Annotated in this window: 43 protein-coding genes and 1 other annotated feature; of the genes, 34 read left to right on the forward strand and 9 right to left on the reverse strand. The window is 51.3% G+C overall.

Annotated elements, in window-relative coordinates; genetic code table 11:
• Nucleotides 1-255: 255 nt before the first annotated feature.
• Entirely contained in the window at nucleotides 256-792 is a 537-nt protein-coding gene (locus HPY90_RS08950) for a hypothetical protein (RefSeq protein ID WP_013175567.1), read from the reverse strand.
• 331 nt (nucleotides 793-1,123) lie between these two features.
• On the opposite strand from HPY90_RS08950, the gene HPY90_RS08955 reads away from it, so the two are divergent.
• The 5 genes from HPY90_RS08955 to HPY90_RS08975 all read left to right on the forward strand — a co-directional run bounded on the left by HPY90_RS08955 (nucleotide 1,124) and on the right by HPY90_RS08975 (nucleotide 5,238).
• Nucleotides 1,124-1,963 (forward strand): DegV family protein, encoded by an 840-nt coding sequence (locus HPY90_RS08955; RefSeq protein ID WP_287193780.1) that lies wholly within the window; start codon nucleotides 1,124-1,126, stop codon nucleotides 1,961-1,963.
• A gap of 22 nt (nucleotides 1,964-1,985) precedes the next feature.
• Complete coding sequence (locus tag HPY90_RS08960) at nucleotides 1,986-2,282, forward strand: phasin family protein (RefSeq protein ID WP_013175565.1); 297 nt, start codon at nucleotides 1,986-1,988, stop codon at nucleotides 2,280-2,282.
• A gap of 67 nt (nucleotides 2,283-2,349) precedes the next feature.
• On the forward strand, nucleotides 2,350-3,993 hold the full coding sequence (locus HPY90_RS08965; RefSeq protein ID WP_287193782.1) for an ABC1 kinase family protein: 1,644 nt from the start codon (nucleotides 2,350-2,352) through the stop codon (nucleotides 3,991-3,993).
• 223 nt (nucleotides 3,994-4,216) lie between these two features.
• Nucleotides 4,217-4,660, forward strand: a complete 444-nt coding sequence (locus tag HPY90_RS08970; RefSeq protein WP_287193783.1) for an NUDIX hydrolase — start codon at nucleotides 4,217-4,219, stop codon at nucleotides 4,658-4,660.
• 32 nt (nucleotides 4,661-4,692) lie between these two features.
• Nucleotides 4,693-5,238: a macro domain-containing protein gene (locus HPY90_RS08975; protein WP_287193784.1), complete on the forward strand. Its 546-nt coding sequence runs from the start codon at nucleotides 4,693-4,695 to the stop codon at nucleotides 5,236-5,238.
• A 100-nt stretch (nucleotides 5,239-5,338) separates the two neighbouring features.
• Here the strand turns inward: HPY90_RS08975 and HPY90_RS08980 are convergent, their stop codons facing one another.
• Entirely contained in the window at nucleotides 5,339-6,622 is a 1,284-nt protein-coding gene (locus HPY90_RS08980) for a serine hydrolase (RefSeq protein WP_287193785.1), read from the reverse strand.
• Nucleotides 6,623-6,798: 176 nt separating this feature from the next.
• Here HPY90_RS08980 and HPY90_RS08985 point away from each other — a divergent pair, with 176 nt between their 5' ends.
• The 11 genes from HPY90_RS08985 (at nucleotide 6,799) to HPY90_RS09035 (ending at nucleotide 18,896) form a co-directional block, all read left to right on the forward strand.
• Nucleotides 6,799-8,196: a 4Fe-4S binding protein gene (locus HPY90_RS08985; RefSeq protein WP_287193787.1), complete on the forward strand. Its 1,398-nt coding sequence runs from the start codon at nucleotides 6,799-6,801 to the stop codon at nucleotides 8,194-8,196.
• Nucleotides 8,193-8,864, forward strand: coding sequence for a methylenetetrahydrofolate reductase C-terminal domain-containing protein (locus HPY90_RS08990; protein WP_287193788.1), 672 nt, complete (start codon nucleotides 8,193-8,195; stop codon nucleotides 8,862-8,864). Before HPY90_RS08985 ends, HPY90_RS08990 begins: the two co-directional genes overlap by 4 nt.
• Nucleotides 8,851-9,759, forward strand: coding sequence for a methylenetetrahydrofolate reductase (locus tag HPY90_RS08995; RefSeq protein WP_287193790.1), 909 nt, complete (start codon nucleotides 8,851-8,853; stop codon nucleotides 9,757-9,759). Before HPY90_RS08990 ends, HPY90_RS08995 begins: the two co-directional genes overlap by 14 nt.
• A gap of 467 nt (nucleotides 9,760-10,226) precedes the next feature.
• Complete coding sequence (locus HPY90_RS09000; RefSeq protein WP_287193792.1) at nucleotides 10,227-11,231, forward strand: FAD-dependent oxidoreductase; 1,005 nt, start codon at nucleotides 10,227-10,229, stop codon at nucleotides 11,229-11,231.
• Nucleotides 11,232-11,327: 96 nt separating this feature from the next.
• Nucleotides 11,328-11,540, forward strand: a binding site (T-box leader).
• 65 nt (nucleotides 11,541-11,605) lie between these two features.
• Nucleotides 11,606-12,112, forward strand: coding sequence for an Lrp/AsnC family transcriptional regulator (locus HPY90_RS09005; protein WP_013175556.1), 507 nt, complete (start codon nucleotides 11,606-11,608; stop codon nucleotides 12,110-12,112).
• On the forward strand, nucleotides 12,109-13,305 hold the full coding sequence (locus HPY90_RS09010; RefSeq protein WP_287193794.1) for an aminotransferase class I/II-fold pyridoxal phosphate-dependent enzyme: 1,197 nt from the start codon (nucleotides 12,109-12,111) through the stop codon (nucleotides 13,303-13,305). The genes HPY90_RS09005 and HPY90_RS09010 overlap by 4 nt, the downstream gene beginning before the upstream one ends.
• Nucleotides 13,306-13,411: 106 nt before the next feature.
• A complete protein-coding gene (locus tag HPY90_RS09015) occupies nucleotides 13,412-13,888 on the forward strand; it encodes a hypothetical protein (RefSeq protein ID WP_013175554.1) in 477 nt (158 codons plus the stop codon).
• Nucleotides 13,889-13,976: 88 nt separating this feature from the next.
• The gene (locus HPY90_RS09020; RefSeq protein ID WP_013175553.1) at nucleotides 13,977-15,575 is read left to right on the forward strand and encodes an MBL fold metallo-hydrolase RNA specificity domain-containing protein; all 1,599 of its coding nucleotides are present in this window, start codon (nucleotides 13,977-13,979) and stop codon (nucleotides 15,573-15,575) included.
• Between the two features lie 270 nt (nucleotides 15,576-15,845).
• The gene (locus HPY90_RS09025; protein ID WP_287193797.1) at nucleotides 15,846-17,021 is read left to right on the forward strand and encodes a DnaD domain protein; all 1,176 of its coding nucleotides are present in this window, start codon (nucleotides 15,846-15,848) and stop codon (nucleotides 17,019-17,021) included.
• A gap of 178 nt (nucleotides 17,022-17,199) precedes the next feature.
• The gene (locus tag HPY90_RS09030) at nucleotides 17,200-18,561 is read left to right on the forward strand and encodes a replicative DNA helicase (protein ID WP_273698444.1); all 1,362 of its coding nucleotides are present in this window, start codon (nucleotides 17,200-17,202) and stop codon (nucleotides 18,559-18,561) included.
• Nucleotides 18,558-18,896, forward strand: a complete 339-nt coding sequence (locus HPY90_RS09035) for a hypothetical protein (protein WP_287193800.1) — start codon at nucleotides 18,558-18,560, stop codon at nucleotides 18,894-18,896. Before HPY90_RS09030 ends, HPY90_RS09035 begins: the two co-directional genes overlap by 4 nt.
• A 141-nt stretch (nucleotides 18,897-19,037) precedes the next feature.
• On the opposite strand, the gene HPY90_RS09040 is transcribed toward HPY90_RS09035, so the two are convergent.
• Nucleotides 19,038-19,454: an Hsp20/alpha crystallin family protein gene (locus tag HPY90_RS09040; protein WP_242649152.1), complete on the reverse strand. Its 417-nt coding sequence runs from the start codon at nucleotides 19,452-19,454 to the stop codon at nucleotides 19,038-19,040.
• Nucleotides 19,455-19,751: 297 nt separating this feature from the next.
• On the opposite strand from HPY90_RS09040, the gene speE reads away from it, so the two are divergent.
• The 5 genes from speE (at nucleotide 19,752) to yyaC (ending at nucleotide 24,726) form a co-directional block, all read left to right on the forward strand.
• Nucleotides 19,752-20,597, forward strand: a complete 846-nt coding sequence (gene speE, locus HPY90_RS09045; protein WP_287193802.1) for a polyamine aminopropyltransferase — start codon at nucleotides 19,752-19,754, stop codon at nucleotides 20,595-20,597.
• A 67-nt stretch (nucleotides 20,598-20,664) separates the two neighbouring features.
• A complete protein-coding gene (gene iorA, locus HPY90_RS09050; RefSeq protein ID WP_287193803.1) occupies nucleotides 20,665-22,413 on the forward strand; it encodes an indolepyruvate ferredoxin oxidoreductase subunit alpha in 1,749 nt (582 codons plus the stop codon).
• Nucleotides 22,413-23,027 (forward strand): indolepyruvate oxidoreductase subunit beta, encoded by a 615-nt coding sequence (locus HPY90_RS09055; protein WP_287193805.1) that lies wholly within the window; start codon nucleotides 22,413-22,415, stop codon nucleotides 23,025-23,027. Before iorA ends, HPY90_RS09055 begins: the two co-directional genes overlap by 1 nt.
• 16 nt (nucleotides 23,028-23,043) lie before the next feature.
• Nucleotides 23,044-24,147 carry a histidinol-phosphate transaminase gene (gene hisC / locus HPY90_RS09060; RefSeq protein WP_287193807.1) on the forward strand — a complete coding sequence of 368 codons (1,104 nt, stop codon included), beginning with the start codon at nucleotides 23,044-23,046 and terminating at the stop codon, nucleotides 24,145-24,147.
• Between the two features lie 6 nt (nucleotides 24,148-24,153).
• On the forward strand, nucleotides 24,154-24,726 hold the full coding sequence (yyaC, locus tag HPY90_RS09065) for a spore protease YyaC (RefSeq protein ID WP_287193809.1): 573 nt from the start codon (nucleotides 24,154-24,156) through the stop codon (nucleotides 24,724-24,726).
• A gap of 48 nt (nucleotides 24,727-24,774) precedes the next feature.
• On the opposite strand, the gene HPY90_RS09070 is transcribed toward yyaC, so the two are convergent.
• Complete coding sequence (locus HPY90_RS09070; protein ID WP_287193811.1) at nucleotides 24,775-25,020, reverse strand: spore coat protein; 246 nt, start codon at nucleotides 25,018-25,020, stop codon at nucleotides 24,775-24,777.
• 13 nt (nucleotides 25,021-25,033) lie between these two features.
• Nucleotides 25,034-25,222, reverse strand: coding sequence for a hypothetical protein (locus HPY90_RS09075; protein ID WP_013175542.1), 189 nt, complete (start codon nucleotides 25,220-25,222; stop codon nucleotides 25,034-25,036).
• Nucleotides 25,223-25,343: 121 nt separating this feature from the next.
• Here HPY90_RS09075 and HPY90_RS09080 point away from each other — a divergent pair, with 121 nt between their 5' ends.
• A complete protein-coding gene (locus HPY90_RS09080; RefSeq protein ID WP_287193814.1) occupies nucleotides 25,344-26,711 on the forward strand; it encodes a WD40 repeat domain-containing protein in 1,368 nt (455 codons plus the stop codon).
• A gap of 79 nt (nucleotides 26,712-26,790) precedes the next feature.
• On the opposite strand, the gene HPY90_RS09085 is transcribed toward HPY90_RS09080, so the two are convergent.
• Nucleotides 26,791-27,015, reverse strand: coding sequence for a hypothetical protein (locus HPY90_RS09085; protein ID WP_287193816.1), 225 nt, complete (start codon nucleotides 27,013-27,015; stop codon nucleotides 26,791-26,793).
• Nucleotides 27,016-27,240: 225 nt separating this feature from the next.
• Here HPY90_RS09085 and HPY90_RS09090 point away from each other — a divergent pair, with 225 nt between their 5' ends.
• Nucleotides 27,241-29,172 carry an FAD-dependent oxidoreductase gene (locus tag HPY90_RS09090; RefSeq protein WP_287193818.1) on the forward strand — a complete coding sequence of 644 codons (1,932 nt, stop codon included), beginning with the start codon at nucleotides 27,241-27,243 and terminating at the stop codon, nucleotides 29,170-29,172.
• 90 nt (nucleotides 29,173-29,262) lie between these two features.
• Here the strand turns inward: HPY90_RS09090 and corA are convergent, their stop codons facing one another.
• The gene (corA, locus tag HPY90_RS09095) at nucleotides 29,263-30,243 is read right to left on the reverse strand and encodes a magnesium/cobalt transporter CorA (RefSeq protein WP_013175538.1); all 981 of its coding nucleotides are present in this window, start codon (nucleotides 30,241-30,243) and stop codon (nucleotides 29,263-29,265) included.
• A 269-nt stretch (nucleotides 30,244-30,512) separates the two neighbouring features.
• On the opposite strand from corA, the gene HPY90_RS09100 reads away from it, so the two are divergent.
• The 10 genes from HPY90_RS09100 to HPY90_RS09140 all read left to right on the forward strand — a co-directional run bounded on the left by HPY90_RS09100 (nucleotide 30,513) and on the right by HPY90_RS09140 (nucleotide 41,358).
• Nucleotides 30,513-32,453, forward strand: a complete 1,941-nt coding sequence (locus HPY90_RS09100) for a transglycosylase domain-containing protein (protein ID WP_287193820.1) — start codon at nucleotides 30,513-30,515, stop codon at nucleotides 32,451-32,453.
• Nucleotides 32,454-32,619: 166 nt separating this feature from the next.
• The gene (locus HPY90_RS09105; protein WP_287193822.1) at nucleotides 32,620-33,462 is read left to right on the forward strand and encodes an MBL fold metallo-hydrolase; all 843 of its coding nucleotides are present in this window, start codon (nucleotides 32,620-32,622) and stop codon (nucleotides 33,460-33,462) included.
• Between the two features lie 30 nt (nucleotides 33,463-33,492).
• Nucleotides 33,493-35,949: a Lon protease family protein gene (locus HPY90_RS09110; protein ID WP_287193824.1), complete on the forward strand. Its 2,457-nt coding sequence runs from the start codon at nucleotides 33,493-33,495 to the stop codon at nucleotides 35,947-35,949.
• Nucleotides 35,946-36,257 carry a hypothetical protein gene (locus HPY90_RS09115; protein WP_287193826.1) on the forward strand — a complete coding sequence of 104 codons (312 nt, stop codon included), beginning with the start codon at nucleotides 35,946-35,948 and terminating at the stop codon, nucleotides 36,255-36,257. Before HPY90_RS09110 ends, HPY90_RS09115 begins: the two co-directional genes overlap by 4 nt.
• 112 nt (nucleotides 36,258-36,369) lie before the next feature.
• Entirely contained in the window at nucleotides 36,370-36,531 is a 162-nt protein-coding gene (locus HPY90_RS16135; RefSeq protein ID WP_353733650.1) for a B-box zinc finger protein, read from the forward strand.
• A 33-nt stretch (nucleotides 36,532-36,564) separates the two neighbouring features.
• Nucleotides 36,565-37,539: a hypothetical protein gene (locus HPY90_RS09120; protein ID WP_287193828.1), complete on the forward strand. Its 975-nt coding sequence runs from the start codon at nucleotides 36,565-36,567 to the stop codon at nucleotides 37,537-37,539.
• 66 nt (nucleotides 37,540-37,605) lie between these two features.
• Nucleotides 37,606-39,300 carry a methyl-accepting chemotaxis protein gene (locus HPY90_RS09125; protein ID WP_287193830.1) on the forward strand — a complete coding sequence of 565 codons (1,695 nt, stop codon included), beginning with the start codon at nucleotides 37,606-37,608 and terminating at the stop codon, nucleotides 39,298-39,300.
• 279 nt (nucleotides 39,301-39,579) lie between these two features.
• Complete coding sequence (locus HPY90_RS09130) at nucleotides 39,580-39,753, forward strand: DUF2197 domain-containing protein (protein WP_287193832.1); 174 nt, start codon at nucleotides 39,580-39,582, stop codon at nucleotides 39,751-39,753.
• A gap of 12 nt (nucleotides 39,754-39,765) precedes the next feature.
• Nucleotides 39,766-40,536, forward strand: a complete 771-nt coding sequence (locus HPY90_RS09135) for an alpha/beta hydrolase (protein WP_287193834.1) — start codon at nucleotides 39,766-39,768, stop codon at nucleotides 40,534-40,536.
• A 252-nt stretch (nucleotides 40,537-40,788) separates the two neighbouring features.
• Complete coding sequence (locus HPY90_RS09140; RefSeq protein WP_287193835.1) at nucleotides 40,789-41,358, forward strand: TVP38/TMEM64 family protein; 570 nt, start codon at nucleotides 40,789-40,791, stop codon at nucleotides 41,356-41,358.
• A gap of 53 nt (nucleotides 41,359-41,411) precedes the next feature.
• On the opposite strand, the gene HPY90_RS09145 is transcribed toward HPY90_RS09140, so the two are convergent.
• Nucleotides 41,412-42,281 carry a CBS domain-containing protein gene (locus HPY90_RS09145; protein WP_287193836.1) on the reverse strand — a complete coding sequence of 290 codons (870 nt, stop codon included), beginning with the start codon at nucleotides 42,279-42,281 and terminating at the stop codon, nucleotides 41,412-41,414.
• Between the two features lie 114 nt (nucleotides 42,282-42,395).
• On the reverse strand, nucleotides 42,396-42,755 hold the full coding sequence (locus HPY90_RS09150; RefSeq protein WP_287193838.1) for a hypothetical protein: 360 nt from the start codon (nucleotides 42,753-42,755) through the stop codon (nucleotides 42,396-42,398).
• Nucleotides 42,756-43,269: 514 nt separating this feature from the next.
• Here HPY90_RS09150 and cas6 point away from each other — a divergent pair.
• Nucleotides 43,270-44,010, forward strand: a complete 741-nt coding sequence (gene cas6 / locus HPY90_RS09155) for a CRISPR-associated endoribonuclease Cas6 (protein ID WP_287193840.1) — start codon at nucleotides 43,270-43,272, stop codon at nucleotides 44,008-44,010.
• Nucleotides 44,011-44,485: the final 475 nt, after the last annotated feature.

Consider the following 44,485-nt stretch of genomic DNA (forward strand, 5'->3'; position numbering starts at 1 on the left):
CCTTTCTATCCTTCGGTTTTCTTTCTCAAAACCTAGGATAAAGGGCCCCACACCTTCTTGTCTACTATACCCCCTCCCTTACCTTGTCTTTCCCTCTACCTGTTTCACATGTGTCTGAACTTTCTCAGACCGTGTACCTAATTTTGTGTTTTACTAATATATGTTGCCGGCACCTTAACAACAGTTCAATCAAAGCGTTTTTCGGAACGTGGACTGCCTCGGTGTTGCGCCAAATCACTACGGGTTAGTAGCGGTTTAGTGTCCTGGATCCCGGCTAACCACTATTCTGGTCACCACGCCGTCCTGGCAATGAAAGGTTATGGTTCCTTGGCCATATGACCCGTAAACCAAGTCGTAGTCGACATCGTTTCCTTCCAGCATAACCTTTGAATAGTGCTCCCCATAAGCCTGAATAACTTTATCAATTCCGTCACCTATTTGGATTCCCCGGGCAGTATAAAAACCGGGACGGGTAGTATCGAAAATCCACACCGTATCCTGCTTTTTAGGGAATCTGAGGCGGAAATCTCTGCTTGGCGGCTCATACACGGTGCTCATTCCCAAGAACCGACCTTTTCCAAAGTCCCTTTCTACCCTGGTCAGGGTATCGGTTCCGACTCGAATAACCGCTGTCCCGTTTCTGATCGAAAAATCGTTTTCGTGTAGCTGTAGAGCTTCTTGGGCGTATTCTACGTGGGCTGTCGGGCTGGACAAAGTGATGCATAGCCCCGCTATCACTGCTATGAGCAGCAAACCGACAACCAACCAGCCTTCTCGTTTCCGGGTGTTCATTGCTTGCCTCCTATCGTGAGTTTATATAGTGCTTCGCCGCGGCAAAGGGCGATTCCTTCACTACCAGAACAGAACTTGCTGGAAAATCGGACAAGGCACCGGAGAAGAAGGTATTTATACCCCGGCGGTCTAATGTCTAATATAGAAACCGTATACTGAGAAGCTGATCCCGGGTTATCATGGGAGGGGTTGCTTGTTCTTTGGTGGGAATTATAACGATCTACCGATTACACATTGTAATTGACAGACTATGGGTATTGGCGAATAATTTTTAGTAGTGTCAGTGACTCCCGGTTCTGCCGTGGTTACGGGAGAGGAGAGGGGTAGAGATGTGGCTATTGTCGTGGTTACCGATAGCACCGCTTATCTTCCTCAGGCAGTAATAGATAGTTACCGAATTAAAGTGGTTCCGCTGAACGTTACGCTGGGGATGGAGGTTTTTAAGGAGGGAACAGTTTACTCCAACCGCGAGTATTACTGGCGTCTCCGATCGGAAAAAATCTTTCCCACAACGTCTCAGCCTTCTACCGGTGATTTTTACGAGGCGTTTTCCCAGACTGATCCAGGGGATACTATACTGGGTATTTTTATTACGAGTAAGCTTTCGGGCACTGCTCACACGGCGGAAATGGTCAAGGGGATATTTCCTGACCGTAGGATTTTTGTGGTGGACTCACGATGCACTGTCCTGGCCATGGCGTTTCAGGTATTGAGGGCATGCGAGATGGCGCAAGCGGGCTTTGCGATAGAAGACATCCTGGATGAACTGAAGAGGATACAGAGCCGTTTCGGCATATACTTTATAGTCGATGATTTGGAATATCTTTTTCGAGGCGGTAGACTGAGCAGGGTTGGGAAGCTGGTCGGCAATATACTGCAGATAAAGCCAATACTGTTCATTTCCCTTGATACTCAAGGGGCCATTCAAGTTTACGACAAGGTTAGGACCAAGGTCCGGGCTTTGGAAAGGATAGTAGAGGATTTCCGGCGGAGACTCGAAAAAGGGTTGATTGAAAGAGTGGGTGTTTGCCATGTCGACTGTCCAGAGGACGCGGCCCACCTGCAAGCGCGAATAGAGGCTTTGTGGGGGGCACCAGTACCGGTATACGAAGTAGGTCCGGTTATAGGGTCACACGTAGGGCCGGGTGCGATGGGAATATGTTATTACTAGTATTTTAGAGAGGGGTGGCACTGTGAATTGGTTGCGTAAGGCTATGTTTTTAGGGCTGGGAATGCTGTGCGTTGCTAAGGAGACAAGTGAAAGGATTATCAACGAACTGGTAGCTAAGGGCGAGGTCAGTGAAGAGGAAGCTAAGAAGTTTGTGGACGAGCTTTTGCAGAAAGGAGAAGAATACCGCCAGGAGGTCAAGGGGTTCATTCGCCAGGAGGTTGAGAAGCTCAGGGGTGAGTTGGGATTGGTGACCAAGTCTGAGATCGACGAGATTAGGGAGCGATTAGATACTCTCGAGAGAAAAGTTGAGAGCCAGTGAGGACGGACAGCAGGTGTCCGTCCCTTTTCTATTCCTTTATCGGTCGATGCGGTAGGGAGGTAAGTAGTTGAGAATCAAGCATTTGAATCACATGCAGCGTTACCGACAAGTGTTGAACATACTGGGTCGCCACGGTTTCGGGTTTGTGTTTGACCGCCTGCCTGTCAGGAATAGAAAGTCTAAAGAAACGCGGAAAGACACGTACCTCACAGGCCCAGAAAGATTACGTTCGGTTCTAGAACAACTAGGTCCTACTTATGTGAAGCTTGGGCAACTCCTCAGTACCAGGCCTGATCTGCTACCGGCAGAATACATAAGAGAACTGGAAAAACTGCAGGACAGCGTGCCTCCTTTTCCGTTTAAGCAGGTGCAACAGGTCTTGGACGAAGAGGGGTTGAGGACGGAGGATATTTTTGCCTCTTTTTCTGAGGAGCCTTTGGCCTCCGCCTCTATAGGACAAGTCCACGAAGCGGTTCTGAAAACCGGAGAAAAAGTGGTGGTCAAAGTACAACGCCCGGGGATCGGCAAAATCATTGAGAACGACCTGGAAATCCTCTATGAACTGATCGGGATGTTGGAAAAGCACACCAAGTGGGGGCGACTGTATCAGCTTACCGACATACTGGACGAGTTTGCCAATGCCCTGCGTAAAGAAATGGATTTTGCCCAGGAAGGTCGTAACGCTGACAAGTTCAGGGAAAATTTTCGTCAGAATCGCAACGTCCTTATTCCCAAGGTTTACTGGGAATATACCAGCCGCCGGGTGTTAGTATTGGAGTACATCGGCGGGGTAAAAGTGTCAGAGTTTGAGCGGCTGATACGGGCTGGTTTTGATCTAAAGCGAGTTGCAAACCACATTGTGGAGGCTCTTTTTCAGCAGATATACGAGCACGGGTTCTTTCACGCTGACCCGCATCCTGGAAACATTGCCATTGCTCCAGGAGAGAAGGTCATATTCTATGACTTCGGCCAGGTAGGGACTGTGGACGAGGTGTTGATCGAAAGGTGCATGGACCTGGTCATGGCCATGGTCCGTTACGATGTAAACGGGGTTACACGGGCTTTGCTTCAGGTAGGTATTGCTACCCGTCACGTTAACCGGGAGGAATTACGACGGGACGTGTCTCGCCTGCAACAGAAGTATTACGGAATGCCCTTTTCCCAGATTCGCGTGGGAGAAGCCTTGGGAGAATTGGTACAACTGTCCTTCAAATACCAGGTAAGGGTTCCGCCCGAGCTTTCTTTGATGGTTAAGATGATGATGACCATCGAAGGGTTGTTGAGCCGCCTGGATCCCGGTCTCAGCGTTGTTGAAATCGCTGAGCCTTACGGGAAGGCTATTCTTAAAAAAAGGTTTTCTTTGGACCGTATCAGGCAAGAGGCTTCAGAAGTCTTACTGGATCATTATATGGCTGCCCGCAACTTGCCCCGAGAAATAGAGTCGATTATGAACATGTTGGAAGAAGGGGAACTGAAGCTGAAGTTGGAACACACTAATCTGAACAGGTTACAGACGGTGCTCGATATCATATCGAACCGTATTTCCCTTTCAATTATTATCGCCTCGATCATAGTCGGGAGCTCGCTGATAGTTGCGGGCAACCGAGAAGGCTTTATCCCCGGAGTGCCATTGGTGGAGATCGGTTTTGCGACTGCTGTTGTGTTAGGTTTGTTTTTGGCGTACTCGATATTGAAAAGTGGCAGGTACTGAGTCAGGGCTTGTTGCTAAGCATTACATTTTCCCTCGGAAAGGGCCTTAATCAGTAACAGGCGGGACAGGGGAGAGCGTTATCGAACCTGGTGCTTTTGTTGTGGGCAAGTTTAATGCGAGCCCTTTTTTATGGAGACACGTGTGGATTTTCGACGGTAGCTCCGGGATAGTTTGAGGGTGTATCATAAAAATTGAGGGACTTTACGAGGGGGATGCGGTTGCTTTGATTAAGATAGGGGTAGGGGCCTTGGTGTTAGATGAAAACAGGCGAGTGGTTCTGGTTAAGCACGGCTACAGGAGTTACTGGTACGGGAGGTGGATTCTTCCGGGAGGGATGCTTGAGCCGGGCGAAACCTTGGTCGAGTGTGCCCGGAGGGAGGTGAGAGAAGAGACTGGACTGGAGGCTGAAATAGGGGACCACCTCATAACCTTCGAGCGCGTGGTTAAGGATAAAGACGGCGTCCGTCTACATGTCGTTTACATCGATTTTTGGGCTTATACTTCTTCCCGTGACTTGGTTCCTGGGGATGATGTCAAGGAAGCGATATGGGTTCCGGTTCAAGAGCTGAGTTACTACCATCAGGAGTTGCATCCCGACACCCGCGTCATACTTGAAAAAGCGGGGTTTATAGACAGGGGTGGGATACCAGGCCGTATGCTGAAGTGACGTAAATCCTACTGAGGGAAGGGTGGTAAAGGGTGGTTTCTTGGCAGATTGGAAATAACGTGCTGGAAATCGTACAAGGGGATATCACCGAACAAGATACGGATACGATTGTAAATGCTGCTAATTCCCGGCTCGCACCGGGGGGAGGAGTCTGCGGTGCGATTCACCGGGCCGCAGGTCCAAAGCTGGCCATGGCTTGTGCTCAGATCGGCGGCTGTCCCACGGGGGAAGTGAGGGTGACTGAGGGCTTCAATCTGAAAGCCAAGTATGTTTTTCATGCCGTAGGTCCGGTTTACCGGGGAGCACCTGAAGATGCCGAGCTCTTGGCTTCCTGCTACCGGGAGAGTTTGAAAAAAGCCGTGGAAATGGGTCTTGCCAGCATATCCTTTCCTGCCATCAGTACCGGAATTTTCGGGTACCCGATACGGGAAGCTGCAGAGGTAGCCTTGAACTCCATTGCCGAGTTTCTTCGGACCTGTTCCGCCGGGCTTAAGGTTCGCATGGTCCTTTTCAGCAAACCGGATTTCGAGGTTCACCGCGAGGTGCTACATCATTTAATGTCAGGCCGAGAAGGATAAGAAGAGAAAGCAGCACTTATACAGGAGAGTGGAAGTAAAACTAGCGTATTTGATAACGTGAACTGTTTCAACCGTGGCAGAGGGCAGTCGATAACGGGCGTCATCTGATACGCGCGGTCCTTGACCTGCTACTGACAGATCTACCTCTTGCCCTTTGACGGTTTTTAGCCACGGTTACAAGAACCCACAGGACGGCAAAGGCCAGGCTCAGGCGCAACCACCAGCCGGCCAGCCCCGGGGGAGGAGCGGGCCAGGCCTGACGGTTGACTACCGGCACCTTGCCAACCACCTTGCCCTTTTGTTTGAATACCATTTCTCCAACCTGAGTTCCTGAGGGGAAAGGACCGTGAACTGAATTCAGGTGCAGCTCTCCCACCGGGTTCGACTTGGTTCCTGTACTCACGACTATGCTCAAGTCTTTGGCAGCCACGAGGTCAATCTTCTTATCTTTCTCGACTTGTAGCACCGACACCAACTGGTTCTTTTTGGCGAGTCGGAGGCATTGAAAATGGCTGAATCCGTAATCCAGCAGAGCCACGGCGTCCTGTTCGGCTACGGATCCGCGCGGTTCGTCTAGGACAACCGCTATAAAAGACTGGCCATTGCGGGTAGCTGAAGCGATGAGAGTGTTGCGGGCTTCAGTCGTGTACCCGGTTTTCACCCCGTCTGCTCCCGGATATTTCCACAACAACTTGTTTTGATTAATCAAGGTAGTTTGCCAGTCTTGACCGTTCCAGGGACGGGTCTTGGTGGCTGCTATTTTTCGGAAGTCCGGGTTTTGCAATGCAGCGCGGGCAATCACGGCCAAGTCCCGACTGGTAGTGTAGTGATTGGGGTCAGACAACCCGTTAGGGCTTACAAAATGAGAATTTCTGGCCCCGAGAGCAGCCGCTTTCTCGTTCATGAGGCGGGCAAAGCCTTGCTGTGAACCGCCAAAGTGTTCTGCTATAGCCAATGCAGCATCATTACCAGAGTTCAAGAGCATGGCATAGAGGAGATTCTCGAGGGTTACCTCTTCACCTTCTACCAGGTATACCCTGGTGCCTTCTACCCGGGGTGGGTTGGGTCCTACCTTTATCCTATCGTTCAAGTCCCCTCTTTCGAGAGCGATTAAAGCAGTCAATACCTTGGTCAGACTTGCTGGAGCCATGCGCTGATCAGGATTCTTGGCCCATACGATCTTACCGGTAGTAGCTTCCATCAGCACGCAAGAAGGAGCCTGAACCTGAGGATTCTCGCTGGCCAACGCGAGTTTGGGATCGAAGCCCAAACTCAGAACCAAGCAAATCAATAAAACGCCAAAAGGGATGGTTCTCACTTTGCATGGTTGTTCGACCCCGAAAACAGTTTCATACTTGAAGAGAAATCGAATCCGGCCCAACATTTCCCGTTACGGACTCCTTTCTGATAACTGGTGTCATGCCAGTGCGCGGCTCGTTTAATTATAAAGGTTGATGACAAGGGTTGAAAAGCCAGTTTGTGAATATTCTCATATTGCTTGCCCGCTAGGAACGCTTGTTTTATGATTATATAAGCTAACATCCAGGTGAGGCGATACCATTGGGTTACTATGAAGAACACAAAGTGAACCCAAGAGTGTTGGTTTGGGGTGGCAGCCAGCGGGCGAAAAAGCTCGCCCGGGCCATAGCCAATCATCAGCCCGTGGTTTGGGCTTATCGAAAGCCTGTGCCCTTTTCAGGGAGAACTGTCGGGATTCAGACAATATGGGACAAGGATTTGGCCTATCTCAAGGGGAAAATAGGCCGCTTTACTGTGGGCTTGAAAGGGACGGAGGTTGAAGGGGTAGAGGTAGGAGCGGTGATATTAGTTCCGGATCCATCCCGACCGGTGTTGAATTTTCCAAGCTGTCATGAAGCAGCGGGCTACTCGGTCTTGGTTGCCCTTATGGGGGTATCCAGGAGAACATATTCGGAAGCGTTGCCTGAAGTGCTGAAACTGGCCGAGAGAAGCCGGGTGTGGGTGGTAACCGATGATATTCAGACAAGTTTCGACGGAGGAGAAGACCTGTATACGGAAGCTCGTCGCAGGGGAGTCGTTTTCGTACGCACAGATCGGGTTCCGTCAACAATTCCGATACTAGGGCTGGGGAGAAGGATTGAAGCTACGGTTTTTGACCGGGATTTAGGGCGTGAAGTGTGTCTGGAGGCCGACTTTTTGGTAGCTCCGGTTTGGGTACTGGGCGATGACATGTCGGTATACTTCAGTCGGTTGGGTTTGATGGATTTTGACTGGGGCGATTACCCAGGAGGAACCAACCGGGAAGGAATATATATCTTTCCAGACCCGGAGGGGTTCATGACTGAGGCGGAGGAAGAGACCGTTATCCAAGCCCTGGCTGCGAAAGTAGCAGTACTGGCCCGGGGGCGTATGCGGGGGGAGAAACGGTTCGAGATAAATGCAGAGCGGTGTGCATATTGCCTCACCTGCTACCGGAACTGCCCGCATATGGCCATAGAGTTTCGGCGGGATGACCGGTACGCAAATCTTTATGGAGAAGCTTGTTTCATAGATGATTTGTCTTGTCGGGGTTGCGGGCTCTGTTACACCTTATGCCCGGCCCAGGCGATAACTGAGATTGGTACGGAATCCCTGCCAAAAGCGAAGCCGGCGATACTGGCTTGTGAAAACGCGGCGGGGCTAGTTTTGAAACAAGCGGGGACAAAGTACGAATACCAGCTGTTCCCTTGTGCCGGCGCTATCGGCGAGAACGAGATGCTGCGAGTTCTGGCGGCCAACGGCGGGAAAAGGGACCTTTGGATAGTGACTTGCATTAAGGACAAGTGTGAGCACGGGCATCAAGACATGAAACTCCGAGGCAGAGTAGAAAGGCTGAATAATCTGCTGGCGAGACTGGGGATTGAGGCCCGGGTAAACCTGATGCGAATGTCGGCCGCGAACAGCCTGTCTAGGTTTGGGGTAACGGAGGAGAGAACATGATTGTCGGGCAACAAAAACCGGTGGAGGATTTAATCGCAAAACTGCAAGGCTATCACAGGATACTGGTCTTGGGATGTGGCGGGTGCGTAACTGTTTGTCAAACCGGAGGGGCCAGGGAAGCGGAAAAAATGGCCCACCTTTTGCGGATGGCATTGGGCCCAGACATCGAGATAGAGTGGGACAGTGTCGCTCGCCAGTGCGAGTATGAATTTTTGGATCCGGTGCGAGCAAGGCAGGATTCGTTTGATGCCGTTTTGTCTCTCGCCTGTGGGGTTGGGGTGCAGGCATTGGCAGAAGTCCTACCTGTGGTACCGGTCATACCTGGGTTAAACACGGTTTTTGCCGGGATGCCGGTAGCCGACGGGGTGTGGGAGGAGCGATGCCAGGCTTGCGGTGACTGTATCCTCGACCTAACCGGAGGCATCTGTCCAATAACCCGGTGCTCCAAGAGTCTGCTCAACGGTCCCTGTGGTGGTTCCCAAAACGGGAAATGCGAAATATCGGATACGGTAGATTGCGCCTGGCAATTGATATACGATCGGTTAGAGCGGCAGGGACGACTGGAGGTCTTGGAAAAACTGGTATTGCCTAAAAACTGGTCTAGGAGTCGGGATGGAGGCCCGCGCCGGATGATGAGGGAGGGGGTGGAGCCGCATGGCGAGGAGTAACTTGGAAAGAGTCATAACTGGCGGCCATTTCGCCGTAACAGCCGAGATCGGCCCTCCCAAAAGCTGTAACGCGGATTTCGTTCGCAAAAAGGCCAGGGCTCTGAAAGGGTATGCGGATGCTTTTAACGTTACCGACAACCAGACTGCCATCGTGAGGATGTCGAGCATCGCTGCCGGAGTAATAATCCAGAGCGAGGGGCTGGAAGCCGTTATCCAGATGACCTGTCGCGACCGTAACCGTATTGCCCTTCAGTCAGACGTGTTGGGAGCCGCTGCCTTGGGGATAAAGAATATTCTTTGCTTAACCGGGGATCACCAGAGTTTTGGCAACCACCCGGAAGCCAAGAACGTTTTTGACCTCGATTCCATCCAGTTGTTGTATGCGGTAAGGAACATGCGAGATCACGGACGGTTCATCTGCGGGGAAGAAATGAAGGTGCGCCCGGATATGTTCATAGGATGCGTAGAGAACCCTTTTGCCGACCCTTTCAAGTTCCGGGTCATCCGGCTAAAGAAGAAGGTGGAGGCAGGGGCTGAGTTTGTGCAGACCCAGTGCGTTTTAGAGATGGGGCGGTTTCGCGAGTTCATGAAGATGGTGGTTGAACAGGGGTTTCATGAACGGGTCGCGGTACTGGCCGGGATCATGCCGATAAAATCCGCGAAAATGGCCAGATACATGCAAAAGAACGTGGCCGGCATGATGGTTTCGGAAGACATCTGCCGGCGATTGGAACAGGCGAAAGATGTGGAAGAAGAGGCTATAAGAATTGCGGTGGAGCAGGTCCAAGAGGTCCGTGAGATTCCCGGGGTCAGGGGTGTACACCTCATGGCGGTGGCGTGGGAAGAGGTTATACCCGAAATAGTCCGGAGAGCCGGTCTCTACCCGCGTCCGTAAGTAGAGTATTTGGCCTGAACAATGGCCACAGATGCACACAGACCCGGCACTCAGCTCAAGCCTTGATAGATGAATATCGTTATCGAGAGAAGCTGGCACGTTGCACAATTTCGGCCAGCTGAGTGCCGGGCTGATATGCACAGATGGGCTTACGCTCACAAAAACATTTCTGGTTGTTTATTCTTGTAGTGTGACACAGCGAAGGGTGTCCTGAGAGTTTTCTGTTTGAAGCAGGCTACCCGTACAGATCGGTCAAAGGAATAGCGAAAAATAATAATAAATCAGTGTTAATCTGTGACCATCTGTGTTTATCTGCCCTGAAAAATAGAGTCTATTTTCCCGATTCTAGTGGTGACACCTTTAAGTGTCGTGAGGGTCTGTGGCAAAACAGGATAAACAACAATCAGTGTTAATCTGTGACCATCTGTGTTTATCTGTGGCTAGAAAAAGGTTTTAGGTGGTTGAGTATGCCGGAAGTGCTCATCATAGGAGGGGGAGTAGCGGGTTTAGAGGCTGCTCTGACCCTGGCCGAGCATGAAATCGAATCGGTCATAATTGAAAAAGAACCCCGCTTGGGGGGCAAGGCTTCTTTATACAACTGCAAGGCGGTTGATGGTGTATGCCAGGCCTGTGGGGCCTGTCTTGCCGGGCAGAGGGTTCGGGCAGTGGAGGAACAAGAACTGGTCAAGGCTCTAGTCGCTGCAAGAGTGGCCGGGATGAGAAATCTACAGGACGGCCTTGAAGTAGACGTGGAGACTCCAAACGGACGTTTGACCTTTCAGGTACGAGGCATCATCGTTGCGGCAGGAATTGACACTTTTTCCCCAGCACTGCGGGGTGAGTTCGGTTATTCCCGCCTGCCAGGGGTGGTTACCGCTCTGGAAATAGAGGGCATTATCCGCGAATCCCCGGAAATTCTGGGGGAAAGCCCTCGCTTGGCCTTTATTCAGTGCTTTGGGTCGAGAGAAGTAGGAGCCGGTGTTCCGTACTGTTCGCGAGTATGTTGTTTATATGTACCCAAGCTGGCGGGGCTCGTGAAGGGGGAGCTACCTGGGAGCCGCGTCGATATATATTTCATGGACCGGCAAAGGTATGAGGCTTTGTATCGGCCGAAGACCTCATTTTGCACCCATATTCGGGCTATGCCGTCTAAGATTCACCTCATAGGTAGTAAGGAATTGGAGGTTATCTATGATGACCCCGAGACCAGAAAACCGACAGCAAGAAGGTATGATTGGGTAGTATTGTGTCCGGCCCTAGTTCCTGGGAAAGACCTCCCAAGCTTAGCGTCGTTGTTAGGACTTGGAACCGGCCGGGGCGGGTTTTTGCAGGTTGGAGCGGGAGGTACTACTAACCGAGACCGGGTCTTGGCTGCCGGTGCGTGCACGGGTCCCATGTCCATAATAGAAAGCATTGCCAGCGGTCGCGCTGCTGCCGGAAAGATGGCTTCCGAGCTGAGGCGACAGAGATGACTGAGGAAATTTAGGCCCGGGGAAAAAGTTTTTTTACCTGTTGACGGTACAAGCGGCCAAGTGTTAGTATTAATTTTAACATTAGAGCAGAATACAGCTATCACGATGAATGGGAGAGTAGTCGGCAAACCTTCATCCCAGAGAGCCGGGCCAGGTGAAAGCCGGTATGAGGTTGCAGATGAAAGCCCCCCAGGAGTGCCGGTGAAACCGGGGTCAAGGTCAAGCCGGACGGCAGCCCACCGTTAAAGGGTAAGAGCGGGCTTGTATGCCAATCAGGGTGGTACCGCGGGAACAACTCTCGTCCCTTGTCCGGATGAGAGTTTTATTTTTTATATGGGGATCGAGACACATCGATCGAGGAGGTAACAAGTAAGATGAGCGTTGAGCGCGACAGGGAGATCGAACGTAAGATACTGAAACTGTACGAGAAGGACGCAACTGCCAGCCATCAGCGGATCGCGACCATGTTAGGTGTGTCCGAGGAAGAGGTAAGCGAGACTGTTGCACGGTTGAAGAAGGAAAAAATCATTCTCGGGTACAACGCAGTCATAAATTGGGACAAATGGGGAGACAACGGGGTAACAGCCATGATCGATGTTAAAGTCACCCCGGAACGGGGGGTTGGTTTTGACAGCATCGCGGAGAGGATTTCTCGATTTCCGGAAGTGAGATGCGTGTATTTGATGAGTGGGACTTATGACCTTTCGGTGGTAGTGCACGGCGAAAACTTAAAAGACATCGCTATGTTTATTTCCGATAAGCTGGCTCCTTTAGACGGAGTCCAGAGTACCGTAACTCACTTTGTTCTCAAACGCTATAAACAGGACGATTTCTTGCTGAGTGATGAAGAAGAAGACCGGAGATTGGTGGTGAGCCCATGAAGAGCATGAAAAAGTATGTTGCCGACACTGTAAGTTCGATTCCGCCTTCAGGTATCAGGCGGTTCTTCGACCTGGTTTCGCAGTCACAGGGGGTTATTTCATTAGGGGTAGGAGAGCCCGATTTCGTCACCCCTTGGCATATCAGAGAAGCTTGCTGTTACTCTTTAGAAAAAGGTTATACCATGTACACATCTAACCAGGGACTGTTGGAGTTGCGGGAAGAGATTGCAGCCTATATGTATCGGACCATAGGTGTCAAGTACGATCCTGAAGAAGAAATACTGGTGACCGTCGGGGTTAGCGAAGCGGTGGACCTGGCGTTAAGAGCCTTGATTAACCCGGGGGACGAGGTCTTGATACCGGAGCCTTCTTACGTGTGTTATGGTCCGATTACCTCTCTGGTTCACGGCAAGCCAGTAATGCTAAAGACTACGGCCGAAAACGAATTCAGGCTTACGCGCGAACAGTTGGTGGCTGGCCTGAGCCCGCGGAGCAAGGTTTTGGTACTCCCGTATCCCAACAACCCCACCGGGGGCATCATGGGATGGCAAGACCTGGCTGATCTGGTAGACGTGATCGTAGACAATGATCTCATAGTGGTGTCGGACGAGATTTACGGCGAACTGACGTACAACGGCAGGCATGTATCCATAGCCTCGTTACCCGGTATGAGAGAAAGGACCATCGTGTTGAACGGTTTTTCCAAGGCTTTTGCCATGACCGGGTGGAGAATAGGTTACGCTTGCGGAGACGGTGACCTGATAGCGGCTATGACCAGGATTCACCAGTACAGCATGCTGTGTGCTCCTATCATGTCGCAGATGGCAGCTATCGAAGCTCTGCGTCACGGTGAACATCAAATGAGGGAAATGATTCAAGAGTATGACTACCGGCGCAGGGTGATAGTGAAGGGTATGCGCGACATCGGCCTGGACTGTTTTGAGCCGCGGGGCGCCTTTTATATTTTCCCCTCGATTCGGGGAACCGGCATGAAAAGCGAAGAATTTGCCGAGAGGCTGCTGATGGAAGAAAAGGTAGCGGTAGTTCCGGGAAACGCTTTTGGCGAGTCGGGAGAAGGCTTTGTGCGTTGTTGTTATGCTGCGAGCTTGAACAACATCGAGGAGGCCATTGAAAGGATGGGTAGGTTCGTGGAAAGGAACAGGATAAGGGCAGCCGAATCGGGGCGGAGATGAGTCGAATGACCTTGAATAGTGCGAGATAAATGCGATATTAGACAGGAGGATTACCGGCTAAACAGATAGAACCCCTCTTAGTGTAAAAGCAAAGGGGGTTCTATTTATGTTCTTAGAAATGAGTGCCCAAGAAATAGCTCTTCTTTCGAAGTTCAATCTCCTTCACCCTCAGACTAAGCAGGAGATTCAGGAGTACATGAATTACACCCTTTTCAGACAGTACCAGCGTGAGCTTTACAATGCCTTGCTTGCCAGCGCTGCTATCAGCAACGGGCTGAATCAGATCGTGCGCATGTGTGAGCGCGAAGAAACCGATGCCGAAGAGATTTTAACCAAGCTAAAACAGGTGAAGTTCTATTTCTATCAAACATACGAAAGAGTAAAGACTAAATATGAAGGAGTACTCGTGGCCATACATGCTGAAGACAGCCTGCTTGATTTGGGGAGGATTGGATTTGAAAATATCTTGGAAGCCATATACTCTAACGACAAGCAACAGGTGAGAAGAGAGACCGAAGAGTTTATAGGAATGTTGAGAAAACTGGCCAACCGCGGTGACAAAAGAAGGATAGTAGCCGTTTGACGTTGAAAACACTATAAGAAAATCAAACAGGCAGGTTGAATGCTTAGCAGATGAGAATACTGCCTACCTAGCAGAAGGAGAGAAGCGGATGAAGCTGAGGTTTTTGGGAGCGGCGCGAACTGTAACCGGTTCTTTTTTCTTTATGGAAGTGAACGGCATAAGATTTGCCATAGATTGCGGCATGTTTCAGGGAGGCAAAGAGGTAAGAGAAAGGAATTATCAGAACTTCGTAATAAATCCCAGAGATCTAGAATTTTTGATCCTTACTCACGCTCACATCGATCATTCCGGTCTTATTCCCAAATTGTGCAACTTAGGGTTCAAGGGTCCCATTTATTGCACGTACGCGACTGCAGAACTGGCAAGTATCATGCTGCCCGACTCGGGGCATATTCAAGAGATGGAAGTCGAGCGAAAGAATCGTGGTTTGACAAGGGCAGGAAAACCGGTTCTGCGTCCTATATATACCGTGGAGGAAGCTGAGAAGTGCTTATCCCAGTTTAGACCTGTCAACTACGACGAAATGATTTCTCCGGTCAAAGACATTCAATTCCGGCTGCGGGATGCCGGACATATTCTGGGGTCGGCATTGGTTGAGTTGTGGGTAACAGAACCACAAGGGACTATTAAGGTGGTCTTTACCGGGGATATAGGCAGGGTAAATCAGCCTTTCGTAAAGGATCCAACTCCCATCGAAAACGCGGACTACCTGGTTATGGAGTCTACTTACGGGAACCGTTTGCACCAGCAAAACTTTGACCGGCAGGATATGCTGAGAGAGGTCATACAGTACACGATGGCTAAAGGAGGAAATCTCATAATCCCGTCTTTTGCCGTCGAGCGGACTCAGGACCTCCTTTTCGATTTAAGCGTTCTCTACCAGAAAGGGGAACTCTCACCTGATATCCCGATCTATATAGACAGTCCTTTAGCCATTGCTGCTACGGAAATATTTAGAAAAATGGTGGCAAGTTGGGACGATGAAACCAGGCTTATGCTTTACCAGGGTAAGGACCCCCTGGATCTGCCGAATCTCAAGTTTTCCCGTACCGCCCAGGAGTCAGCCAGGTTAAACGAGACGTCGGGGGGGACAGTCATTATTTCCGCTAGCGGGATGTGCGATGCCGGACGAATAAAGCATCACCTCAAGCACAACCTATGGCGGCCGGAGGCCACTGTACTGTTCGTGGGGTACCAGGCTGAGGGCACCCTGGGTCGCCGGATTCTTGATGGCGAAAAGCTGGTTCGCATTCATGGAGAAGAAATAGTGGTGAAAGCCGACATCAGGGTGATAGAGGGTTATTCTGCGCATGCTGACCGCATAGGCCTCCTTTCGTGGCTCAAGCATTTCAAGAACATGCCAAGCGGTGTTTTCCTGGTACATGGCGAGGAGGATGCACTGCTATCTCTAGCTGAAGCGGTTCGGAAAGAATTAGGTCTTCGGGCTGCAATACCCAACTGGCTTGACGAAGTGGAACTTGTTCCTCGGGTGGAAAGCAAGGCAATGGGGGTTGAGGCAGGACTGGCGGACCAGAAAGAGCATCTAAGCGAGGCTCTACAGGCAGAGGAAATGTACCTCAAGGTCAGGTTAAAACTAAACGAAATGTTCCAGCAACACTGGCAAAGAGGAGATTACCAGAGCATAATCGAGTATCTCAGCAAGATAGATAACACCTTTTCCACCTGAGTCCTCCGGGTACAGGCATGTTTTCTCGGTGTCTTCGATGTTGTCGGTGATTATTGGCTCGGGCGAAGGGGGACTGGTCATTAGGCGAATAAATTTAACGAAAGTCATGGCAGACAATGGGCGATTAGGAACCAATCACACAGCTGAATTTTGTCTTTTTTTGTAGCTATTCTGCGGTTGTTGGTGCATGTCTGCTGTGCTATAATGCACCTACCCAGACATAAAACGAGGAACTGTAACGTGTGAGTTGTGCCTTCAGGAGGATGGATTATGGGCGCTACGGACGCCACAATGGAGTTGCTGCGGTGGGGGTTTGTACAGATACCTGCCGCGCTTTATTATTATGCAGGAGAATTGGACTTGGACGCCGAAGACATCGGCATTTTAGGAGCATTCTTGTACACGTATTGTTGCCGTTCGAAGCCGCTGTGGCAGAGAGGACTTGAAATCGGGCAGGTTATGCAGTGTTATCCTTCACTGAGCAAGAGCAAACTTGCTTGGAGGCTGTCAAAATGGGTTAGGTTGGGATTGGTCGAAGTCGAAGAATCGACATTAGGTGGCGAGTTTAGAACGAGACGGGTTTTTCTTGAGCCTCTTTGGAGCAAGCTCGAGGAAATGGTCATAAGGGATCATCCTGAACTTGATAGCCTTGGATGGAGAGAAAAAGAGTTGTTGCGGCAGGAACTGCAAGCCAAGAGCCAGCGGGTTCATGAATTGGAAAGGTTGCTGGAAAGAGGAAGGGCAGGGCTGGACCAGATTTCAAGCACGGCGAACAAGGAACTTAGAGTGGTTATTGATTTCATCGAACAGAAAACCGGGAATCTGGTTAGTCCGGAGATGTATAAAGAAGCGAATCGATGGCTGGATGAGCTGAAGTGTCGTCCCGAATACGTTATCATGATGCTGGAACTGTGCTTTGAGAGAAAGATATACAATCCGCGCGAAATCACGGCCATTGCTAGGGGGCTAAGGGAGGCTTCTATCTCTAACTTGGGCGGGATGGAGGACTATTTCCGGCGGATAGTAGACAAGCCTGGTTATTCGCGGTCGCGCCGGCAAGACTTTGCGGTCGAGATGGCCGAGCTCGGCAGCTTTACCGGAATTGATATGCAGGCCGAGGCCAGGAGAAACATGTACGAAAAATGGAGAGTGCAGTGGGGCTTTTCCCACGAGGTGATCATGAAGGCCGGGGAGATCATGTGCCAGCGAACCAGAAGCGGTGGTCTCGAATACATGGACCGGGTACTGGCCAACTGGAGGGAGAAGGGCATTACCACGCCGGAAGAGGCAGAAAGGGAAACCAGTGAGTTTAAAAACCGCAAGCAGAAACGGGATTCTCGTGCCAGTGCACCCAAGACGATAAGCACGGCTAAAGACAAGGATGAGGTCGAGATATTCGTAGTTCCGCAGGTGCTGGAGGAATTGAAGAGCAAAGTTCCAGGATAGCCTGCATCTATCGGGGATGAAAAGCAAGGACGATATGGATCCGGAGAGAGTCCCGCCCAGCGGGACGTTTTTATCATTGTTGCTCTACTTCTACGTCTTGAAATCAGTGACCATCAGCGAAGATCTGTGTTTATCTCTGGCTATTCAAAGTTGCCGTTTTTAGAAGGGGATACGGGAGATGGCGGTAAGACGATTTGTGCCGGAAGAAAGGCTCTCCGACTTGGAGAGCGAACGCCGGGTTATTTCTGCCATGTTGCACTCCGAGGAAGCGTGTATTGAGGCTTATGACTCGCTGAAGATGCAAGACTTTTACCACCCTAAACACCAGGTGGTATTTGAGCTGGTATGTAGCCTGTATGAACAGGAAATACGGCCGACCTATGTCGAGCTGCTTAAAGAAGCCCATAAACTGAACCTTTTTCGTGATCCCCGTGATATTGAAGAGCTGAAATACATAGTCGAACACTTTATCGATGATGAAAACGTCCGCTACTGGATTAAACGGGTAAGGGATAAGTCACGGCTCCGTAAATTTGAAGCTTTTCTGCGCCATTACTACCAGGTACTGATAGAGCGGGAAGTCGACGATGTCGAGCAATTGCTCATGGAAGCCGAAGGAGATCTGACCAATATTACGGCACTTGAAGTCGACGACAAGGTGGATACGCCTTACGACCTGGCTAGCCTCGGTTACCAAGAGGTAGAAAGGCGGTTTCTGAGGTATAAGGAAATTCAGGAAAAACACCGCGGGGTCATACCGTTGGACGGGCTCACTACCGGGTTTGACACGCTGAATCACATTACTTTAGGATACAAGCCCGGAGACTTAATCATAGTAGGAGCCCAAACCGGTCACGGGAAAACGGCTTTTGCTCTCCACACTGCCCTGGCAGTGGCGGTAAGGCAGCACCACAACATTTTGTACCTGAATACCGAAATGAGCCGGGTACAGATAGCCTTGCGTTGGGGTTCTATCCTTTCTAACATCGAGCAAGACCTTATCCGTCGCGGCGACCTGACGGAGAGCCAGCTGTCGAGGGTTCTGCAGGGATATTCCCTTTTACGGGAAAGTGGGTTCTACTCGTATCCATGCCCCAATTTGACCCCCGAAAAAACCATATCTATAGCCCGTAAATTCAAGGTGCAACACGACATAAAGCTGATGATCCTTGACTATGTAGGCAGGATGGACAAGATAACCAACAACTTAGCAGAATGGCAGGTTTTGGAACAAATTGTCAAAGCCCAGAAGATGTTAGCCCAGAACCTCAATATTGCCGTAATGTGTCTGGTTCAGTTAAATGAGGATGGTACACTTCAGGGGGCTAGAAGGATGAAGAACGAGTGCGATCTCATGCTCAAGTTGCTTCCCATTTCCCGGGAGGAGATGGAGGAAAACGAAGAGCTCAAAAAATATAAACGGGCTAACTATTACCTCTACATCGACAAGAATAGGGACGGCATCGGCGGGGTGTATATTCCGATCTACTTTGATAAGGCCAGGCAGACCATGCACGATGCGGAGAGGGTTTCCCTGTGACCTGGGGATTAACGAACCGGAGGAAACAGATTCAGGCCGAATTGGCAACTCTTATATACGAGTGTCACACCCAGGGGCGATTGTCGCCCGAAGAGATGATGTGTCTCTTGGATATCTTGGCGGCGCTTTTGGATCAGGGTGACACGGAACTGGCTAACCTTTTACGGAGGTGGGCAAGCAGCGGAATGAGGGAGAAGGACGCGCTCGACATAAACGAGATCATCAGAGTGACTTTGGTCAATACCGACTGGAAGGACGCGTTTGCACGTGCTAAAGGATTGGAATTGATTCGAGATTTGGTGTCAGAGCTGGAAAAGGAAAAGGAAAAGGGGTAGGGTAAGCAAGCCCTATCCCTTTTTTGTTCACAAGAGCCTGGTGACCGAAGACTCTCTTGACGGCTTTCGTATAAAACGTCCGCCTGTTGTCGCCAAGACCCCGAAAAGGCGTGTTTGTTTATCGGCTAACTTTGGCTACGGTTACTGGATTTGCAGTTTCTTAGCCCGGCTGCGGTACTCTTTAGTTTTCGGGATCCTCACCTCCAGGATACCGTTGCGATAGGAGGCAGTGCTGCCTTCGGTGCTGATATAATGGGGCAAGGGCACGGTTCGGTAGAACCTGCCAAAATAGCGTTCCGACCTGTGGATGCCGTGATCCGATATGTCTCTTGTTCGTTTTATTTCCCCTGAAAGGCTCAGCTGGTTGTCGGTTATGGAGACGTCGATATCGTCTTTGGATTCAACGCCTGGTATCTCGGCGGAGACAACGATCTCGTTGTCGGTCTCGTACATATCAATTCGGGGAAGCTGGGTCGTTCGCGGAAAATCGAACATGTTTTCCAGTTCCATAGCCAAGTTGCGCCAGGGTAGGTTTTCCCTGAAGGGACTCCAGCGCATTAACGACACGTTATCACCTCCTTTGAGTCCTGAGCTTGTGATTAGTTTTGCTGGCGAAAGACCAAAATATTCGCTAAAATCGGAGGTAAGTTGCAGGATTAACACCGGTGAATGTCTAAGAAATTCTACCAACAACTGCTGTAAAAAGAGCGGGCTGCGTCGCGCTCTTGCGTGGGCAGGGGCAACAGGCGGGATAGTCTTTTGATATCGACAAACGGTGGATCGAATTCACCAGCGACAGAGTAATTGCAAGAGAAACCGTCGCGGGCTTGTATTCATAGGGAAAGGGGTGATGGCATGGACGCTTGGTTGCACGAGGGGCATACTAAAGGGTACACGGTGAGCTGGCGCCTGCGCGACGTGATTCATGTAGAGAAAACGCCTTACCAGGAGCTGGCCATTGTGGACACCTATGAATGGGGCAAGGCTTTGGTACTAGACGGGTGTATTCAAACCACCGAGGTAGACGAGTTCATATACCACGAGATGATCACTCACGTGGCAATGATGGCCCATCCCGAACCCAAGAGAGTGTTGATAATAGGTGGTGGAGACGGAGGGGTATTGAGGGAGGTTCTCAGGTATGATTCGGTTGTAGCGGCGGACTTGGTGGAAATAGACGCACGGGTTGTCGAGAATTGCCAAATTTATTTGCCTGAAATTGCCTGTGGCTTTTCGGATTCCCGGGCTAACATCATCATAGAAGATGGTTTACAATACGTTAAGAAACCAGAAAGGAAGTACGATGTAGTCATCGTGGATTCGTCAGACCCCGTAGGTCCAGCGGTAGAGTTATTTGGGGCTGCCTTTTATCAGGATGTATGCGCCATCATGGAAGAAGACGGGATCATGGTGGCCCAAGCAGAATCTCCGCTTTTTTTTAGAGACACGTTCGTACAGGTATTTTTGAATATGCGCCAGGTATTTCCCATCGCGCGTGTTTATCTGACCTCTGTACCCACGTACGTTAGCGGTTACTGGGCGTTCGGCGTGGGCTCCAAGAAGTACCGGCCAGAGGAAGTTGCAGAAGGGCGCCGTACGGTGGGCGGATTAAAGTGGTACACACCCGATCTTCACCGTGCAGCCTTTGTTCTGCCCCGGTCTGTCAAGGAAAGCCTTGAAACCGCGGCTGAGGCTAGATGAGGACAGATATCGAATTGGTTGGAGAAGGTCGGCGAAGAAGTATAAGATGAGGATTAGGGGGAGCACGATGAGAAGATTGATGATCGGCAACGAAGCTATTGCTAGAGGAGCGTATGAGGCCGGGGCCACAGTGGCTACCGCTTATCCGGGTACGCCCAGCACCGAGATACTGGAGTTTTTCAGCAGGTACGATGGGGTGTACGCGGAATGGGCTCCCAACGAGAAAGTGGCTTTCGAGGTGGGTTGTGGAGCCTCCGTTGCCGGGGCCCGCACCTTGGTGGCTATGAAACACGTCGGAGTAAACGTCGCGGCTGACCCGCTTTTTACTTTTGCTTACACAGGGGTAAACGGCGGTTTGGTCTTGGTGTCTGCGGACGATCCGGGGATGCATTCCTCGCAGAACGAGCAGGACAACCGGGGATACGGTAAGTTTGCTAAGCTGTTGGTTATTGAACCTTCAGACAGCCAAGAAGCTAAAGACTTTGTTTTTTCGGCCTTTGAGCTGAGCGAGCGATTTGACACCCCGGTTATGTTGAGGATTACTACACGCCTGGCCCATTCTCAAGGCATGGTGGAGGAGGGCGAGCGGCAACAGGTTGATCTGAAACCTTATACCAAAGACGCTGCCAAATACGTTATGTTGCCAGGGCACGCGCGGTTGCGCCACCTCGAAGTTGAAAAGCGGATGGCTGCTTTGCGTGAATACGTGGAGGAGAGCCCACTGAACCGGATAGAGTGGGGGGACCGTTCTCTCGGTATCATTACCAGCGGGGTAGCCTACCAGTACGTGAAAGAGGTTATGCCGGAAGTCTCAATCCTAAAGCTGGGAACAGTAAACCCTCTGCCAGAAAAGCTGATACGTCAGTTTGCATCCGGGGTTGATCGTTTGATCGTCGTGGAAGAATTGGAACCTGTGATAGAAGAGCAGGTGAAAGCATGGGGGATCAAGGCGGAAGGCAAGAACCTTCTTCCGCTTACCGACGAGTACAGCCCAGAACTCTTGGAAGAGAGATTACTGGGGAGAACTACAAACACTGCTTACACGCTGGATACGACGGTGCCCGCCAGGCCGCCCCTGTTTTGTCCGGGATGCCCGCATCGGGGAGTCTTTTATACCCTGGGCCGTATGAGATTGACCGTCTGCGGGGACATCGGTTGTTATACTTTGGGGGCACTCAAACCCTTGGCTGCCATGGATACCACCATCTGTATGGGAGCGAGCATAGGCGCAGCCCTGGGTATGGAAAAGGCCCGGGGCCCCGAGTTTGCCCAGAAGACAGTGGCGGTGATCGGCGATTCTACATTCGTGCATTCAGGTATCACCGGGCTCATCGATGTCGTGTACAACCGGGGAATTTCTACTGTGTTGATTCTAGACAACGGGACCACGGCCATGACCGGTCACCAGCACCACCCGGCGACTGGCCGCACCATCGACGGGGTAGAGACGGCAAGGTTGGACCTGGAGGCGGTTTGCCGGGCAGTCGGGGTACAAAGGGTAAGGACCGTGGACCCACTGGACTTGAACCAACTGGAAGCAGCCTTGAAAGAAGAGCTCATTTCTGGACAGCCTTCGGTTATCATTGCTAGACGACCTTGTGCACTTCTCCCTGATGCCGGTCTGGGAGAAAAGATGTACTACGTGGACGAGGAGGCTTGCAAAGGATGCCGGCTGTGCATCAAGATAGGGTGCACTGGTATTTATTGGATAGAAGAAGAAAGGATAGCCAGGATTAATCCCAACCTCTGCGTTGGGTGTGGCCTCTGCGCTCAGATATGTAAATTGGATGCCATCCTGGAAGGGGGTGGGCGGTAATGGCAGGGCAAGCGGTTACCAGTGTCATGATCGTTGGGGTCGGTGGGCAGGGCACCTTGCTGACCAGTCGGGTTTTGGCCCGGGTGGCTGTTAAGTTGGGACATGACGTCAAAGTGTCGGAGGTTCACGGAATGGCCCAGCGAGGAGGGAGTGTGGTCAGCCAGGTCCGGTTCGGGCCTAAGGTTTATTCCCCGATCATAAAACGGGGAGATGCCGACATCGTTTTAGCATTTGAGAAGCTGGAAGCGGCCCGCTGGTTGGGATACCTCAAACAGGGCGGGTTGCTGATAATAAACGATGAGAGGGTGGATCCTCTTCCGGTCATGAGTGGAGAAACCAAGTACCCCGAGGACATTGCTCAAAAGTTGTGTCAGGTTGTTCCCAACAGCGTGCTGGTCGATGCTACTGGGATTGCCGTGGGTTGCGGCAGTGCCAAAGCGGCTAACATGGTCTTAGTGGGCCTGTTGAGCTCGGTTATGGATATAGACCCCGAATTGGTAGAAGAGGCTATTCGCGAGTTGGTTTCGCCAGCTGTTTTGGACCTGAACCTGCGCGCTTTCCATGAGGGCAGGGCTTTTTGGGGTAACAGGGCTTCGACGGCCAATATCGGTTGATTAGGGGGAAGGCTAGATGGCAGGATTTGTCGAGAGAAACGCACGCAAGGAAATATTTTCATTAAAACCTTATGTTCCGGGAAAGCCCATCGAAGAAGTGGAGAGGGAACTAGGCCTCAAAGACATCGTAAAAATGGCTTCCAACGAAAACCCGCTCGGGCCATCACCCCGGGCTCAGGAAGCCGTTGTCAACGCGGCTAAGGACTTGAATCTTTATCCTGACGGCAACTGTTTTTACCTGAAAGAGAAACTGGCCGAAAAATTCGACCGTTCCCAGGACTGTTTTATGATAGGCAATGGGTCGGATGAACTTTTGCGCTTGATAACGGAAACTTTTGTGCAGCCTTCGGATGAAGTGATATACGGGGATCCTTCATTTTCAGAGTATGAGTTCATGACCTGCGTCATGGGAGGAAAGGTCAAACCCGTTCGTCTGGCGAATTTCACCTACGACTTGCAGGCCATGAAGGCGGCTGTGACCGAAAATACCAAGATAATCTACGTGTGTAACCCTAACAACCCTACGGGTACCGTGGTTACCCGTGAGCAACTAGAGAAGTTCATGGAGAGTCTGGATGAGGACATCCTGGTGGTTTTCGATGAGGCTTACTACGAGTATGTGGATGACCCCGAGTTTCAGAGTGGGCTCGAGTACCTCGACCGCGGCTACAACGTCATCGTCTTGCGGACGTTTTCAAAAATATACGGGTTGGCTGGCTTGAGAATCGGATACGGGATTTCTACGCCGGAGATTGTCGCTGCCGTGAATAGGGTCCGGGAGCCCTTCAACGTGAATCTCGTAGCCCAGAAGGCAGCTGTGGCGGCCTTGGAGGACGAGGAGCACCTGACAAGAAGCCGGGAGATAAACCGGCAAGGCAAGGAATACTTGTACCGAGAGTTGCAGGCAATGGGCTTACGTTATGTTCCAACGCAGGCCAATTTCATTTTTTTAGATACGGGACAGGACTGCCGCCAGGTGTTCCAACAACTGTTGAGACAAGGGGTAATAGTTCGGACCGGGGACATTTTCGGTTATCCCACTTATATTAGGGTTACTGTAGGTACCGATGAACAAAATCTCCGGTTCATCTCCAGTTTGAAGCGGGTTCTGGAGGGTTAAGCTTGCATGACGGTCGTCTTCAAGAAGAAATACTTCGAACCCGAGGCGGTTTCGGAGTTGGCGAAGGCTCTAGATACCTGTCTTCCGAAAGAAGGCGAAGTCGTGTTCATATGTATAGGCACCAATAGGAACATCCTCGACTGTTTGGGACCCATGGCAGGGACCATGATAAAGGATAAAGTACCCGAACTCGCGGTTTACGGCACTTTAGACGAGCCGATACACGCTCTGAACATGGTAACAGCTTTGCGAAGTATCCGCAATCGTCATCGGGGAGCGGTTGAGGTGGCCATCGATGCTTCTTTGGGAAAGCCGGAGGAAGTCGGGGTAATTCAAGTCAGGCTAGGTAGCTTGACCCCGGGCAAGGCGGTAAACAAACGCTTGCCAGCTGTAGGTAGCGTAGCTGTAACCGGCGTAGTGGCCGCAGCCAACGACGAAGAAATAGGTTACGTAAAGACGGTATCAGGGAGCATTGCCCCCGTGTATCACATAGCACGTACCATAAGCAGGTCCGTATTTGCCGTGAAAGAAGTGTTGCTGGCGCGGGCCGCACCCGAAGAAGGATGTGAAGAAGGCTGACGGTGATCGTCAGCCTTTATCCTCGCGGATGTATTTGTTTGCGGCTGGCTAGACCATGATTTGAGAGCGTATCTGCTGGATATCCTGCATGCTGGCGGGTTGGGCGGGGGTGTAGAACCCTTTTTGGGCAGCTGCTTGGTACAGCCGGTATTGAAACTCTTCGTCAGAGTTGCGTATCTGCTGGATAGTCTGCCTCAGTTGGGGGTTGGAGGTTTCTGAGATGACACGTTCATAGTTTAACAGGCTGCTCTTAACCATAGAAAGAACGTCATTCACCATGTCTTTGTCTTTCATCGTTTCATCTCCTTTATTGCAAGAATGAAGCTAGTTTTTGCTTGGTATTGCGGGCCGACTGGGACGATTGCTGGAACATTTGCTTGAACTCGGGATCAGTGCATTGCTGGGCGTAGGTTTCTAGTTTCTTACATGCGGTATCGTGGGCGCTGATGAGCTCTCGCAGGTTTTGTAGTTCCATCTGATTAAGGTGGTGAGTCATCGACTTTTATTCCTCCTTTCGTTTTTTGACCAAGAGTAGTTTTTCCATTGAGATAGAAAATATTCGTCAGTTTTAAGCTTGATAATGTATCGACAACGGTGAGGGAGAGAGGGGAACTGCTGTGAATAGAAACTATGAGGAAAAGTTTTTGTGCAGCCTGAGATACCCGCTGCATTCGTTATGCATTAGTCCTGATCGGAGAAGCGTAGCTTTTGTTGCAGGAGGAAGCGGGCGGGAAACGGTCATGCTTAACCAAAGGGAGCTCAAGACTACCGAAAAAGTGATTTCGGGCAGCCTTGTTTTCAGCCCTGACAGCAAGAGAACTGCCTTTGTTGTTAAAATGGGAGATGGCCAGGCGGTAGTTGCGGACGGCAAGGAGAAAAAGGTTTACCAGGGTATTTTGGAAAACAGCCTTGTTTTCAGTCCTGACAGCCGCAGGCTCGCTTTTGCGGCTCAGGCAGATAAAGGACAGTTTGTAGTGGTGGATGGTAAAGCGAGAAAGTATTATGAGGGGATTCTCCAGGGGAGCCTGATGTTTAGTCCCGACAGTAAAAGGGTAGCGTATGCCGCTGCCCTTGATGAAGAATGGCGGTTGGTAGTAGATGGCCGAGAAAAACTGGTCTGTGACGGGATCGCGATGGGCACGGTTCTTTTTAGTCCCGACAGCACTCGGATTGCTTGCGCTGCCCAGTTTGAAAACAAGTGGTCAGTGTGGGTAGATGGGAGGTCGCAGTCTCTATACAACGCCATCGGCGGGAGTTCGCTCGTTTTTAGCCCCGATAGCCAGCACCTGGCCTACGCGGCTCTGATCGGCAATAAACGGGTCATGTTGGATGGTAGGTATGCTCCCTGGCCCGGCAACAAACAGCTGGTTGTCCTGGATGGGGTGGAACAGAAGTATTATGACGCGGTAGCAGGTGACAGCTTGACTTTTAGTCCCGATAGCCAACATCTCGCCTATGCTGCCCAGGAAGGATTTGAAATAGTAACGGTCGTCGATGGTGAGGAGTTAGGGAGGTATCAGGGCATAGGCGGAGAGACCATGGTCTTTAGTCCCGACAGCCGACACCTCGCTTTTGCGGTTAAAAAACAGGATAAATGGCTGGTAATCCTCGACGGTAAGGAAGGACCAGCTTATGACGGTATACTGAGGGGAAGCTTGATCTTCAGCCCTGACAGTGAACATTTGGCCTACGCCGCGCAAAAGGGGCAGAAAATCGTGATAGTAGTGGATCGCGACGAAATAGCCGGGTATGATGCGGTTACTGGAGAGAGCTTGGTTTTCAGCCCTGACAGCAGTCACCTGGTATGGGCAGCCCAAGACGGGCACAGGCAGTATGTTGCGGTTGACGGGGCACCTGGTCCAGAGTATGCTGTGGGGTTTACCACAAAGGGACGCGGTATCGTGTTCGATTCTCCCATGCGTTTTCGCTACCTGGCGATCAAGGATAAAACCCACGTGTGCTTGATTGAGGAATCATTGCCATAGACGTCGATATACTGTAACCGGTTGAAAAACACAGAGACATTGATCTAAGCATAAACCTGCGTTAATCGGCGGCTGATTTCTAGAATGGCCAGTCGGCGATGTTTTTGGTAACCTCGATTTCTGACGGTTCCATCAGGCGTAGCATGGATTGGGGAATGAGGAAACTGCGGGCCCGGTTTTTGATAAATACTAAAAATATAGGGTCGTCAGGGGTATAATTACCTCTCCTGCCGACAATCTTACCGCTTAGGCCATAAAAAGGGTGTCCGGATTTGTTGACTACCACCAGGTCACCTAGATCCATGGTTAATTCTCCTTTCTTTTAGGGAAGCCGGTTCGCCGGTATTTCCGGCCAGAAACGGGCTGCTTGCAATACCCGCCGTTTTTAAACTACGGGCCGGGGCAAGCTGCTTAGGACAGGCTCCGGAAGACGACCGAGAGCCGATGTCATGGTTTGATTATACCATACTAACCGAACCATTCGAAAAGAATAAACAGGAGCAGGGTAAAGTCTAGGGCGGGTGAGGATATGACGGGGTTAAAGTATTTGTTCAGGTCCGGGTTCATCGGTAGCCTGGCCGTCAGCAACCGGGTATTTCTGCCAGCGATGATCAGCGGTTTGGCTGGTGTAACAGGGGAGGTTAGCCCCGAGATGCTCGCTTATTACGATGCTCGGGCCAGCAGTCAGCCTGGAGTAGTGGTGGTAGAGATTGCGTGCGTTGACGCTCCTACGGGGAAAGCGGCGTTAAACCAGCTTCGTATCGATCATCCGCGATTTCTGCCGGGTTTGAGGCGGCTGGCCGAAAGGATAAAGAGCTGGGGGCCTTGCGCTTTCATTCAATTGCACCATGCCGGGCGGCAGACCACTCTGCTGGCGACGGAAGGGCAGACTCCCTTATCACCGTCAGCGGTTCCTGACCGGTCATCAAGGTACATCTGTAGGGAGATGAGCCTTGAAGATATTGAACTCATAAGGGAGAAGTTTATAAAAGCGGCCGGGTTAGCGGTACAAGCGGGGTTTGACGGGGTCGAGATCCATGCAGGGCACGGGTATCTTCTGGGACAGTTTCTTTCACCGCACACTAACCGTCGCCAGGACCGGTACGGAAGGGATGCGACCGGCAGGGCGCGCTTGGTAATGGAAATAGTGGATGGGATAAAGGCCGCGTGCCCCGGACTGGTAGTTGGGGTTCGCTTTAACGTCGCGGATTTCGTCCCTGGGGGCGTCGAGCCGGACGAAGGGGTTTATTTGGCGCAAATCTTGGAATCGGCGGGGTCCGATTACCTTTCTGTCACCGGGGGTACCCACGAATCGGGGCTCACCACGGTTGAACCGGCCTCTTTTCCGGAAGGCTGGAGGATGCGCTTGGCGGCCAAGGTAAAGAAGGCGGTATCGGTTCCGGTGGTGGGAGGGGGTGTGATACGTCACCCTGAATACGCCGAGCAGGTCCTGCGAGAAGGCTGGGTTGACTACGTGTTCATCGGGCGAGGCCAGCTGGCTGACGGAGAGTGGTTGGCTAAGGCTAGGTTACAACAAAGCGACCGGATAAGGCCGTGCCTGTCCTGCAACACCTGTATCGCTCAGTCTTTCTATCACCTTCCCGTCACCTGTACAGTCAACCCCTACATAGGGCGAGAAACATGGCTGAACCGCCCAACACAAACCTCATGCCCGAGAAGGGTGGTAGTGGCCGGCGGCGGACCCGCAGGCATGACAGCTGCCGCCTTATTGGCGGCCAAGGGGCATCGGGTCACTTTGATAGAAGCCAAGCAAGAATTGGGAGGGATGTTGACTCCGGCTTCGCGGGTTCCTCACAAAAGGCGATTGGCTGAGTTTAGGGACTACTTGGTGGGCGAGTTAAAGAGACGCGGGATAGACATCAGGTTAGGGCAGAGGGTTACTCCCAAACTGCTCAACCAGCTTCAGCCCGAAATAGCGGTGGTAGCCACGGGGTCAGTTCCAAGGCCGTGTCCCGGGTTGGCCCCAGGGGAGAATGTGGTCCAGGCTGCGGAGGTTTTGGCCAGTGGTGAACCGGTCAGAAACAGGCGAGTGGCTGTTGTTGGCGGCGGGGCTATAGGGTGCGAAACCGCTTTGTACCTGGCTACGCACGAGAACCGGGTGGTGGTTTTAGAAGCCGGTGAGAGGCTGGCCCAAGGCCTTAATCCCATGAGCCGGCGGGATTTACTGGACGGTCTGGATGCAGCGGGCGTAGAGAAGGTTACCGGGTGCGTTGTGGTTGAAGTGAAAGGAGACATCGTAAGAGCCCGGGATTCTTGCGGCAGGATCTTTGATATTGAGGCTGAGCTGGTGGTACTAGCCGTGGGGCTCAAACCATACAACCCGTTAAGTAGCATGCTCCGTACTTCGGTGCCCGAAGTTTTTGTTATCGGGGATGCGGTTAAGCCGCGAAACATAGCTGCTGCCATCTTTGAAGCCGAGACCCTGGCTAGAAGGTTATAGCGGACTGAGCCGGGTTTGGCAGATAGTGCCCAGGAATGAAGCGCAAGAAAAAGGGTTCTGGACATCTCGCGTTCCGGAACCCTTTTTCGTTTATATCCAACGATTCCGCCGGAAAATAAACAACATAAACCCGGCCAGCAACCCCATGCCTCCGAGGATGTGCCAGAAATACATAGGATTGTCTTGAAGAGGTATGTGGACGTTCATCCCGTACAAGCCGGTGATGAAAGTCAAGGGGATCATGATTGTAGATACGATAGTCAAGACCCTCATGACCTCGTTGGTACGCGTGTTGACGATAGAGTAATAAATTTCCATCGAGCTCGTGACCAGGTCGCGGAAAGTGTCAACCGAGTCCAAAATACGGTCTAGGTGGTCTATTACGTCCAGATAATAAGGTTTGTTCTCTTCGCGGATAATAAACGGGTAACGTCCATGCATATTGGCGAACAGTCTTCTCTGTGGCAGAAGAACCTTGCGCATAAGGAGTATGGTACGGCGCAATGCTAGCATTTCTTCGTTTATTTCGTGATGAGCACTGGTGAATATATCGTCTTCCAATTCATCGATACGGTCGGCCAGTCGTTCGATGATAGGAAAATAATCGTCTACGATGTTGTCAATTATGCTGTACAAAAGGTAATCAGGACCTCGATTCATGAACTCAGCGCTGTACCGGGAAACGCGCGCTACCTTACCAACTGCCCATAGAGCTACCGGATGTATGGTTACTATATAGTTAGGGCCTAAAAAGACGTCGAGTTCGATGCTGGCTATTTCTTCTTCGTCGTCACTCGCTTCTTCATAGTAGCGGAGGGCATGAAAAACAAAAAAGCTGTAATCGTCGTAGCGGTCGATTTTGGCCCGAGGGTTTTCCTGCAAGCAGTCTTCAATGGCCAGAGGGTGAAAGTTAAAAACCTGGCCCACATACTTAAGCTCTTCTTCGGTGCAGTCATAGATATCTATCCATAACAGGTTACATGGGGAACTGAGCAGGGCATCTTTATCTGCCAAGTCGACGTCATGGTACATAGCATTCTCGGCGTGGTTATAAAAGTAGGTCTTGATCAAAGGGTACCCCTCCTTTCTATCGGAGGGTCCGGCTCACGAGGTGGTAAAACGCGACCCTCCTGGTTTGTAGATTGAGGATGGTATAAAGCTGTGCACATTTTCGCCAGGGTATGGGATCCATCTTACCACCGCCCTTTCCTGTCGAGAATAGTCTTAGCCCATAACCAATATACGGCGGGCATGTAGCCTTGTCAATACGGCCCATCTGCTAATTCAGTAGGGATAGAGTCTTTTCTTCCTGGGAAAATTAGGCATGAGGTGGATTGACGGTGCGGAAGATTACGCTATGGCTCGTGATGGTTCTGAGTGTGGTGCTGAGTGTCGGTTTTACATGGAAACTGCCTGAGCTTAACGTTCCTCAGATGTCTATAATCTATGACATTAATGGGAGAGAAGTAAAAGGGATATACCAACAAAACCGCATCAGCGTGGGGTTGAATCAGGTGTCCCCCTACCTGATTGACGCGTTTATCGCGGTCGAGGACAAGAACTTTTACCGGCACCACGGTATTGATCTAGGGGGGGTCCTGCGTGCTTTGCTCGTTGATTTGCGTGAATTGCGGGTGGTAGAAGGAGGTAGCACCATAACCCAGCAGACCGCGAAGAACCTCTTCTTGACCCAGGAAAGGACCTTAACCCGGAAGATAAAGGAGCTCTATTACACTTTTTTACTGGAGAAGCAGTACACGAAGGATGAGATACTGGAAATGTACCTCAACACCATTTATTTCGGCAACGGGGCGTACGGGGTGGAGGCCGCCGCCCGTACCTATTTTGCGAAATCGGCGTCGGACCTGACCCTGGCTGAAAGCGCACTTTTGGCCGGAATACCCGCGCGCCCCAGCTACTTCAACCCGTTTACAAACCCTGAAGCCGCTAAATCCAGGCAATCGGTCGTTCTCGAGCGCATGGTTGAAGAAGGAAAGATAAGCGAGGAGGAGGCGAAACGAGCTCTACGCCAGCCACTTCAGTACCGCAGGGCCAGGTTCATCAAAGGGGATGCCCCTTATTTTGCCGACATGGTTATAGATTACCTGGTCAAGAAGTATGGGGCCCGTATGGTTTACCAGGGCGGGCTTAAGATATACACTGGTTTGGACCTGGATATGCAGGAAGCGGCGCAAGAAGCCTATGACGACACCATGAAAGATAAAGACAAGGACCTACAGGCAGCTTTGGTGGCGGTTGACGCCAGGTCAGGGTATATAAAGGCCATGATAGGGGGAAGGGATTTTGCTCAGAGCCAGTTTAACCGGGCAATCAACGCTTACCGACAGCCCGGTTCCGCTTTCAAGCCATTTTTGTATTCGCTGGCCATAGAAGAGGGGTACACTGCGGCCTCTACCTTTACCTGCGATTGGGTGGAATTTCCACAGCCCGACGGTACGGTATACCGGCCAACTGACTATGGCGACCAGCCCTACCACTACCGGGACTTCACTCTAAAAGAAGCCATAATGGTTTCAGATAACGTGGTGTCGGTCAAGCTCAACAACAGTGTCGGCCCCAAACGATTTGCAGAATGGGCGAAGAAATTCGGTTTCAGTGGTAATATCAGACCCGTGCTTTCGTTGGCTCTCGGCACATCTGAAGTAACCCCTTTGGAGATGGCGTCGGCTCTCACCGCTTTTGCCAACGGCGGCGTTAGAGCTGAACCGGTAGCCATCATCAAGGTGTTGGACCGAAACGGACAAGTGCTTGAAGAGCACCACCCGCGACAGTCCAGGTTGGTCTCCCCCGAAAACGCATACATAATAACAGATATGCTGGAAGGGGTATTGGAACCGGGAGGCACTGCTTCTCACCTGAAAAGCTTGGTGGGCAGACCGGCGGCGGGGAAAACCGGGACCACTCAGGAATACCGGGACGCCTGGTTTGTAGGTTATACCCCACAGCTGTCGTGTGCGGTATGGGTCGGTTACGACACCCAGACCAGAACCGTAGATCTGCCTGGAGGGCGCATTGCGGGTCCTATCTGGGCAAACTTTATACGAAAGGCCTCGGAGAAGCTTCCGGTCGAATACTTCCCCGTTCCGGACGACATCATTAACATTAATATCTGCATGGATACTGGATTGGTGGCGACGGAATCCTGTCCTAGGGTGATGAAAGCGGCCTTCGTCAAGGGGACAGAACCGAACGAAATGTGTTACGTTCACCAGTCCTGGTGGGACCTGATTCCAAACACGGCTATTGATTTTGGGCCATAAAAAGGGGAAAATAGTTACAGTTTTGACGCTAGGAAAGGATAAGATGCTTGACCTAAGCCTTGATCCGTCAGTTCATCGTTTAGCAGGAAATGTTCGGGCAGTTGGATAATTAATCACCTATTCACGGAAAAAGCGGGCGAATTAGGGGCAAGAAGGGGGGAACGGAATGCGGGTCACGGTTACAATTTTGGTGGAAAACACCACCCCTGATTCACGACTGGTAGGGGAATATGGATTTGCAGCTATGGTGCAGGTGGAGGACTATCGTTTCCTATTCGATACCGGTTCTAAAGATGCCTTATTTGTCAATGCCAAAAGGATGGGGGTGGACCTGGACTCCTTAGACGACATCGTGATCAGCCACGGGCATTTCGATCATACCGGGGGCTTGGAGGCCTTGCTCAAGATGCGAGGCAGGCGGCGGGTTATTATTCATCCCGACGCGTGGTTACCCAAGTTCGTGGCAGGCCTGCCAGGTTCCGACGAGCCCCGTTTTATAGGGATGAGGGTTACCAGAGAAGAGGTGGCGAGGCTCGGCAGCACTATTGTCCAAAATTCTTCGGCGTACGAGCTGAGGCCAGGGGTACTGGTATCGGGAGCAATTCCCCGTACCAATTCTTATGAAGACACAGGCGGGCAGTTCCTGCGTCGCAGGAATGAAGCCGATGACTACGAGACCGACCTATTGCTCGATGACCAGGCTGTAATAATAGACCACCCCGAAGGGCTGGTAGTAGTTAGCGGGTGCGCTCATTCGGGGCTAATCAACACCTTGGAGTATGCCCAAAAGCTGACAGGGTGTAGCAGGATCCAGGCATTCATAGGAGGAACTCACCTTATGTCTGCTGGCGAGGAGAGGCTGGAGAAGACTTTTCGGGCTTTAGAGTCATACGATATACAAAGACTGGTCGTTGCCCACTGTACCGGCTTCTACGCGGCAGCTCGGCTGTACGGGCATTTCGGGAACAAGGTGAAAAAAGGGGAGACGGGGTTCCATTTTAAGATATAGGGCTGGTAAATGAAGGCGTTTTGAGGAGGGGTGACTACACTGAGTAAGCTGAAACCTAAGGATTTGAGGAAACTGTGCGATCCTGAGGAGTTCCCATTCGCATCGACAGCAGAGCTTGAGCCTCTTGAAGGAATTATTGGGCAGGAGAGGGCAGTCAAATCGGTTGAATTTGGTTTGGACATAAAGAGCGAAGGCTACAACATCTTTCTTGCCGGCATCAGCGGCACCGGGAAGGTTACCCTGGCGAGGAACCTGGTGGAAAAGAGAGCACAGCAGGACCCTGCTCCCTTCGATTGGTGCTACGTTTTTAATTTCCGCAATCCCGATCGCCCGCGGCTTCTGCAGTTACCGGCAGGGAAGGGCAGGCGACTGGCTCGTGATATGGACCGGTTGGTTAACAACCTGCGTAAAATGATTTCTAAGGCCTTCGAAAGCCAGCATTTTGAGATGCACAGAAACAGAATTCTAGGAAGTTTCCTCGATAGCACCAACCTTATGTATCAGAAACTGGAGAAAATGGCCCAAGCTGAGGGGTTTACTATTTCCCGCAGCCAGCACGGGATAAGCACTATTCCGCTGCGAGACGGGAAACCGCTGGACCAGGAGGAGTTTGCCACCCTCGATGACGAGACCAAACAGGAACTGCTGGAGCGGAGCAAGGCCTTGCAGGAAAAGATAAACGAGGCTATGCGCGAATACAAGGAACTCGAGCGGACCGTGAGGGAGAAAATGCGGGTGCTGGAGGTAGAAACCGCGCGTAGTGTGATGGTTCCATACTTCGCGGCGTTATACGAGACTTACCGGGACTATGCTAAGGTTATTTTTTACCTAGAGGAGGTTCACCAGGACGTCCTGGAGAACCTGGAGTTGTTTGCGGGACAACAGGAAGAGACGCAGTTTCCGGCCGCACTTTTTCGCCGTATAGACAAAAAGGCCGCATTTAAAAGGTACAAGGTCAATGTGCTTGTAGACAACGAGGGACGGGACTACGCGCCTGTCGTCTACGAGACAAACCCTACGTACGCCAACCTCTTCGGCACCATCGAGTACGAGAGCGAATTCGGCATACTGTCAACTGATTTCACACGGGTTCGGGCAGGAGCGGTTCACCGCGCCAACGGAGGGTACCTTATCCTGCACGTGACCGATCTTTTTAAGAACTTTTTCGTTTGGGATACCCTAAAAAGGGTTCTCAAGAACCGGGAGATAACCATAGAGAGCGTTTTGAAGACTTTCAGCGTAACCAGCTCGGAAGTACTGGAGCCGGAACCCATGCCGGTCGAAGTCAAGGTGATTCTCATCGGAGAACCGTTAATGTATTACCTCCTGTACACTTACGACGAGGAGTTCCGCCAGCTTTTCAAGATCAGGGCAGACTTTGAAGTGGAGATGCCCCGGACGGGAGAGTACGTTTCCAAATACGCCCAGTTTGTGAGTTGCGTGGTCAGGCGGCACGGGTTGCGCCATTTTACTAGAGAAGCGGTAGCCAGGCTGGTCGATTACGGCACCTGGCTGGCTGAAGATCAAAAGAAACTAACCACGTTGTTCGACCGCATAAACGACATCATTTTTGAGGCTGACGTATGGGCTTCCCGAGAAAAATGCGAGCTGGTGGAAAAGCGGCATGTTCAAAAAGCGATCGACGAAAAGCGTTCCCGCTCTGACCTTTTAGAGGCCAAAGTCCTGGAACTCATACGTGAGGGAACGATCATAATAGACGTTCACGGGGAGGCAGTCGGGCAGATCAACGGTCTGGCTGTGTATTCGTTGGGCGATTACTGGTTTGGCAAACCCTGCCGCATAACAGCCCGGACTTTCATGGGTGAGAAAGGTGTAATCAACATCGAGCGGGAAGTGCGGATGAGCGGGAGCATACACACCAAAGGGGTCTTAACCTTGGCAGGATACCTCGGAGCCCAATACGCCCAGGACAAACCGCTTTCCCTATCCGCCAGCTTGACTTTTGAGCAGACGTATGAGGGGATCGAGGGTGACAGCGCTTCGGCCGCGGAGCTGTTTGCCATACTTTCCAGCCTTTCGGGAGTTCCTATCCGGCAGGGGATAGCGGTGACTGGCTCTATCAACCAGAACGGAGAGATCCAGCCCATAGGAGGTGTAAACCAGAAAATCGAGGGATTTTTCAAGGTATGTAAGCTAAAAGGACTGGATGGGCGTCAAGGAGTTATCATTCCCAAGCAAAACATAGCTAACTTGATGCTGCCGGATGAGATCGTAGACGCAGTTAGGAAAGGAAAATTCTCGATCTGGGCAATTGGCCATGTCAACGAGGGCATCGAGATACTGATGGGAAAACCTGCCGGTAAGAGGGAGGCAAATGGAGATTTCACTAAGGACAGTGTCCATTACCAGGTTGACCGGCAGTTAGCTAAGTGGGCTGAGCGCAGGACCCGGGGCATTGGTCGGCAAGAACAGCCCGACGTTTTGTCCCGAGGAAGACGGATCCGGCCAAGGAGGGAAGGGAAATGAGCAGGCGATGGGGGTGGGCCTTCTTAGCGTTGGTACTCTTGGCGGTTGGAATAGTGGCTGGTTGGAGCATGGAATGGAATGGAATTATTGGCGGCAATCAAGTCGACGAACAGAAACCATTGTTGAAAGTAGAGATTCACTTCAGCGATGGGTCGATGCTGGTCGGCTACGTTAAAGAACTCGGGGTTTCGAAGGAAGGGACGATTTACGTAGGGGGGTCATCAACCAACTACCTTTATGATGCGGGAGGTCATGTCATAGGGGTATTCAATTATAGCCACGTGTCGTACATGAAAGTCATTAAATGACCTATCCACGGTTATAATTTAGGTTTCGATTAAAGAAAATATAGGAAAGAAGAAGGAAAAATGGATGAAATGTCGAAGCCAATCTGTTAATAGCATAGATTTGATGGCGGGCATGCTCCCGATTTGTGACCAGCACCCGCAAAGACAGGCTTTGCGCAAATGCTTGATGTGCGGGGTTCTGATGTGCTCGGAGTGCATGGCTTTTGGTCTGCAATTCGGGCTTATCATGTGCGAGGATTGTGTTGGGCGGTTGCTGGTGTTGTCTTGGAGCTAAAAGCAAAAGACTGTTGCTGGAAGGAAGGCTTACATGCAGGATACCTGTTCGGGTTGGGATTGGCTTAAAAGCAGGGATTATGAAAAGGCAGTGCGAGATTTTCACGCCCGCATTAGTGGTGGAGGAGGCGATTTTTCCGACTATTGGGGTTTAGGAAAGGCTTCCTTTTTTGTTGCCGAGGAGCGGGGAATGGCTGGGCAATACCTGAAGGAAGCTTTTTCTTTGGCACTGAAGGAGTGGAAAGAAGGGGGGATTCCATATGACATAGTTGAAGCGATTGAGAAGGATTTGGACCGGGCCGAAGGTAGCTCAGGGGAACGGATTCTTCAGCGTGGGCGGGAGTACATTCTAGGACTCCTTCGCTTGACCGGGGCCATGCCTTTGCTGGATGCTGTGGCTGGGGTGGAAAAGCTGGCTAACCTTAAGCTCGTGCCGTGGTGGGATCGGTTGTTGGAGGAAATAGAACGAGATCCAAGACTCATCATTTCATCCGGAGATATCGTATGCCTGCCGGAGGTGAAAGATCCGCTCTATATTTTGGAGGCTAGAAAAAAGTATGAAGTGGCCTTTTCTTTCGGCATGGACGATCTGGCGCGCGCTTTGCACTTTGATTTGTGGCAGGAAGTGAAGCAAGGCTTGGAATCTGTTTTGAACAGCTTCAGCGGTGGCAATCTCGAGAGCGAACAGGTGATACGAATCGCGTTGAATAGCCGTACCCTTAGCGAATTGCTACAGCAGATGGATCTTCTGACCCGGATGTACGATCTAAGGTATGTCATGAGCAACTGGTACCGTGTTCTTTACAACCTGTGGGTTCAGATGCCGAGATGGGAATTCGGTTTCAAATCGCTGGCTGATATCGATGCCGACGATATGCTGTTGGGTGAAATAAAGGTGAACGACGTGGCCAGGATTTTAGGGCTTGTAGCCGATGAAGAGGGCAATCTGTTCTGCCCGAAATGCGGGGAGAAGGTAGCACTGGCAGAGGCACATCATCACTTGTCGTAGGTTTCGCAACACTGGTTGTGATGGAAAGTAGCGGGCGTATATCGTGGGAGAGGGGAGATTACGAGAATGAGGCTCAACGTAGGAACCAGGTTGATGCTGGTTTTTACTCTCGTCATCGTTATAGTTACGGGGTCTATAGCGTATTACGCTTCTACCGCCTTTAAGAACGAGATAATAAAGGCGGCTGAACAAAAGCTCGATTCCGACCTGAATATGGGGCTCGAGTTGCTGGATCAAAAGTACCCCGGGCAGTGGTCGATCGGTTCTGATGGCAAACTCTACAAAGGCGATGTTTTGATGGATGAGAATTTTGAGATAGTCGATCTAGTGGGGGAAAAGACCGGGGATACCTGCACCATCTTCAAAGGAGATACCAGGGTTTCGACCAACGTCAAGGCCAACGGAGTGCGGAAGGTGGGTACTCAGTGCGCTCCTGAGGTGGCACAAGCGGTTTTGAAAGAAGGGCAGAAATTCGTGGGCGAAGCCGACGTGGCCGGTACCCGCAACCTGACTACATATGTTCCTCTAAAGGACGCCCAAGGCAAGATCATCGGAATGTTTTACGTAGGGGTTCCGGCTACCCCATATGACGAGATGGCTGGGCGCTTGGCCCGGAACATGCTGTGGGGCACTTTGATCGGTATCGTGCTTGCCGGTGTGGCTGCTTTCCTTCTGTCGCGCAGTGTTGCTGGTCCCTTGCAAGTGATTGAGGAGAGCATACAGCGGGCTGCGGAAGGCGACTTGACGCGTAAGGTCCAAATGGATGCAAAAGACGAGATCGGGAGAGTTGGAGCCTCACTCAACGTGATGATCGATAAGATATCTTCGGTCATCGCCCAGACCCAGAGGTTGGCTCAAAACGTCGCCGGGGTTTCGGGGCAGTTGAAGAAGAGGTCAGATGCTAGTGCCCGTCTCATGGAACGGATGAGTGCCAGTTGCCAGGAGATGGCGGATAACGCGGTCCTGCAGATGGATATGGCCCAGCAGACCCGAGATATAATAAAAGAGATGTCGGCCGGTATTCAACAGGTGGCCGTTGGAGCTCAGGAATCGTCGAGCGCTTCAGTGCAAGCCAGTAAGACAGCGGAAGAAGGCGGAATTCAGGTCGAGCAAGTGGTGCGCCAGATGGAAGTAATAAGCAGCACGGTGAATTCAACGGCCGGTATCGTTCAGGGTTTGGGTGAAAAATCGCAGAGGATCGGGGAGATAGTCGACGTTATCACCGGTATTGCCGAGCAGACTAACCTTCTGGCTCTTAACGCTGCTATCGAAGCGGCTCGAGCAGGAGAACAGGGGCGTGGGTTTGCGGTCGTAGCCGAAGAAGTTCGAAAACTCGCCGAGGAGTCGGCAGAAGCTGCGAAGAAGATAGCGGTGTTGATAGGAGAGATTCAGCAGGAAGCTGGGCGCGCGGTAAAAGCGATGGATGACGGGACCCGGGAGGTAGCAAACGGTATCCAGGTTGTGGCTAAGTCCGGGATGGCCTTCCAGGGCATTATCGATGGGATCAAGAAGATATCCGAACACGCTCAAGAGGTCTCGGCAGCCAGTGAAGAAATGGCGGCGGGAACAGACACGGCTCTGCAGGCGGTTAACCGGACGGCTGAAGCGGCACAGAACACTACGGACGCCGCAAAACGTATCGACGCTTTGGCGGCAGAGCAGCTGGCAGGGCTGCAGGAGGTCAACGCCTCGGTCGAGGAATTAAACCGGGTGATTACCGAACTGGAGAAATCTATCGAACTCTTCAAGGTAGCGGGTTAAAAACCGGGTCATCGGGCTATGGCACCCTTCCGGCACGACCGGCGGGTGCCTTTTTCGTTGAGAAGCCGCTCTCCAAAACCTAGGCCCTAGCCAGGCGCATACAAATGGATGTGCGGAGGAGCCTTCCAGGGACTATTATTTTACGAATATCGTCAAAATTTTAAGACATTCAGTGTAAATCTGTGTTAATCTCCGTTAATCTGTGCCCATCAGTGGCCACCTCTCACCCGGGTCGATTACAATTAGGTAGGAGAGGAATTGTGAAAGGGGGAGCGTTTGATGCCACTGGCTACTCGTTGTGCCCTGTGCGGGAAGAAGTATGAGATTGCAGAGGATAATCCGGCCTACCAGAAGCTGGTTGCTAAGCCTTCGAGCACTTACATCTGTGACATGTGCAAAAACCGGGTGAGGTTCGAGTCGGAAGACCAGCAAAAACCGAAGAAGCCGATGTGAGAGGTGAAGGGGATGAGTTGGGATAAGGTTTTCATCCCCAACCGGGAAGGGAAAAGGTTAGCGGCTCTGGTTTTTGAGCCTGAGGATAGGGCCAGGTGCCTGGTGGTGGCCGCTCACGGCTTTCGCGGGAGTAAAGAGAACGGAGGCCGGATCTACAGCCTAGGCCAGAAATTGGCTGAACGCGGAGGTAGTCTCGTGGCCTTCGATTTTGCCGGTAGCGGTGAAAGCGAGGGGGACTTTACCCAGGTGACCTTGTCAGGGCAGGCAGACGACCTGAAGGACGTGGTTGACTGGGCGTGCTCTCGGGTTGATAAGCCGTTGGTGCTCCTGGGACGGAGTTTTGGCGGTAGCACTACTTTGGTCGAGGCCAGTAAAGACGAGCGTGTGAGGGGTGTCGTGCTGTGGTCAACCCCGGTTTTTCTGGTAGAGACTTTTTCGGCGATGATGCCGGAGCAGTTCGAAGCCATGAAGAAAGGGCTGGAAGTGAGTATAACCGACGATTGGGGAGAGTTTAGGCTCGGGCCTGGTTTTGCGGCTGATTTATATAACCATAATATGGTAGAATATATTAGCGGGCTGAGAGACCGCCCGGTGCTCATCGTGCATGGGTTGAAAGACGAGGTGGTGAGCCCGCAAAACGCTCGGTTTTTGGGCGAGGCCTTGAGAGAGAATGCGGAAGTTCACCTGGTCGAAGGAAGCGACCACAGGTTTACCACCAGCCACGAAATCAGAGAAAACCTAACCCTGGCATGGCTGGAGCGGCATTTCCTGAAAGAGGCTTAGAAAACAGTATTATCCATAGCTAGAGGCAGGCATTTCTCCGCGTATACTGTTAGCGGGGGAATCAGCTTAAGCGTGGCCAGGCAACTATCCGAAGAGGCCCCCCTCGAGTTGGAAATTTAGCCTGCCTGCCACAGCTTGAGTCTTCGTCGGTTTCCGTTTTCCTAGTATTCTGAATTTATGCCAGCGTTGCCGGGAAGCGGGATAAGACCTGACCTTGTTGCAAGCTGTATCGTTGGAGGAGTCAAAGAGCCTGTGATTGAAAGTTTCAGCATGGCTGAGGTTACAAAATACATTAACAATTTCCATGCCCTGGCTCCGGGAGTGGCTTTTGGGCTTTTTTTTATTCAGGCGGTTTTCCCCGTATTTCCTTACGTTATTCTGGCTGGGGCTGCCGGGATGCTTTTTGGTTTTTGGGAAGGCTTTCTTTTAGCGTGGCTGGGAGCCCTGAGCGGTGCCTGCGCCGCTTTCGTGATGGCACGCCATTTAGGATACGATTGGTTCAGCCGCAAGATGTCGGAGCGGTACCGGTTGGACCTGGAAAGTATAAACCCCCACTACGGTTTCTGGAGCATCGTCCTGGCCCGGATCATTCCGGTCGTTCCTACCCCACTCATCAACGTGGCAGCCGGGGTAGGAGGCGTGTCCTTCCGCATCTTCACACTAGCCTCCGCAATAGGCAAACTACCTACAGCTTTAATATATACGGGATTAGGCTATCATTTCTACCGAACACATGACCTCGTGAGCACGATAACAGGGCTCGTTCTGGTACTGGCGGCAGGCTATCTCGTTGTCGCTTATCTGAGGCGAAACAGTAGTTGATATCGTTCTTAGTGTTCTGCACCTACAGCCGTTAACCATAATTTTACCAAGACCTACTCTACGACTTCCACTTCATCCATGGTGAGAACCCGATGCCCTTTCTGTTTAGCTTGGGTGGATCCGAGGCTGGCTAGATTGACGAGATCAACCACATTGAGCCAATTCTGCTTGTCCTTGTCACTTGCAGATCGGCGGCCGGGTACTATACCGGCAGAAGCCGCCAAAGCCAGTCCCCGGTTTTGCAGTCCCGGCCAGGTTACGTTGCTAATGGCGTCGAGAAGAGAAAAACACAACTCCTGTGCCTCTCTTACGTTCCTCGAGGTCACCACCACAAACTCGTCGCCCCCATAGCGACACAAGTAATCTACTCCTTCGGCAGTGCCGCTGTTGAGAGCCTCCGCGACCTTTACCAGGATGCTGTTCCCTTCGGCGTGGCCCAGTTGCTTATCGATTTCTCCAAAATTATCGAGGTCGATAAAAATGACGACTGCTGAAGAATTGGTTTTGAGCAGTTTCTCTGCTGCATAGTAGGCGTAATCGGCTGTAAAAAGGCCAGTAAGAGAGTCGACGGCTTTACCGAAGTGGATAAGCAGGCAAGATTTCGTAATGATCCCTAATAGCCTGCCTTCAGCCTCCACTACCAGCCTCTCGATGCAGTAGCGGTCAATTTTCTCTTTTGCCTCCCAAATAGAGCAATCAGGGCTGATGGTTATGACTTCTCTGGTCATAGCGTCTGCCACAAGCCGGTTAGGATGGGCATTGCGAACATCGCGGGAAGTCAGGATACCTACCAGCATCCCTTCCTGGACCACAGGGAGCCCGCCTACTTTGAACCTCTGCATCAACTGAACCGCTCGAGCGACACTAGCATCCGGCGACACTGTAACCGGATCGCATACCATTATACTCTTAAGCGTACCCATGTTCTCACAGCGGCCTGCCCAGTACCGCTCCCCTCCCCATTAGATTATTAAAGAACCTACAGAGCCGACTCAAGAACCGTCTGGCAAGAGCCGGATAAACTGCCGTTTTTGCAGTTATATGCTGACCAAGCGACTTACCTGAATCACCACGTTAATCCCTATCTTGATGATCATGGAATCATCTGCGATCCTCGAACTCTCTTCGAGGACTATAGGAAAAAGGCTCTCTTTAGGAACCACATTAAGTAGTGACTTTCTTATTACGGCTGCTTCAAAAACCTCGTGGTCGAGAAGGAACAACTCGTATTGATCTGGGGACAAGGCTTCTACCATCCGCTTGGCTGACTCCGCGCCGATAGGAGCTTTCCTCCCGACAAGCAGAACGTCCTGCATAGGCGGAAACTCAAATTGGGCCAAACGTAAGTTTATTTCTGCTTTACGTACTGGTTCTGTGGGAGCCAAGGCTTCCGACATCGCATTGCTCCTTTCTTTTCGGAAAATCAAGTGAAAGCTCAGTGATGGCAGACACCAGTAATCGATTCCGATGAACCTAAGCTCTCCCAACGAGATGCACGTGAAAATTAAGCATGGCCAACGTGCATCATCCTCCTACATGGATCGGACTCGTCAGCATCCAACAACAGTTTAGCAATTTAGGGAAAGAAATGTCAAAAACTCAAAGATCCGGTCTCAGGCCGTAACCCCCTGGCACGAAGCTCCTAAAATTCGATGGTTACCGGCTTCACCAGAGTCACATTAGGTCGTAGTTTGTCGAAATTTGACGACAAATTTTGGAAGGAATCGAAGGAGGTGATGGATAATTAATTGCTTAAAATCGGACGATTAACTGGTTGCCAGTTTACGTGCAATGTAGTTGCTACCTTGCGCGAGCACAGAAGTTCTCAGCGTCGGTGACGTTTTGGAGATCCTCACGAACTGGTATTAATCGGATTTTGGGGCTTGTAACCTGGAAAAGGGGAGAAATCGGGTGAGGTTAGACGTTACGCTAGAAGCGAAAGGCAGGTTAACCCTGCCCATACACCATAACCATCTTGTTCAGGCGGCCGTCTACCGCCTCATCGAGGAACCGACCTTAGCCGAGTACCTGCACTCTAACGGGTTTGTCTGGCGCGATCGTAGGTTCAAGCTTTTTACGTTTTCGCGATTGCTAGGCGAAAGCCACTTCGAAAAAGAACGGGAGATCATTGTCTTTTCTCCTCCCGTACGTCTGGTGATAACCTCGCCGGTAGCTTTTTTGGTTAAAGAGTTGGGTAAGGGATTGTTGCGGCGCGGGTACATGAGGATAGGGAGCACGTGGCTGGAAATAGCAGGTATAGCATCCGGTGAGCAGGTCGTGCGAAAGCAGGAAATAAGGGTACAGATGCTTTCTCCGCTTACAGTCTACAGCACCCTAGACAAACCTTCGGGCAGGTATACGTACTATTACTCTCCATTTGAAGAACGATTTTCCGTGCTCGTCGGGCTGAACTTGGCGAAAAAGTACGAGATTCTATACGGGCGAGCCTTTTCTGGAGCAGAACCTGTAAAGATCAGCGCCGAGAAGATAACACCAAACGATTTTAAGGTATTGAAATACAAAAACACAGTCGTCAAAGGATGGCTGGGCCGCTTCAGGCTAAAGGGTGACCCGGAAATGTTGACCTTGGCCCTTGAGGCCGGGTTAGGAGCTAAGAACTCGCAGGGGTTCGGCTGCTGCGAGGAAATATAAAGGTGCTTGGATCGGAACGAAGGTGGGGTATTTGGGTTGCTCTACGTAAGCGCTTTGAGGTATGTTTTGCAGTTAAAATAGAGTAGGCGGGGAGTGAAAGTTGGAGTTGACAATAGTGCCACTTCGTGGTAAAACGAGAGTGATAGGTTCGGCACACAACGAAAAATAAAAACTACCCGCCAAACTTTTCCACGGTCGCCAGGCTGGATTTTGAATGAGGTGGAGTCCTCATAGGTAGGCTAATCTTTTTCTTTAGCAAGCACACAACTAAAAAATTTCCATCCCGACAACGGTAGGCTGTTTCATTCTTTAGTATCGTATCTTACGACGATAAAAAATGCAAGGCCTTGTACTAGTTCAACACATGTGAGACACTATGGACTAGCGCAGTGTTGTTGTAAGAACTGGGTGGGGCTTATGTATCCCAGGCTTTGATGCGGTCTGAAGTCATTATAGACCTTGGAGGTCCATCGCT

It is taken from the genome of Syntrophothermus sp., from assembly GCF_013314835.1.
Taxonomy (GTDB): domain Bacteria; phylum Bacillota; class Syntrophomonadia; order Syntrophomonadales; family Syntrophothermaceae; genus Syntrophothermus; species Syntrophothermus lipocalidus.

Coding starts and splice junctions, on each gene's coding strand:
- HPY90_RS08950 (WP_013175567.1), bottom strand. CDS start 792: ATGAACACCCGGAAACGAGAAGGCTGGTTGGTTGTCGGTTTGCTGCTC.
- HPY90_RS08980 (WP_287193785.1), bottom strand. CDS start 6,622: ATGTTGGGCCGGATTCGATTTCTCTTCAAGTATGAAACTGTTTTCGGG.
- HPY90_RS08990 (WP_287193788.1), top strand. CDS start 8,193: ATGATTGTCGGGCAACAAAAACCGGTGGAGGATTTAATCGCAAAACTG.
- HPY90_RS08995 (WP_287193790.1), top strand. CDS start 8,851: ATGGCGAGGAGTAACTTGGAAAGAGTCATAACTGGCGGCCATTTCGCC.
- HPY90_RS09000 (WP_287193792.1), top strand. CDS start 10,227: ATGCCGGAAGTGCTCATCATAGGAGGGGGAGTAGCGGGTTTAGAGGCT.
- HPY90_RS09005 (WP_013175556.1), top strand. CDS start 11,606: ATGAGCGTTGAGCGCGACAGGGAGATCGAACGTAAGATACTGAAACTG.
- HPY90_RS09010 (WP_287193794.1), top strand. CDS start 12,109: ATGAAGAGCATGAAAAAGTATGTTGCCGACACTGTAAGTTCGATTCCG.
- HPY90_RS09015 (WP_013175554.1), top strand. CDS start 13,412: ATGTTCTTAGAAATGAGTGCCCAAGAAATAGCTCTTCTTTCGAAGTTC.
- HPY90_RS09020 (WP_013175553.1), top strand. CDS start 13,977: ATGAAGCTGAGGTTTTTGGGAGCGGCGCGAACTGTAACCGGTTCTTTT.
- HPY90_RS09025 (WP_287193797.1), top strand. CDS start 15,846: ATGGGCGCTACGGACGCCACAATGGAGTTGCTGCGGTGGGGGTTTGTA.
- HPY90_RS09030 (WP_273698444.1), top strand. CDS start 17,200: ATGGCGGTAAGACGATTTGTGCCGGAAGAAAGGCTCTCCGACTTGGAG.
- HPY90_RS09040 (WP_242649152.1), bottom strand. CDS start 19,454: ATGCGCTGGAGTCCCTTCAGGGAAAACCTACCCTGGCGCAACTTGGCT.
- speE (WP_287193802.1), top strand. CDS start 19,752: ATGGACGCTTGGTTGCACGAGGGGCATACTAAAGGGTACACGGTGAGC.
- iorA (WP_287193803.1), top strand. CDS start 20,665: ATGAGAAGATTGATGATCGGCAACGAAGCTATTGCTAGAGGAGCGTAT.
- HPY90_RS09055 (WP_287193805.1), top strand. CDS start 22,413: ATGGCAGGGCAAGCGGTTACCAGTGTCATGATCGTTGGGGTCGGTGGG.
- hisC (WP_287193807.1), top strand. CDS start 23,044: ATGGCAGGATTTGTCGAGAGAAACGCACGCAAGGAAATATTTTCATTA.
- yyaC (WP_287193809.1), top strand. CDS start 24,154: ATGACGGTCGTCTTCAAGAAGAAATACTTCGAACCCGAGGCGGTTTCG.
- HPY90_RS09070 (WP_287193811.1), bottom strand. CDS start 25,020: ATGAAAGACAAAGACATGGTGAATGACGTTCTTTCTATGGTTAAGAGC.
- HPY90_RS09075 (WP_013175542.1), bottom strand. CDS start 25,222: ATGACTCACCACCTTAATCAGATGGAACTACAAAACCTGCGAGAGCTC.
- HPY90_RS09085 (WP_287193816.1), bottom strand. CDS start 27,015: ATGGATCTAGGTGACCTGGTGGTAGTCAACAAATCCGGACACCCTTTT.
- HPY90_RS09090 (WP_287193818.1), top strand. CDS start 27,241: ATGACGGGGTTAAAGTATTTGTTCAGGTCCGGGTTCATCGGTAGCCTG.
- HPY90_RS09105 (WP_287193822.1), top strand. CDS start 32,620: ATGCGGGTCACGGTTACAATTTTGGTGGAAAACACCACCCCTGATTCA.
- HPY90_RS09115 (WP_287193826.1), top strand. CDS start 35,946: ATGAGCAGGCGATGGGGGTGGGCCTTCTTAGCGTTGGTACTCTTGGCG.
- HPY90_RS16135 (WP_353733650.1), top strand. CDS start 36,370: ATGCTCCCGATTTGTGACCAGCACCCGCAAAGACAGGCTTTGCGCAAA.
- HPY90_RS09120 (WP_287193828.1), top strand. CDS start 36,565: ATGCAGGATACCTGTTCGGGTTGGGATTGGCTTAAAAGCAGGGATTAT.
- HPY90_RS09125 (WP_287193830.1), top strand. CDS start 37,606: ATGAGGCTCAACGTAGGAACCAGGTTGATGCTGGTTTTTACTCTCGTC.
- HPY90_RS09130 (WP_287193832.1), top strand. CDS start 39,580: ATGCCACTGGCTACTCGTTGTGCCCTGTGCGGGAAGAAGTATGAGATT.
- HPY90_RS09135 (WP_287193834.1), top strand. CDS start 39,766: ATGAGTTGGGATAAGGTTTTCATCCCCAACCGGGAAGGGAAAAGGTTA.
- HPY90_RS09145 (WP_287193836.1), bottom strand. CDS start 42,281: ATGGGTACGCTTAAGAGTATAATGGTATGCGATCCGGTTACAGTGTCG.
- HPY90_RS09150 (WP_287193838.1), bottom strand. CDS start 42,755: ATGTCGGAAGCCTTGGCTCCCACAGAACCAGTACGTAAAGCAGAAATA.